The sequence below is a fragment of the Cohnella hashimotonis genome, assembly GCF_030014955.1.
Classification (GTDB): domain Bacteria; phylum Bacillota; class Bacilli; order Paenibacillales; family Paenibacillaceae; genus Cohnella; species Cohnella hashimotonis.
In genome coordinates, this window is record NZ_JAGRPV010000001.1 from 7,549,376 (window position 1) to 7,607,046 (window position 57,671).

A 57,671-nucleotide genomic window follows, 5' to 3' on the forward strand; every position below is an offset into this window, starting at 1 on the left:
GAAACAGACGAACTATGAGGTGGCGATTCCCTGGGCGGAGATTATGCCTGAAGGCATGACCGCCAAGTCCGGTACGGACATCGGATTCTCGTTCCTGATCAACGACAGCGATGGAGGCGCACGCCGCGGCTGGATCCAGTACATGGGCGGTATCGGCGGCGATAAAAATCCGAAGTATCTCGCGGATCTGGTGCTGAAGGGCGTTCCTGCCGTCACGGGGATCAATCTGACGTCCGACGCGGCAGATGCGTCGATCGCGGCCGGCGAATCCTTCCGCCTGACGGCGGCGCTGGACCCTGCGGATGCGGCGATCAAATCCGTCGTATTCACGTCCGGAGATGACAAGGTCGCCTCGGTGAGCGATGTCGTGTACGACGCGGCGACTGGAACCACAAGCGCCAAGATCACAGGTTTGAAGGCTGGCGACGGCGTCATTACCGCGACCGCGGGGGATGGGGGCGCGAAGGCCGAGTATCGGTTCGTCGTAAAGGAAGCGACCGATCCGGGCACCGGCGGCGACGAGGCGCCGGGCAAGGTATCGGCAGTCAACGTCGCGTCCTCGGACGGCAAGCTGACGCTGACCTGGGACGATCCGACGGATGAAGATCTGGCCTACGTTCGCATTGCCGGCGAATCCGCCGACGGTAAGCCGATCGCGGTGCGCCAGGTAAATGCGGGCGTTCGCCGGGCCGAGCTGGACGGATTGACGAACGGCGTAAACTACCGTCTGAAGCTTACGGCGGTCGACGCGGTCGGCCATGAATCCGAGGCCGTGTCCGTCGAAGGAACGCCGACAGCGCCGTACATTCCCTCTAATCCGCCGGCCTCGCCGACACCGGATCCGTCAAAGCCGGTCGTCGACAGCCGCGGACTCACGGTCGAAGCGAAATCGGACGCCTCCGGTCTGGCGAGCGCAGCGTTCAGCGCAGCGGATCTAGAGGGTGCGATCAAGGCGCTCGGCGGCTCCGAGCTTCGCATCGCGGTGAAGCCGGACACCGGGGCATCCGGCGTGCGCGTCGCGCTGCCGGCCGACGCCCTGCTCACGGCCTCGTCCGCCGGCACGCTCTCGTCGATCGTGATCGACAACGGACTGGCGCCGGTGACGCTGGACGCCAAATGGCTGGCGACGCAAGCCAAGGCCGGCGAGACCGTCACGCTGACGGTGGCCAAGGCGGACACATCGAAGCTGCCGCAGACGATTCAGGATCAACTGGCCGGACGTCCCGTCTACGACTTCAAGCTCGAGGTTGGCGGGCGTCGCGTGGAGCAGTTCGGCAAGAGCGGCGTTGTCCGCGTCGCCGTTCCTTATTCGCTGAGCGCAGGACAGCAGGCCGGGCAGGTCGTCGTCTATTCCATCGACGACGAAGGACGCCTGACGCCGGTCGTTAACAGCCGATACGATTCGGCGACGGGTACGGTCCGGTTCGCGCCGGCGCATTTCAGCCTTTATGCGGTATCGTATGCGAAGACCCTCTTCAACGACTTGCAGCATTATGCCTGGGCGATTCCCGCCGTCGAAGCGCTCGCTGCTCGGGGCGCGGTTCGCGGGGACGGCAACGGCACGTTCCGACCGAACGGCATCGTGACGCGGGCGGAATTCGTAACGATGCTGGCGAACACCTTCGGGCTGGCATCCGAAGCGGGCTCCGACGCACCCACATTTACAGATGTAGCGGCAGGCCAGTGGTATTCGGACACCGTTGCCTCTGCGGCTAAGCTCGGCATCGTGACCGGGCGTGCGGACGGCTCCTTCGGTCTCGATGCGCCGATCACGCGCCAAGAGATGGCTGCCATGCTGTACCGCGCGGCAAGCCAGCTGAAGCTTGACCTGAACGCTTCGTCGGCCGCGCAGGCCGCAGCGTTCACGGACGCGGACGCGATCGCGCCGTACGCGCGGGATGCGGCTGCTGCCATGCAGCGTGCCGGCATTCTTCAAGGCACCGGCGCGGGCGCCTTCGCTCCGGCAGCTTCCACGACGAGAGCGCAGGCCGCAACGGCGATCTACCGGCTGTTCGAGCGGCAATAAAGAAGCGGCGGCGCCGGCCGATCGGAGCGGTCTCCGGTCGACGGCGGTTGCCGCCGCCATATAAGACGCCTTGTGGCCATCGACGAGATGACCGCAAGGCGTTTTTTGGCGGAATGCCGCACTCGAAAAAAGCTCGCCTGACGCAGCGATTCGCGCGCCAGGGAGCTTTTTGTGCGATGTTGTCGGAAGTCGGGCGATCCTTCAGCCGTCGGCACTAGGCCGTAAATTTGTTTTCTTTTCTCCAAACCGCGGGGCTGACGCCGTATCGCTGCTTAAAAAAACGGCTGAAATAATGAATGCTTTGGAAACCCGAAGCTTCGGCAATGCGCTGGACGCTCATCGCGGTCGTCGATAAGTAACAAAGAGCGGCGCTAAATCTGAGTTCGTGCAGATATTGCAAAGGGGTCTTGCCGCAGAGGCTGCGGAAGGCACGGATAAAATAGTTGTTTTCCATATTCGCCGCAATGGCCAAATCCCGTATCGACAACGGTTGATGGTAACAGGCCTCCATTCTCCGCATCGCCTCTTGCAGCCGCTCTCGCGTCTCGGTCCGTACATACGCCGTCTGCGGCCGGTCTCGGGTTCCCCCCCTGCATACCCACGAATAGTGTCGAATCAGCAGCAACAGCTTGTTGATATCGTACTCGACCAGCTCGGATCGGATAGCGGAATATGGCGGGGCGATCTGCGAGCTATCCCAAAGCTGGCCGTTGGCCGTCCGGATCGGAGCGCATTCAGGGCGCGCTTCGTTCAGAACCCCGGTCTGATTCCAGTCCGTCGAGGCCGAGATACTCGGAAATTCGAATTCGCCTTCAACCTCCAACTCGACGAATCCGAAACGGCAAGATTCCGACAGTGGCAGCAGCAGGTGGGGCGTGTTGGCCGGAATCAGAAACAGTGCCGGCGCGGCTGCCTCGAACCGCTCGCCCATCCAGTGCAAACGCACCTTTCCTTCCAAGACGGACAAGATCTCGTGGTAGGGATGAATGCCCCCGCTGCCGTTTTGTACAGGAGACGAGCGGTTCATTTCCACCAACTCGATTTTGCGTATCTTCACTTGGCTCCCCTCCTTTCTAAACAATGCCAACCGCAATTGCCCCATGCGGAGCACGGTAGTCGATTTTGTACAAACGCGATTCAAAAAAACGCTGTGCTGTCCGCACCATTTGCTCGTCCATATCTTCCAGAAAGGCCGTAGCGTGCAAAGACAAAACGGGCCGCATTCGTTAAGCTGTAGCCATCTTCCATCTTACCCGCAAAGGAGCGGTTCATCATGGTCACACAGCCGAAAACGATGAAGGCATTGCAAATCACAGGCAAGGAAAGCTACGCCATCGCGGAAGTTCCGATTCCCGTTCCACAGGACCATGAGATATTGGTTCAGATCGACATCGTCGCGACATGTCCCCGCTGGGATATGAACATGTACGGCGGCAGAGACATGTTCGACTACAGTCGTTCGCCGCAATATCCCCTCGCTCCCGGATTTCCCGGGCACGAAGCCGCAGGTGTCGTACGCGCGGTAGGAAAAGGGGTTACCGGCTATCAGGTCGGCGACAGGGTCGCCGCCCTCGAGCATATCGAAGGCAATGGCGCTTATGCGGAATATATCTGCTATCGGGAGCACGAGGTGCTCAAACTGCCGGATCATATCTCGTTCAAGCAAGCGGCTTCCTTCGAACTGTTGAAGTGCGTCATGATCGGTTTGTCCCAATTCGGCGATCTGCGCGGTAAATCGGTGCTGGTCTCGGGCCTCGGGCCTGCAGGCATGCTGGCGATCCAGGCAGCCGCCATCTGGGGCGCCTCCCGCGTCGTCGGCATCGACCTCAATCAGGCCCGTATCGACGAGGTGAACAGGCTCGGGCTCGGCACTGCCATGCATGCGGACCAAGTCGCTCCCGATACGTTCGATTTGGGCTACGATTGCGTAGGCGCGTCGGCTTCGGTGCAGTATTTGCTGGATAACGTGCGTTCTCACGTCGTCATTTTCGGCGTTCTGAAGGGCTCGGTGCAGTTCGACGAGCGGCTGTGGCTTCGCGGAACAAAGCTGGAGGCGTACCGCTACCGGAGCTTTGGCGAACGCGACCGCGAATTGCTGCTGGACGCCGTCGGCAACAAAGGCCTGAACTGCAGCTGCCTCTTGACGCATCACATTCCCTTTACGCGTTATGAAGATGCCGTCAAGCTGTTGCAGACCCAGCAAGCCGTCAAAGTCTACTTCCATCCCGGCTCCGATCTGGGACAGGAGGACGAAGCATGAGTCTGCAGGGAAAAGCCGTCGTATTCACCGATCGGCAGCGGGTCGAGGTGCGCGAAGTCCGGCTGCCCGCGCCGTCTGCAGACGATGTGGTCATCGATGTCGAGATCTCCTGGATCAGCAACGGAACGGAGTCCTCGTTCTTGCGGGGCGAACGCACGGCGGGAGACACTCCCTATGCGGAAGGCAATCCATGGCCGTTCCCCATCGTAGCCGGATACCAGAAGGTCGGCACTGTCCTGCAAGTCGGCTCGGCCGTATCGGCCTTCAAGCCCGGCGATCGCGTCTTCGCCACGATCAGCAAGGTAGAAGGCATGTACGAGCCTTACGGCGGCCATGTATCCCCGGCCGTTACGGCCGCAGATCAGGTCTGGAAGCTGCCGCAGGATGCAGCCCCCCTTGATTACAGCGGGCTGGTGCTCGCCCAGGTCGGCTATAACTGCGGGGAGCGGCCTCCGATTCGCGAAGGCAGCCGGGCGCTCGTCATCGGCGACGGCCTTGTCGGACATTGGGCGGCGCAGACCCTTCACCATCGCGGGTCGCGGGTGACGGTGCTCGGTCGGCACGAAGACCGCATGCGACTGCTTCCCGAGACGATCGGACATCTACGAAGCGGGCGGCAGGATACGGGAGCCGCGCTGCGCCGACTCGCCGAAGCGCAAGGCCTCGATATCCTCGTAGATACGGTCGGAGATATGGATGCAGTCATGGCCAACCTGCCTTTGCTGGCACACGACAGCCACTTCGTATCCGCCGGATTCTACGGGAACCGCGGTCTGGTGGACATCCAGGCGCTGCGCGACAAGGAAATCACGCTGCATGCGCCCGCTGGCTGGAACAAACGGCGCATGGACGCCGCTCTTGAAGGCATCCGTCAAGGCTGGCTGCAGACCGGCAAGCTGGTCACGCATCGGTTCCCGGTCGATCGGGCTGCGGAAGCGTGGGAATTGATCGTCGGCAGACACGAGCCTTACCTGGGGGTGGTGCTGGAATGGCGCCAACCTTGATCGAACGACTCCAGGAAAAAAGAACGGATGCCGGCGCCAGAGCGGTGTTGTACGTCGCGTTGGGCGACAGCGTCACGCAAGGATGCATGCAATTCGGCGCTACCGAGTATGACCACGTCTATCATGCGGTCTGCAAGCGGGAGCTCGAACGCCGCTGCGACGGCGCTATTATCAATGTAATCAATTCCGGAGCAAGCGGCGATACGATCGCCGCCTCCCGCGTCCGTTGGGATCGCGACGTTTTCCCGTACAAGCCCGATCTGGTGACGATCTTGTTCGGCCATAACGACGCGCATGGCGGCGAAGCCGGGCTGAAAGGCTTTGCGGCGGCGCTGGATGAGCTCGTAAGCCGATTGCGGGCAGAGACGGAAGCCGTTATCGTCCTGATCACGCCCTGCATGATGATGCGACACGATAACGCGAACATCGCCGCCGAGAACCGACAGCATGTGCCCGCATTTTTACGTCTTGCCGAAGAAAAAGCATTGGCGCAATATGTCGCGTGCATACGCGGCTACGCGGCCAGAAACGGTCTGTTGCTGGTAGACGCTTATGCGATGTGGGAGCGGATGGAGGAGAACGGCGCCGATATTCATGCCCGTTTATCGAACGGTATCAATCACCCCGACGCCGCTTTCCACATCGAGTTGGGAGAGGCTTTGGCAGCTGTCCTGCTGAGTGGCGGATGACCGGCTGCGTCGGACGAAGCGGACGGAGAGCAGAAAGCGGCGGAACAGGGAATGCCTGCTCCGCCGCTTCCGCATTCTGCGGATCTATGAATCTATGGATCTATGCAGAACCCGGTTACGCCTGACGCGCCTTCCGGCTTCGTTCAGCTTCGGCTGAACAATCTGTAGATAACGGCCGCCGCCTGTGCGCGATTCGCGTTCTGCTTCGGCGCAAAGCGTCCCGCGCCGCCCCCGTCGAGCAAGCCGGCCGCGCGCATGCGGTCTATCGCCTCGCGCGCATAGCCGGGCGCCTGTCCCAAGTCCTTGAACGCCTCCGATGCTCCTGTTGCCCCCTCGCCGGGCTCGATCTCCAGCAGGCGATAAGCCCGATCCAGCAGAACCGCCATATCGAGGCGGGTGATCGGCTCGTTCGCCCCGAACGTGCCGTCCGGCTTGCCCGAGACGATGCCAAGCTTGTGCGCGGAGGCGATCGAGCGGTAATGCCAGTCTTCCTCCCGCACGTCCTGGAAGACCGCGGTCGCATCCGCGTTCCCCCACTCAAACGCATTCACGAGCATCTCGACGAACGCTGCCCGGGTGACCTCGCGGCTTGGCTCGAAGCGATCGCCTCCCGTTCCTTGCACGATGCCTCTCGCCGCCAATGCCTCGATGCTGTCCCGAGCCCATGCCGACTGCGCCAGATCCGCGAAGGAAATATCGGCGTAGGCTGCGGCGTAACTGCTGAAATGCTCCGGGATAAAGACTACGCTGCCTGTCTGCGCCTGATATTTGCCATTGACGACGGCATGCAAGCCGTCCACTTCATTGATCAAATACACCACGACGTTGCCTGGCTTCTGATCCGCTTGAAGCCTGTATGGCATGCGAACCTCCACTTGGCCTCCGAACGAATTCAGTGCTGTCCCGTTCACGAGTAAATGAAACTCGTAAGCCGCGCCGTCCCCCAACTTCCGTCTGGAGGATTCCGGCAATTTCGCCGTGTCCAATTGTGAGATGCGGATCTCCAGCTTCCCCGACGCGGGCTGGCCCTGCAGCAGATCCGGCCGAATCGAGACAGAAGCAAACCCGGTATCGACAACAAAAGTCTCTACGTTTGCTAGCTTCGCCGTCTGCATCGGCCCGACAGGCAGCTCCAGCCGAATCTCCTTCGCTTGCCGGTCCGGCTTCGCTTCAATGCGAACGGTCCCGGCACTGCCGTCGCCGATGGCCGCCGTCAATTGCTGTGCGTCGAGCTTGCCTGCGGCGATTCCCCGGCTATCCGTCGCGATACCGACGACGGCTGTTCCCCGTTCAATCGCGACAGTCTGCTGAGGCACCGTGCCGGACCCGGTCGGGAGGCCGGGTTCGCCAGGCGTTCCCGGATCGACCGGCCCCTCCGGTCCTCCGGGCTCCGTCGCGATCGTATAAGTCCCCACGTCGGCCAATTCAAAGGCAGGCACATCCGTCAGCTGCGTATTGATCCCGAGCTGCACGCTCGTCAGCCGATCCAGATCGAGCCGATTGTTCGGATCCGGCGGACCGAAGGTGGCCAGCACGAGCTGCCTGAACGGCACGATATACGTGTGCCAGCCCGCCTTGATCGAGAAGCCGTTCAGCGTATAGTAGCGGCTCCCGTTGTCCTCGTTTACGATCAGCTTCAGATCCGTCTGCGGGATGTCCGCCTCGGCGTATACTTTGAAGGCCATTCCGCTCTTGCCCGAGAAGGCCGCGCTCCCGCTCACCTGAAGGAACGGATAAGCCCACTGATTGGTCTCGCCGAAGCTGTACTTGTAGCGAACCGCACCGGCTGCGGAGCCCGCTTCAATAACACCCGTGCCGGAAGCCGCGATCGCATCCGTCCTCTGCAGGTCCCATTGCTGCGGGTCGCCGCCGCCGGGAAGCGGATCGATCTGAATCCGAGAAATGCCGGTGAATACGTAGGCTGCGGAAACGGTCGTGGAATCGCCACCGAACGAGCCCCTGAAGCTAACTTTACCTTTCTCCATGGGCCGAACCTGGGCTCCGGCTTGCAGGCTGAAGGTGACCGTCTTCTTCTCGCCCGGCGCGAGCGCGACCGTCTCCACCTCGTGATCCAGCACCCAGCCGCCCGACGCCACTCCGCGGATTTCCCCTTCCATGGCGGTCTCGTTGAAGTTGTAGATCTCTAGCTCAATCGTGTTGTCGCCCGTCTCCTTCAATGCGTACGCGCCGAACAGCTTGGCATTGGAACGGGCTTCGTCCTCGTAATTCTGCGCCAGCACGATCCGCTGGGCAGGCGTTAATTCAGGCGCTTCGTATACAGGCTTCGCAGCACGTGAGAACGATGCCACCGGCACCGACAGCCGCTCGTCCTTCCGGATAAAAATCGGATCCGGTCCGATCTCGAAAGCGATCTTGCCTTCATGCGCTTCCGCCGTGCGGCCGCGTCCCATCAAATCGAACCACTGCGCCGCCGCGCCGGTCGAAGCCCACTCGACAGTCTCCGGCCGCTCCGACCAGACGACCAGCACCTGGCCTTCGCCGCTGTCGAACAGGTGACCTTCCGCGCCTTCCGGCAGCCCCTGAACCTGGCCGGCATAGAGGCCTTGGCCCAGCAGATCCGTCACATTTGCAATCGCTTGATAAGCCGCATAAGGCGCGTTATTCTGGCTGAACATGCCGTACTGGTTGCCTTGCTCCAAGTAGTAGGGCATCACAAACCAGAAATGCTTGTCCACCCCGGCTGCAAGCGATTGTACGGCGGAGGTCGCCATATACCGCGCTTGCGCCTGCTGCTCGGCAGCCGTCAATTCGCGCAGCGAGCCGGTCGGAATGGTGATCCCCGCTTCCGTCAGCCATGCGTTCCGGTTGCCCGCGGCATTGCTGTCCATAAATTGCAGATGCTTGCTCGCATTGTCGGGAAACGGGATGACCTCGGTATCGTACGTGCCGTATGGCAAAGGGTAAGCATGGAAGCTGTACGTATCCGCATAAGGAAAAACCTCGTTATCCGCCACGGTCTGCACATAATCGTCGGGCACGCCCGCCATTCCCGCCACCGATACGGCCGGCTTGGCTGCGCTGTCCCGGTAGCCGATCGCCATCGCTTTCATGAACGCGGCATACTGGTCGCCCGTCTCGTTTACGCCGGTGAACCCGCCGTCCGGCTCGTTCCATATCTCCCAAGCGGATACGCCGCTGCCGAAGTGATCCGCGGAATCGCGCGCGAATCGATAGGCCGCGGTCAGATCGTCCGGCAGTCGATCCTGCGGCCCGTGCGTCCAATCCGGCGCATCCCCGTATACGTCCAGCGTGCGAATGCCTTTGGACGTCACCGCCCGGTTGACCGGGTCAAAGGGGGAAAAGTCGTATACGCCGGGAGCGCTGTTGGCGCTTGCCCAGTGAAGCCGGTCGCGCATCCACTTGACGCCGGACAGCTGCAGCGCCTTGGCAAAATCCTCCGTCTGCGACGGCTTGACCAGCAGCGAGGCCGCGGCATCGACGGCAAACGGCGAGTCCGACAGCTGCTGGCGGGACGCATAAGGCGTGACGACGGACAAGTAGGTTTCCTTGACGACGTCGGTCCCTGACAGCTGCGCCGAGACGGTGTAATGTCCCTTGTCCAATATCCCCAGATCGACCTCGACGCGCTGATCGCCTTCGTCGATCGGATAGGCCTCGGCAGACACCGCCTCCTGCCAATAGTCGGTTACGGTCACGCTTACGGATGCCGAAGGCCCGGCCGGCCCGAGCAGATTCACGGACAGTCGAACGGGCTCCCCCGCTTCGAATACGTTAAGCGGCGCTGCCGTCTCCAAGGACCGAACGCCTGCCGGAAGCTTGCGGAACGACAGCCGGTCCAGATATAAAACATAATCGCCGTAGCTTCTGCGGTCCTTCACCCGGAAGGTGACCGTATTGTCGCCTTGCTTCAGGAAGAAGACGCCGATATCGTATTTGCGCACGGTATCGTTCACGTTGCCGACCTGCAGGGCGTTTCTTACGGGCGTTTCTTCCCCGTCGTTGACCTGAATCGAGTAAGGCGAGGTCCATACTTCCTCGGGCGGCGTCGATGCGACGATCGCTTCATAAGCCCCCGCTTCCTCCGCATGCAGAGAATAAACAGCCTCGTATCCGCCGGCCGGCGCCTCTTGGGACGTCTCCAGCCGCAGCAGCTTGCCGCCGCTGAACAAGCTCCCCTCGAGTACGTCGGTGAAGTTGTGAGCTGCCGCATCTTCTCCCTCGACGGCAATCTCGTATGTGCCGGGGTCCGCGCGCTCATCCGCCGAGGCCGGGTTCATGCCGGCAGCCCACGAGCAGAGCAGCGACAGGACGACCGTAATTCTAATCCATCTCGATGCCGCGGCATTCAATCGCTTCATAAACAAAGAAGCGCCTCCTCCTCATCTTGTGTGAACCGCGAAGGCCTGCCTTAATGGACGATCGTACCGTCCACGATCATATAGGTGCCGCTTGCCTTCACGACCTTCAGTCGGTGGTAGCCGATCGTAAGTCCGCTTTGACTGAACACGCTCTGCATCGCCTGTCGCGGACCGGATGTATAGGCGTCGATCCGTTGAACGAACACGCCGTCCACATAGACGTCGGCCAGACCTTGATCGCCGGATCGCTCGGACAGCAGTTCAATCCCGCTGCCGTAGAACGCGTAATCGAAGCTGTCTCCGTTCTGGGACGCATAGTGGACATCGTCGCCGTAATCCCCGACGCCTCGCGCATTCGAATATCCCCAGGCGCCGATATATTCCGCCGCCATCGTCGCATCCGTATCGTTGACATACTTCGGCACCGCGACAGCGTCAATCGTCATATAGGTGCCGCTTTTCTTGACGGCCTTCAGCGTATGCGTTCCCGGAGACAGGCCTCTCTTGACGAATACATGCTGCTGAGCCTGCCTTGCGGCAGCGTACGTATCGATCGTCTGGACCCATACGTTGTCGATGTACACGTCCACAAGACCTTGATCGACGTTCATCTCGCCGATCAGATCGATCCCGTCTCCCGTAAAGGCGTAGCTGACGCTGTCGCCGTTCTGCGTGGCATAGTGGACATCGTCCAGATAATCGCCGACCTGGCGATTGCTTGAGACCGCCCAGGACGAGCCCGTGTAGGAGAGCCCGGAATCGTTGACGACGGAGGAGACGACGCCCGCTACAGCCGCTCCGTTATACGCGCCTCTGTTCGGCTGCGCAGTCGCAGATACCGGATTCCCCCAGTAATCTTGTCCGCCGTTGTAAGAGACCGGCGTTCCGCTCGCCAGCGCCGGCGACCCTGCGGCAAGCCTGAAGCCCGATGCCGCATCCATGCCGTCCATCCCCGGCACAGGCGCCTGGAATTGAGGATCGGCATTCAGCTTGTGAGCGTCGGCCGGGCCGGTGAAGCCGTGGAACAAGTTGTAATCGTAGCTGTAACCGCTGTCAAAATTGCCCTGGCTGCCGACAAAAAGGTTGTTCCAGAAGTACACGTTTTGCTTCAGCGCGCTTCCGCATACGACGCTCGGGTCCCCGAGCTGGCAGTACGCCTGAATGCGGCCCGTCGTATAAATCGTATTGTTGTAGGCCTGCACGCCCGGCTTGTCGATCAGGAATCTGGCGCCGAGATCGGTCCCGGCCCCATCGTTTACGCTGATATTGTAGCGAAAGACAAGCCAGTCGGACCGCGTATTTTCTTGCTGCAAAATGATGCCGCCGGCATTGTCATGGCTGTAATTGTATTGATAGGTTACCGTCCCCGTATTGCCCCAGTCATTGTCCCAGGCCTCTCCATCCTGGCCCGGCCCCATATCCGCGATCCGCGCTACCTCGTTGTATTGAAAAAGCGGATTGCGGCTCACGAAAGCGAACATGCCGGCGATCAGCCGCTGGTCGCTGACGCCGTTGCGGCTGATATGCCCCAGATCGTACGCGCTATTGCGTTCGATCACGGGGGCGTCCGCGCCGCCGATCACGATCGCGTCCCTGCCGATGTTCCGGATCGTATTGCCGGCCACGCGCACATTCGTGCTGTAGTGGAAGTTCGCTTCCGGATTGGCCGTTATCGGGCCGAACCGGTTCATCATCAGAATCCCGATCCCCGTAGAATCGCGGATGGTATTATTCTGAATGAGCAGGTCGTCGAATCTGGCGTTCGTCACCGGAGATGGGGACTGATGGAAGTTGTTCGGGTCCTCCTCGGTCATCACGTAGATCGCCGCATTATTAAATGCGCCGACCGTCTGGCCGTTGCCATCCGTGCATTCCCAGCAGGAAATGGATTTGACGTCGGCGACTTCAAGGTTAAGCAAATGAATGCCGCCGTACGTCCCGTTCTGGCTGGCATGAACGTAGACGCCGCTGCGCTTCCAATTATCGTTTCCGGCAGCCGGAAACGTAATTTTTAAGTTTTGCACCGTCCAATAGCTTTGGTTCTCCAGCTTGACGGCCGCCGATAGACTAGCATCCGTCGATCGGTCCCCGGCAATTACGGGAGCGGCGCCGCTCCCGTAACGATCGATAACAACGGGATTGCCGGCAGCGCCCGAGCCCTTCGGCCATAGCTGTCCTGTCCATACGCCGCCGGACTTGAACAGAATGCGGTCGCCCGGTCCGAATGTCGTACCGTTGATTTTCCCCAGCGTCCGCCAAGCAGTCGCCGGGGTCGTCCCGCTGCCCGCATCGTCTCCGGCCGGATCGACATAATAGGTCATACTGCTCGCGAGAACCGGAGACATCGGAAGCGACAAGCCCGACAGGAGCAATAACGCAGCAAGCATGATCCGTGTTGCCATACCGTTAACCTGCAATCCCGCACGCAACATTGGCAGCAATCTCCTTCATGTAGGTAGTGAACGCACGCGCCTAGCCTTTAATGCCGCTGAAGTTGAAGCCCGCGATGATATAGCGTTGGAAGAACAGGAACAGAACGGCCGGCGGGACAATGGAGAGGGTCAGCGCGACGAACATGATGTCCATTGGCGCCGAGCTTTTCAGGTTAAATATCGCGACCATCACCGTCCACAGCTCTTGATCCTTCAACACCATATAGGGCCAGAAAAAATCCGACCAGGCATTGTTGACGGTAAGGATGGACACCGCCCAGAGCACCGGCTTGCTAAGCGGCAGCGCGATCCGCGCGAACAAGCCCATGGAAGTGCAGCCGTCGATTCTGGCCGCTTCGATCAGCGCCTGCGGGATGCCGTCGAAGAAGCCTTTGAAAATGATGATAAAATAAGCGTTGGCCCCCGCCATCAGCCACATCGGCCAGAACGAATTCGTCAGATTCAGCCCGAGGATCGGGAAGTGGACGAGATTTTTGAACACGCCCACCATACCGACCGTGTTCGGCAGCAGCATGGTCCAGAGCACAAGCGTCATCAGTACGCCGCTGCCAAGCGGCTTGAGCCTGGACAGGACGAACCCCGTAACGCCGTTGAACAGGATCGTCGACACCAGGGTGCCGCCCGTAACCGCAAGCGTGTTGCCGTATATCGTGAGAAATCGGTAATCGCGCCAGGTGGAGACGATTTTGTCGACCTCGAAGGATCTCGGCACGATCGTCGGCGGGATGGCGAAAAACTCCTTCACGTCCTTCAGGCTGGACAGTAGCAGCCAGACGGGCGGGAACAAGCAGACTGCCGCTACCGCCAGCATCGCGAAGAACATCGTCCAGTAGAGCAGCTTGATATGCGGCAGCTTGATGTCATGCATGCCGATGATGCCGTTGTAATTAGCGTTCATACTGCTGGTTCTTCACTCCTCGCGAATTAATCCGACCGCCGGTTGACCCTGAAGTACACGAAGGTCAGTACAAGCAAGATCATGAAGGTCATGCTCCCGATCGCCATCGACTTGCCCGCATCGAAATAGCGGAAGGCATAGAAATAACTTTGCAGCATGAGGGACATCGATGAGTTGCTCGGTCCGCCCTCCGTCATCGTCAAGGGTTCGTACATCACTTGAAACACGCCGATGATCTGCAGGATAAACATGATGCCGATAATATTGGAAATCTGCGGAATCGTGACATTTCTAACGCGCTGCGCGACCCCGGCGCCGTCCAGCGCGGCGGCCTCGTACAGCTCGCGGTTCACGCCCTGCAGGCTGGCCAGATACAAGATGACCGAGCCGCCGAACGACTTCCAGGTCATGGTCACGACAATCAGCGGGATGCTCCAACCGGGATCCTGCAGCCACGGATACGGACCAAGTCCGATTTTGCCGAACAGCATATTCAGCAGTCCGCCTTCACCGGGCTCGAACATGAACATCCACATCATCGCAGCCGCGATTCCCGGGACGATCACGGGAAAGTAAATCGAAAACTTGAAAAACGACTTGAAATGAACCAGTTCGTTCACGATGATCGCGATGACGATCGGAAGCGCGAATCCGATCGCCAGCGACCATACGACATAAGAGAATGTATTGATCAGCGTCTGCTGAAACTCCGAGTTCTGGATCACTTCGACGTAGTTTCTGATCCCGACGTACTGCTCCGCCCGATATCCCTTCGTTTTGAAAAACGACAGGTAGAGTCCCGAAATCAGCGGCTGCCAGGAAAAAATGATGAACAGGAACAAGCTGGGCAGCACAAGGCCCCATACGGGGATCTCTCTCCAAATTCTTCTGGCGATTCTCATTGCCGGGCCACCGATTACGCCTTATCCAGGTAATCCCGTTGGAAGTCCGCTACCGCTTGGTCGAGCAGCGCCTTCGGGTCGGCGCTTTCCTTGGTCAATACGGCCTGAATCACGACGTCGAGCGCCTTGTACAGCTCTTGAGAATTGATCGGCTCTTCCGGTCGGATCGTGACGCCTTCATTGCTCATATAGCTGTTCCACAGGTCCATGTTGACGTTCGTATACTTGGCGCGAATCTCGTCCTGCGTCTTCACCACTTGCGGGTCGGCCCACAGCGACATGCTGTGCGGGCCTACGACGCGGTTCAGCTTCTGGTCGTTCGCCAGCGACTCCTCGAATACTTTAAGGGAATCTGCGGACGTATCGGGCGAGTAGCCGCGGTATTTAAGCCATTTGAAGCCTGCGTCGATCTGCTCGGGAGAGCTGTTGTTAGAGAACATGTACAGCGAACCGCCCATCAGCGAATACTTCCCCTTCGGTCCGGCCGGCACCGCCGCCATCGCCTCGTCGTCCTTGCTCATCTTGTAGTCGTTGATCGGCTGATTCGCCCAGTCCGCCGTGCCGAAGCCCATGCCCACCTGATCCGTCCCGATCATTCGGAACAGGTCGCTGACGTCGACCAGATTGTTGTCGGTCAACACCTTGTATTTCCACTTCAGGTCCTTCACGTATTGCAGCGCCGCGACCGCTTCCGGGCTATTGAATACCGCCGTCCACTTGCCGTCTGCCTGCTTCTCGAACTCCGCGCCGAACGACCAGGCGATGTTCATGAACTGCCAGCCGCCTTGTCCGTTCTTGGTCGGGAGGAAGAAGCCGGCTTTTCCTGTCTTCTCTTTGATGACTTGCGCGGTCTGGGCCAGCTCGTCGTAGGTTTGGGGATACTTGGGCACGCCCTTGTCGTCGACGAGACCGGCCTGCTTGAACAGATTGACGTTCAGCCACAGTCCCATGTAGTAGCCGCTGGTCGGAAACCCATAGATCTTGCCGTCCTTCTTGACCAGGTCGAGCATGCTCGGGTTGAGCGACTGATCGTAGCCGTACGCCTTCATCGATTCCGTCAGATCGGCCGCATAACCTGCATTGATGATCTTCTGGGGCTCCGTGAAAAACGTGCCGAAGAGGTTGGGGAGCTGTCCGCTCTCCGCTTTGGGCAGGAACGTGCTGGCATCGTACGGATAAGGCTCGGTTTCCATCACGATGTTGGCGTTGGCCGCCTCGAACGCCTGCTTCCACTTTTCGAATTGCGGGAGCGACTGGTCGTTCGTCTGCGGCCAGTCCCCGTTCACGAACGTGATTTTCTTTCCGCTTGCCGGCGAGGAAGAAGCGGTTGCAGACGCCTTGCCGCCGGAAGCTTCCGAAGCATTGGGCTGGCTGTTGCCTTTGGTCGTACATCCGGTCACCATGACTGCAATCATCGAGCCGGCGACCAAACCCTTCATAAACTTGTTCAAATCCGTTATCCCCCTCTGGTAGAATAGCTTTATGATAGCGCTTTAATCGCATGCGCTCCTAGGCGGCAAACCTGCCTTTTATTCTAAATTCGTGCCCAATCTCATGGCTTCGAAAGGGAGGCCGTTCTCATGTTCCGGAAGCTGAATGTCAGAATCGTATTCCTCGTCTGTCTCTCGCTGTGGCTGACTTCGCTGACGATCGGGGCGTTTGCCTATCTTTATGCCAGGAATACGATGAGTCAGCAATTTCATAGCGTATTCGACAGCTACTTCAAGAGCAGCGCGGACAATCTGACGCATGATCTGAATTATACGGTGGAGATGCTTCGCATGATCGGCGCGAACTCGCAAGTGCGCAAGGCGCTGGACAGCCCCGATTACGATTCTACGCTGCCGCATCAGTTGGACGCGCTTATCCTTAACTCCACATTGCGCATACAGGGCATGACGCTTTATACGTCCCGGGGACTCGTTTACGCGACGAGCCTGACTTCCAATCCGCCTGCGCTGGCCCAGCTGGCAGCCCTGCCCAGGCTGGCCGTCTGGATGGCCGATGCCGGCGATGACCCGCTCTGGACGTGGCGCAGCCCTGATGAAGTGCGCGACTTCTACAATGGGAAATATGGAAGCGACGGCGTGCTGACGCTGGCCATCAAGCTCTCTTCCACCGCCTCCCGGCAAGCCGGTTATGCGGTGATCGACTTTAACCCAGATTATCTGTTCCAGTTTTTCCAGACCAAAAACGCCTCTCTGAAGGGAGTAGGCGTCGGTATTGCGGATGAACGCGGTCAATGGCTGGCCAGCAACCGATCTTCCCCGGCCGAGGGCGTTCGCGCCGCCTTTGCCGTCCGGCATCCGATTCAGAACGCGGGAGCCGTATTGGTCGCGGTCGTTCCTGAAGCTGCGGTGCGGGAGCCCCTGCATGCGCTGCGTACTTTTCTGGCCGTATCTTCGTCGGTCTTCCTGATCATCTCGTTGGCCGTCAGCCTGTACCTCAGACATTTAATCGTCGCGCCGTTAAGCCGTCTTTATCTGAAGATGAAAAAATTCAAGAATCGCCCCGTCCAAGGCCGATGACCACCGTCGCCGTCGTTCCGCTCCCCGGCACGCTGCGAATGGTAATGCCGTATTGATCGCCGTATTCCATGCGAATTCTTTCGTCCACGTTCGCGATGCCGTACCCTCTCCCGCTATACGTCTTGGGCGCGGCGTACAGCACCTGGTCCGAATCGAATCCGATGCCGTCGTCGGTAATGTCGAACCGCAGCGCATGGCGCTCCATGGCTCCCTTGACCGTGATGGTGCCTTTACTCGCTTTAGGCCCTATGCCGTGAACGATGGCGTTCTCGATCAGCGGCTGCAGGATGATCTTCAGCATGGGAAACGGCAGAATCTCGGCTTGTATATCGTAGTGCACTTCGAATTTGTCGGGGTAGCGGAACTCCTCGATGGCGACATAGCTTTTAACAATGCCCAGTTCCTCCTCGACCCGGATGAACTTGTCGCCTTTATGCAGGCTCAGCCGATAGAAGCTGGCGAGCTCGAGCACAAGCCTTTCAATATCCGGCTGCGCGTTGATCTTGGCGATCCAGCCGATCGCGTCCAGCGTATTGTACAGGAAGTGCGGATTGATCTGTGCCTGAAGGGCGACCAGCTCGGATTCTCTCTGCTTGTCCTTGGACTCGTTGTTGTTGGCGATCAGCTCGTCGATCCGTACGACCATATCGTCGAAGCTTCGGGACAGCACCTGCAGTTCGTCTCCGGACGCCCCTTCGGCATGCTTTTGTTCGGGCGCTTCCGGCGCCGTTTTCCCGAATCCTTTTATTTTACCGATCAGCCCATTGACCGGTTTAAGCGTCGTTGCCGCCAAGTACAGGGCAAATCCTAAGGCCACGACAAAAACGAGCCCTTGAATCCAGGCGGACAAGCGTTCCATTCGGCGAATGCTTGCGTATAGCTTGTCCTCGGAAGCAAGGTTTACGATGCTCCATTTCAAGCCGATCCGCTCGAGATTGCCGGTGAGCGGGTAGGACGACACGGCATAAGTCTCTCCTTCGGGCAGCGCAACCTTGATCGTCGGGTGTCCGCGGTCCATTCCTTCCCCGCTTCGCTGTCCCAGCACCCAGTCGAACATCACGGCGCCGAGCTTGCTCTTGTCGCCAGCCGATATGATGCGGTCGCCGTCTACCAGCATCGAGTAGCCCCACGGATGAATCGTATTTTGAATCAATTCGTAAAGCGCTTCTTCTTTAATCTCCACGATCAGTACGCCAAGCTGCTGCCCCGTATAGAAGTTCTGGAATTTGCGGCCCAGCTGCAAGTAGGCCTTGCCTTCCTCATCCTTGCGGATATCTCCCCATACCGGCGTTGACGAAGCGAGGATCCTGTCGACAAAGGCTTGATCCGGCGCCTCGATCGCGACAGCTGCGGGATAGCCGTAATAGTCTGCGCCGTCCGTTCGGATGAACAGTTTCCCGACCACGCGCCCGTCTATCATCGTATTCGCCAGCAATTCGTTTAGCTTGGACTGCTTGTCGGCTTGATCCCCTTCCGGGCCGTTCAGCAGGTTGTATATTTTTTGATCGGTGAGCAGACGGATGGACAGCATATTGACGCCTTGAACAAGCAGCTCGATACTGTTGCCGATCTTCTCGTAATTAATCGCGATCTGGTCGTCGATCGTGTTTTTCATTTGACGCTGCAAGTAGCTTTCCGTGCCTCTCAGCGTTATCGTCGAAAAGACGAGCAGCGTGGGCACCAGGATAAGAAACAGCTTGGTTCGCAGACGCATTCGGCCAAAGCTCACGGCTCTGCGCCTCCCTGAAGCACGGAAGCCATCTGCTGGTACTCTTTTGGCGTCATGGCGACGATCTTTTTGAACACTTGACTGAAATACTTCGGATCGGGGAAGCCCACCATGGCGCCGACCTCGTAAACTTTCGTACGCCGGTCGGCCAGCAACCGCTTCGCTCGCTCCACCCGATACTCCGTCAAATAGGTATTAATCGTTTTGTTCTGGCGCTCCTTGAAGACACGCATCATATAGTACGGGCTGATGTGCAGCCGATCGGCCAGCAGCTTCACGCTCAAGTCCTCCATATAACAAGACTCGATGACGCGGAGCACCTCCTCTACGAGGGCGTGCGTTTGACCCACTTTCCGGATCCGAATCTCGTTCAGCAAGGAAGCAAGCCTGCCGATCAGCCGCTCCCGATAGAGCTGCTGCAGCAGCGAATCTTGCCGGATCTCCTTGGCCAGTTTGTCCAGCAACGCCACAAGCTGGCTATTGTCCACCGGCTTAAGGATGTAGCCGTCCGCGCCGTAATCGACCGCGCCCTTGGCATAAGCAAAATCCTCATAACCGCTAATGACAACAAGTCTGGTTTGCAGCGCTTGTCTTCTAATTTCGCGCATGAATTCGATTCCGTCCATCAAGGGCATTCTGACATCCGTAATCACGACGTCCGGCTTCAGACTCCCAACCAATTGAAGCGCTTCCAAACCGTTGGAGGCTTCGCCTGCGACTTCATAGCCCAAGCTTCTCCAATCGATCGTCATGCGAAGTCCCTTTCGCACCAAATGTTCGTCATCGACTATCAGCACGCTGATCATGATCCAACCCCCGAAGCAGTCTTATACGCGTCCCTTCGCACTGCGGCTGAATCCGCCGCTTGCATCACACGAAAAGTCTACCATGTTTCGGGCCGGATTGCAGGATAGCAAAAAACGCCGCTGGCGTGAGCGCGCCGCGGCGTTTTTGCAAATCAGACAGGATTGGTTATTCCCGGCCAGCTTCGTGCCACATTCGATATGGCAGAAGAGCCCTCAGACCGCCATAAATCCGCCATCCACAAACAGTTCGTCGCCTGCGATGAAGCTGCTCTCGTCCGATGCCAGGAACAGCACCGCTTTGGCGACCTCATCCGGCTGGCCGAGTCTCCCGAATGGCGTCATTTGCTTCATCGCCTCCTCGGCGCCTTCATTGTCTCGGAGATACGTCTCGAGTGCCGGCGTGAGGATCACGCCGGGGGAAACCACATTTACGCGGATGCCCTGGCTTTTAAGGTCGGTCGTCCACGTGCGCGCGAACGAGCGGATCGCGGCCTTCGTGGCACTATAGATCGACAAACTTGGAAGCCCTTTGCTGCCCGACCCCGATCCTGCAAGGATCACCGTGCCTCCATCCTTCATGAGCGGCAACGCCTTCTGAACGGTGAAGACCATACCCTTTACGTTCGTGCTGAACACGCGATCGAAGTGCTCTTCCTCGATGCCGCCGAGCGGTGCGGACTCGGAAATGCCTGCGTTGGCAAACACGACGTCCACCCTGCCGTGATCACGTTGGATCCGCTCGTAAAGTCGATCGAGGTCGGCGAAGTTGCCGACGTCTCCCTGGACGCCGACGGCACCGCCGCCGATCTCCTTCACCGCCTCGTCCAATCGTTCTTGCCGACGCCCCGTGATGTACACTTGCGCGCCTTCTGTCGCAAAAAGTTTGGCCGTCATCAAGCCGATGCCATCGCTGCCGCCCGTGATCACGACGACTTTGTTCTCAAATCGATTCGACATTTCCACTGCCCTCTTTCCTTTTAAGTGGAGGATTACTCCACTTATTATACGGAGGAACCCTCCACTTTTCAAGTGGCAATGGAAAACACCGCTGCTTTTTAGCCTCTTTATCCCTTTTGACACTTTCTTCGACGTTCATTACACTGAAGAAAGCAGAGAAAATGTCGGTAAAAAGACGTAGGGGGGAACCGCATTGACTGACATCAATCCACTGCGGGCAGACGCCCAACGGAACCGCGAACGTATCCTCGCCGCAGCTGAAGATGTCTTCTTGGCACAGGGTGCCGGCGCCTCCCTGGAAGACGTTGCAAAGCGGGCCGGCGTTGGAATCGGGACGCTCTACCGGCGCTTTCCTACGCGCGATGCGCTCTTGGCTGCAACCTACAGCGACCGTTTCTTGTCATTCGCGCAAGCCAGTCGGGAAAGATCTGCCGGACTTGATCCGGCAAGCGGGGTACGTGCCTATCTTGAAGAACTCGCCCTGCACACGAGCATTTATCGTGGCCTTGCCGCTTCACTAGGCACTGTTCTTCAAGTCGGCACGCCAGGTTGCCACGCGACAAACGAGGAGGGGTTGCGATTACTGGACCATGCGCAGAAGGCGGGGGCTATTCGTCCTGATATCACCCTCGATGATCTGGTGTACGTTGTAACCGCGATCTCCCTGGCTGCTGAAGGCGATGACTCGCCGAAATCCCGCATTGCTCATTTGGTCAGCTTGTTCCTCGACGGCATCAGCGTGCGTTGAAGGTCCAGAATCTCATTTGATGACGAATGTTTTTCTGATGCACAAAAAAATGCACCGCCAGAGCAAGCGTATGCCCGGCGATGCATGTGCTTTATTCTATTTAGCCGCGACACGCTCCTCCGCCTCGATGTCCGCAAAATAACGCGCGCTCTCCACCATCGGCGTACAGTCGGAATGATCCCCGCTAAGCGTGATCTCGAAGATAAAGTCCTTGCCCAGCACGAGCGGCTTCACCATGCGCCAATCGATCTTCCCCAGGCCCAGCTGCAGCGAATCGTGCACAAGCCCCATGCTGTCGACAAGATGGTAATATTGCGCGTATGGCGCGGTGCGTTCGAGGATGTCCCGCAGCCGCTCGTTGTCCCCGCGATAGCTGATAAACGTATGGCTCACGTCGACCGTCAACGGAAGCGCCAGCGGCTCGATCACTTCTTCTATGAGATACGGATTGCAGCCGTAGGAAAACAGCCCCTCGGTCGAATCCTCCCAGACGAACACATCCCGCGAATAAGCCATGACTTTGCGAATTTCTTCGCGCAGCAGCGCGGTTCGCTCCCGGGTAACGTTGCCGCAGCTGGCCGTATGGACGTAGTGGGCATGCACGACGCATTTGGCCCGCTCCTCCGCGCAGATACGGGCGAGCGCTTCGCACGATTCATGGTAAAATCGGCGCGCATCCGGATCTTCGCTCAAGATGTCCAGATACGTCCCGCGGTACGTCGGCGGATGATGCAGATACGGCTTGACTCCACGGTCGTGAAGCTGGCGGATTCGGTCACGGATAAGTTCCTGATCGCCCAGATCGCGCTCACTCAGGTAGAACTCGATAATATCCGGCTCGTAAGAAAGGCGATTGTCCAGATTGCGCTGCTCGAGATTCCCTTTCAAGCGTATAAACTTCATCAGGGTAACACCTCCGTAATCATCTTACCCTACCCGTGTTAAAGGGGCATTATCGCCTCTCTTCGATCGAGGGAACTTCCCGTCTTTTTCGGTATTATTTTCTAAGACAGGACGAGCTGAGAGATGCGTTGCGGGTCAGGTTCGGCGGAGATCAAACGCGTGTGGCGGAAAGGATGGCGAATTCGGAGCATGCGGTCGTGGCAGGTTTCTCACAAGCATCTTTTACCGGCCGCCGAACACCTCCTCGACGAGCCTCGGAATCGCCTTCTGGAACGCCGCTGCCAGGGACATGGCGACGTCGTCCACATAATTCACGGAGGCGGTCAGGGTCTTGCTGCCGTCGGGCGTGCTATACATCAGCGCCGCGTAGCCCGAAATGCCGCCGTTGTGCGTGATGATGGTAACTTCGCCGTTCGGACCGGCGTTCTGCACGAACACCCCCAAGCCATAGCCGACCTTGGGATGCGGCTTGCACATCTCGGCCAGCAGCGGGGCCGGGAGGAGCTTGCCGCCCATCAGCGCGGTGATGAACGTGTGAAGATCCCGGGTGGTCGAGATCATGTCGCCGCCGGTGGAGATCCAGGAGGGGTTCTGGCGGGAGATGTCGACCGTCTTCTGCTCGCCGGCGTCCTCGTAGCGGTAGTAGGCGTGGGCGTGCGGCTCGGGGATCTCCGGCTGGGTGTCTGGTACCACGGTACCCGACAGCCCAAGCGGTCCCAGAATCAGCCGCTGCATCTCCTCGGCGAGCGAGCTGTCGGTGACCTTCTCGATCAGCAGCCTGGCCAGCACGTAGTTGGTGTTGGAATAGCTCCAGTCCGTGCCCGGCTCGAATCGCGCCGGCTTGGACAATGCCAGCTGTACCAGCTCCTCCGGCCGGTAGGTCTTGAACCGGTTGTCTACCCACTCCTGGCCCTGCCAAGTAATCCCGTTCACGACCGTCCCGTCTTCGTAGTACTCGCCGGTGTAGTTGAACACCCCGCTGGTGTGCTGCAGCAGCATTCGCACCGTGATCCGCCGGTCCAGCCCGAACTCGGGCAGATAGTCTGCCACCGGATCGTCCAGCCCGAACTTGCCTTCGGCAACCAATTGCAGCACCACGGTCGCGGTGAAGGTCTTGGTGTTGCTGCCTATCCGGAAGTGCCCGTTCGTAGGCGGCTTCTCCGCCTCGCCCAGCCTGCTCAGCCCGGCGCTGCCGACCCACTCGCCCTGCTCATCGTTTACGCGCAGCTGCACCCCGAGGAAACCGGAATCGACGATGTCCTGGATGGCCTTCTGCAGCTCCGAGCGATCCTGCCCGGCAGCGAATCCTTTTTCCTTCCTATTTTCCGACGAACCGAAATTTTCCGTTGTTATCTTTTCCATTTTATTTCCCTCACTTTATGTGTTTTATCCGTTCAATTGTTTTAATTTAACGCTTATTCATACCAACCGATGGTATGTATAGGCTTAAAAATAAGCTGCCTTTCGGCAGTTTAGTTTTCTTGGCTGACTTCTCTAGCTGACAAACGAGACAATTCCTCGAATCGTTGAAACAATTGTTCATCGAACAGATCAAGCCCCAGGCCTTTCAATATTTCATCGAAAAACCTTAACTTGCGCACCAGCATCTCGGGCGAAACTTGGAGGACCGCCGGGCTTAGCCATATGTTGGTGAGAATCATCAGCACTTCGCTAAGCTCCCTTGGATAGTCGGTTCGGATCGATCCGTCTCGCATACCCTGTTCGATGATGGGCTGAATATAGACGGGTACGGCTTTATTGATGATGTTCTCAATCTGTGCCGCCAGCATCTTCGGATTGCGCAAGAGGTTCGGTGCCACCGATGCCAGTTCGTCTTGAGCGGGATTGTCGAGAGAGACCCGGGAAATCTTGCGAAGCTTTTCCAGTCCGTTCAGCGAATTGTCATCCCGAACACCGGCCAGCATCTCGTCAGCGCCTTTGAACAAGTGGCTGGTGACGGCTTCCAGGATCTCCTCTTTCGACTTGAAGTGATGGTAAATGGCGCCTTTGGTCAGTCCGCCCAGCTCGTTGATGATATCCTGAATGGAGGTCTGCTCGTATCCCTTTTGAATGAACAGGTTAAGAGCTGCAGTTAGTATCTGGTTGATTGTTTCTTCAGGATACTTATTCCTTGCCATTCGTCCTCCCCTTTCATACATTCGGTTGGTATGTTTAAAATGTATCCGATCATCCTTTTAATGTCAACACCAAAATCAAAATTCCCTAAGCGCCAACATTAAGCCACTTGCCGATTATAGGCTCGCACCGCGAATACGTAGGCGACGATCAATATACCCAAGCACCAGGCCAGCGCAACCCAGATATCGTTACCTACCGGTTGGTTCGACAGCAGCGCGCGGATCGTTTCCACGATGGACGTCACCGGCTGGTTCTCGGCAAAAGCGCGTACGACGGTCGGCATCGATTCGGTCGGCACGAACGCCGAGCTGATAAACGGGAGGAAGATCAACGGGTAGGAAAAGGCGCTTGCGCCTTCCACCGACTTGGCGGACAGTCCGGCAATGGCTGCGATCCAGGTGAGCGCCAGCGTGAACAGCACGAGGATGCCTGCTACCGCGAGCCAGGACAGGATCCCTGCCGAGGAACGAAAGCCCATCGCGAGCGCTACGAGAATGATGACGGCGATCGAGATAACGTTGGATACGACCGAAGTCAGCACATGCCCCCACAGCATTGTAGAACGCGCGATCGGCATGGAGTTGAACCGCTCGATGATGCCCCGCTGCTTATCCAGGAACAGGCGGTAAGCGACATAGGCCACCCCGCTGGCGATCGCCATCAGCAGGATGCCGGGCAGCAGGTAGTTCACGTAGTTATCTGTGCCGGTATCGATGGCGCCGCCGAACACGTACACGAACAGCAGCATCATTGCGATCGGCGTGACGCAGACCGTAAAGATCGTATCCACGCTGCGGAAAATATGGCGCATGGAACGTCCGAGCATGACGCCCATATCGCTGAAAAAGTGGCTTTTTGCCGTTTCCATTTAGATGGCCTCCTTTTTGCCGATGATCGCGAGGAAGATTTCCTCTAACGTCGGCTGCTTTTCCACATACTCAACCTTTGCTTGGGGAAAACGCTTCTTCAGCTCCGCCAGCGTGCCGCCGGCGATGATCCTGCCCTCGTGCAAAATGGCGATTCGGTCGGCCAGCTGCTCCGCTTCCTCCAGATACTGCGTGGTCAGGAATACCGTCGTGCCGCCGTCGGCAAGCTCCTTGACGATCTTCCACACCTCGATGCGCGCCTCCGGATCCAGTCCGGTGGTCGGTTCGTCGAGGAAAATGATCTTCGGCTTGCCGACCAGGCTCAAGGCGATGTCGAGCCGGCGGCGCATGCCGCCCGAATACGTGGACGGCTTCCGGTCGGCGGCGTCCGTCAGGCCGAACCGCTTGAGCAGATCGTCCGCCACTTGGCGAGGCTGAGCGAGATGACGTAGCTTGGCGATCATGATCAAGTTTTCCCGCCCGGTGAGCACCTCGTCTACCGCCGCGAACTGCCCCGTCAGGCTGATCGCATGCCGCACCTGCTCGGGTTTGGACGAGACCTCGAAGCCGTTCACGACGGCGTTGCCTCCGTCAGGCTTGAGCAGCGTGGCGAGGATTCTCACCATCGTCGTCTTCCCCGCGCCGTTGGAGCCGAGCAGGGCGAAGATCTCGCCCCGCTTCACCTCCAGATCGACGCCCTTCAGCACTTCCTTGCCCTTGAAGGCCTTTTTAAGGCCTTTCACTTCGATTGCTTTTTCCATGCCGATCTCCTCCTTTATTTCTTCTTGTCCGTCACTTTTTTCATGGCCTTGTTGACAGCCTGATTAGCGGATTCCTGCGCGATGTCGGCGTACGTTTTTGAATCCTTGATCAGCTCGTCGCAGAAAGCCGCCACGTCGCTGCCCGTCACTTCGAGCACGCCCTTGCCGGAGGCCGCGCCTTCTTCGAAAAGATCGACGATCCCCGACAGCAGCCCGTTTCCCTCGGTCAGCTCGACCGGTCCGACCTTAAAGAGATATTTTTGAATCTCTTTGTAAACGATCTGATAATCCTGCGGGAGCGCTTTGACCCGCGCCACGTGCGCCCGCCATTCTTTTTTGCCCTCGATGATATCGCGAATGTTCATTTTCATTTCCTCCTATTTGCCTAATTTTTTGGCTACGTTCTGGTTGAGCTGCTCGCGCCATTTGTCGCGGTAGGACTTTGCCCCTTCTTCGCCGGCCAGCGCCGCGCAGAAGCCTTTGATATCGTCGCCCAGCACTTCTTGGACGCGCTGGCCGTCCGCCGCCGATTCTTCGAGCAGGCCGAGCACGCCGTCGAGAATGGGCATCAGGTTGCGACCGCTGAAGCTCGAGTAGGACCACAGATTGGCGTTCAATTCTCCCCATGCCGCTTGATAATCGGCCGGCAGCTTTTGGGCTCGCGCTTCAAAAGCTTTCATTTCCTTCGTCATGTCGCTGCCAGTGATCTTTTCCCAAAAGTTCATTTTGTTATCTCCTTTAACTCGTTCATTTTGGATGATACGAACTCCCACTTTTCCCAGAACTTCCGAAGCTCCGCGCGGCCGGCGTCGTTGATGGCGAAAAACTTGCGCGGCGGCCCTAGTTCCGAAGGCTTTTTGGTGATCTCTACCAGCTTGTTTTTTTCAAGCCGGATCAGGATGGTGTACACCGTCCCTTCCACGACGTCCGCGAAGCCGAGCGCGTTCAGCTGCCGCGTGATTTCGTAGCCGTACGTTTCTTTGCGGCTAATAATTTCAAGGACACAGCCCTCAAGCACGCCTTTGAGCAATTCCGTTAAGTTTTCCAAGACAATCACCCTTCACTATTCTGTATGACTGGTATGCAGTGTTACTTACTACTGCTATAAAGTAACACGTAGTAGCTCGTGTTGTCAACAGTCTTCGTTTCATTTTCCTGCCCATTTATAACGTGCGCGGATGGGTTGTGCAAAAACGATCGCTTGGTCACCCGGAATCGAGCCATAAAAAAGGAGCAAGGGATGAGTCCCCTGCTCCATAGACCGTACACACCGATTACCATCTTCTCATCTCCGTAAAGCGCCATGCATAGGTTTCTTTCTCGGCCTGATACATCCACTTTTCCTCAACGGTTCGCGTTTTCCCACGCTTAGGCGTAACGGAGGTTTGCTCCATAACATAAATTTTCACAAGCTTCGGCGAAACCTGCTCCGTATGATCGATCTTATAAGTTTTGCCGAACTGCTCTTTCGTACCTGAGCTATACATACTTTTGGCAAATTGGCGCTGCTGCTTATCGATCGTACTTCCTGGCTTAAGCATATCGTCCAGCGCGCTGAGGCGGTTTTCGTTCACTGCCGTAGAAAGTTTGCGATAGTAATCCTGCAGCAAGTCATTGACATAGATCGTCCGATTCTTGGTCCGAGTAATCTTGACGGAAGAAATGGATCCTTTGTAAGCAAAGGAGATCGCGTTAAACACGTCTCCGGTTGCCGGATCGACCAAGTAGGTTGTGTAATTTGAGTTGTAGTTCGCTACCATCTTGCCGGTCTTCGCCGATTTAATCATCGAGAACACGCCGATCTCGATACGTCCCTTCGAATAATTGCCGGTGGCTTCGACCGTCTGATTGGCCGGCACCGTCTTCAAGAACCGCTCCTTTAGCAGTTGTGCGCACTGTTCGGGGGTAAAAGGCGGATCATGCTTATCGACCATCAGATTATCGATGTATTGATCGTCCAGATAACCGTATACGGTGCCGGATTCCGGATCGATCCTGAAGATCTCGCTCTCGCCGAGGGCTTCGCCCCTGTTCATATTGCGGAAGACGTAGCCGCCATCCGAATACATAGACGAATACCCGTACTCGCCATGAACGTCGTTAATCTTCATTCGCACGAGCGCCAGCGCTTCATCGATGGTCAGTGTATTCGGATCTCGGCTGGCATCGTACTGCTGCTTCGTCATGATCGTAATCTTCAAAGAAACGACGCTCTTATCCGGCATTGTCGCTTGCACGTTAACAATACCCGCCTTTTTGGCAGTGACCGCTATTCCTACGGCACTTTGTTTGGTTATCGTCAGGTACGCAGAATCGATCTTAAAAATGGCCTGATTTGCTAAATCGCCGTCATCGGAGAGATAACCGCAATAAACAGACAAAAAGGCATCGCCCAAATAAGGATCGCCTATCACTAACTTGGCACCGCTGTTCGAGTCAATCGAGCATTTGTCTGCCTGCTTAGCCGCGGATGCGGCAAAAGAATTTAAATAAGGATTAGGTATGACCCCTGAAATAAGTACCAGCATCAGCATCAGCATGAAAATAAACTTTGCTTTCATTGTTTCCAGCCTTCCAGCAATGGAATGTCCTTCACAATGATTTTGCCATAAATTGGACAGCCTGTACACGGCGGGCTTCCCTTCCCTGTTGCCAGCATGCAAATTAGGCCGCGTTGGGGAAGCCCGGCCATGGCAATTCGACTGCTCGCCTGAGAGCAGTCGCGACTTTTGGCTATGCATCTGTCACGTTGCTCTTTAGCTGCAGTACCTGCAAAAATACATCTATTTTCGCGCATATCGACCATTCCGGCAAGGATAGATGCAGATATGCATCTAATTCCTTCATTCCAGCGCATTTCCGGTTCATGCTTTGAATTTACCTGCATATTAAGTCAATTTCATAAACATTTTTTACCAGAATAATTCCGAACTTTTAATACAAAATAGAACCTCTGAGATTCGGAAAAAAGCCCAAAACCGAACGTTATTCGTCAAATCTTTGATTAGGTTTGTTTAAACTAGCGATTTTTTGAATTATGAAATTGACTTTATTTGCAGTTATTTCATCAGGCATCGCTGACTGGTGAAAATTAGATGTACATTTGCAGTTATTCGCCCCGCACACATCCGAATTCGATCAAAAAAACGCCCCGAGTCCCGCTCGGAGCGTCCAGTCTACTCTATTTCGTCGATGCATTCTCTATTCCGTTGACGCCTTCTCTATTCCGCCGACTCCTTCTCTATTTCGCCGATGCCTACTCTATTTCGTCGATGCCTTCGCATCCTGCTCCGATAACTACGCGTCTTGATCCGCCAGCTTAGCGACGGCGCGCAGCGCCGCCTCGATCTCCCGCTCGACCGCCTGTGCGACGACATCGGTGTGCGGGTCGTATTCGGCCGCGAGATCGGCGTCCGCGTAGCCGTCCACCGCCAGGATCGCGCCCGCCCGCGCGCCGCGCAAGCTCGCGATTACGTACAGCGCGGCGATCTCCATCTCGACGCCGATGGCGCCCGCCTTTTTGTACGTCTTGTGCGGCACGTCCAGCGCGCCTTCGAAAAAGACGTCTACCGTCACGGTGATGCCTTTGCCCACGACGCCGCCGAGCTCGCGCGCCGATGCGTCAAGCGCCTCGACGATGCGGCTGTCCGCGACGGCCGGGAACCCGTCCGGCACGATTGACCGGGTAAGCCCGTCGGTCCGAACGGCCGCCGTGCTGACGATCAGGCTGCCGGCCGGCGTCTGCTCCGAGTACGAGCCGGCGGTACCGACGCGAATGAGCGTCTTCACGCCCGCGCGGATTAGCTCCTCGAAGCAGATGGCCGCGCCCGCCGAGCCGACGCCATGGCTGACGACCGCAAGATGCACGCCTTGGTAGTCGCCGACGAACGTGCGGTATTCACGGGCGAATGCCAGCTCGCGCGCGCCTTCCAGCTTGCGCGAGATGACTTCGGCCCGGCGCGGGTCGCCGCAGACGATCGCATATTCGGGAATGTCTTCGGAATGAATCTGCAGGATCGGCAAGTACATCGTTAATCGAACTCCTTTTTCGTCCATTCGTCTTCGGGAATCGGCAGCGCCTCGCCGGAAAACCGCTCTTCCGCAAACGGGTCGGCTTCGTTATGAAATCCGTTGCGCTCCCAGAAGCCCGGCCGGTCCTCGCTCATGAACTCGATACGGCGAATCCACTTCGCGCTCTTCCAGAAGTAGCGGTGCGGGACGAGCGTGCGCAGCGGCCAGCCGTGCTTGTCGGTAAGCGGCTCGCCCGCAAAGCGGTAAGCGAGCATGACGTCGTCCTTCAGCAGATCCTCAAGCGGCACGTTCGTCTCGTAGTCCGGATCGGCGTGGAACATGACGTACTTCGCTTCCGGCTTCACGCCGAGCAGCGGCAGCAGGTCCTTGAACAGTACGCCCTCCCACTCGGTGTCGAGCTTCGACCAGCGCGTCACGCAGTGAATATCCCGCACGACCTTGGTCGCGGGCAGCCGCAGGATCTCCTCGAACGTGAAGGAGCGTTCCTCCTCCACCTCGCCGCACACCGTCAGCCGCCATTCGTTCATATCGTAGACCGGCACATCGCCTTCGTGCAGGATGGGGAACTTCTCCGTGACGGTCTGCCCCGGGGGCACCCGATGGCGAAGCGCGGGATCGACCTTGCCCGACGCGGCCGGCACCTTGGCTTTTTTAAGACGGTCCGCTTTGTTGTGCATCTTCGGTGTTAACCTCCTCTGGCGTCCGGCATGACTATCTGGAGCTGGAGCCGGCGTTTTGCGCGTCTTTGATGAATCCTTTGTCCCGGAAAAAGAACATTGCGATGATCGTGACGACGTATGGAACCATCTGCGTAAAATGCGACGGCCACGATACGCCTTGCAGCCGGATGCTGAACGCGTCCATGAAGCCGAACAGCGCGCTGGCGCCGAGGACGCCAAGCGGCCCGGATTGGCCGAGCATCGTCGCGACGAGCGCGATGAAGCCGCGGCCCGACGTCATGCCTTCGGTGAACATCGTCACTTGGCCGAGCGACAGCTGCGCGCCGGCGAGCGCGCACAGCACGCCGCAGGCGATCATCGCGCCGTATTGGTAGCGGCGAACGTGGATGCCGATCGTACGGGCGGCAAGCGGGTTGCTGCCCGCGGCCAGGAACCGGAACCCGTTCACCGTGCGATAGAAGTAGTACCACAGCAATCCAGCCAGCACGATCGACAAGTAGACGAGCGGAGAATGCCCGGAGAAAATGTCCCCCACGACCGGAATATCCTTGATGAGCGGTATGTTCCACTTCGGCAGACCGACCATTTCCTTATCGTAGTATGCGCCCTTCACGTGGAAGATCGTCCGCAAGCTGAACGTCGTCAATCCGAGCGCCAGGAAGTTCATCGCGATCCCGACGACGATGACGTTCGCCTGCAGATGGATGCTGAGAAACGCGAAGAGCAGCGAGAACGCGCATACGCAAACGATGGCGAACAGGATGGCCAAAAATGTATTCTCGAAATAATGGTTGCCGACGATGGCGGTGAAGGCGCCGATCAGCATCAGCCCTTCGAGACCGACGTTGAACAGGCCGACGCGCGCGCATAGCGCGCCGCCGAGCGCCGCGAGCAGGATCGGCGTCAGGATGCGAAGCGCCGAATTGAACAGGGCCAGATCAAACAGCTGATCCATCGACGATCGCTCCTTTTTTGCGCCGCATAAAACGCCAGCTGAATTTGACGGTAATGAACAAGATGAGCACCGCTTGAATAACGGATCCGATCTCCAGCGGCACGTCGGTATTGAGTTCTACGCCCATGCCGCCCGTCTGAAGCGCCGCGAGGAAAAAGGCGCCGACGGCCGAGCCGATCGGATTGCCGTTCGCGAGCAGCGCCGCCATAATGCCCGTCCAGGCGTAGTCCGCCGAAGCGAACGAGCCGTCGATGTAGCGGTACTGCGAACCCAGCACTTCGGCCGCGCCGGCAAGGCCCGCCAGTCCGCCGCTCGCGAACATCGTCGTCAGCATGAGCGACGTCCGCCGCACCCCGCCGTAGACGGCAAACAGGGGATTGCCGCCCAGCATGCGCGCCTCGTATCCTTTGACCGATCTGGCCAAATAGACGTACAGGATGACGACGGCCGCGATCGCGATGATGAACCCGGCGTGCACCGTCATGCCCTTGAACAGCTTCGGCAGCCAGACCGCGTGTTCGAGCATTTGCGTCTGGGCCATCGCACCCGCTCCCGTCTTGTCTTTGAACGGATAGGTGACCAGATAGCCTGCGAACAATGACGCGATATAATTGAGCAGCATCGTCGTGATGAGCAGATTGACGCGGAAACGGACGTCGAAGTACCCGGCCATCGCCGACCAGAGCCCGCCCGCGACGATACCGCCAAGCATCGCGACGATGCAGACGAACCAGCCCGGACCCGGCACGTGCAGACCGATGAGCGCCGCGCTCAAACCGCCGAACGCCATCTGCCCCTCCGCGCCGAGGTTGAAAAAGCCCGAGCGGAAGGCGACCGCGGACCCCATGGCGACGAGGATGAGCGGCGTCGCGCGGGACAGCGTGCTCGTGAAAAAATAAAAGCTGCCGAACGCGCCCTTCCACATCTCCGTATACGTCTCCGCGATCGAGCCGCCGGCGACGAGAATGGCGATCGAGCCCGCGAGCAATCCGATTATGATCGCGACCAGCGGCCCGCGCAGCGACAGCAGCCACGCACCGATTTTATTCATGCCTCGCCCCTCCTCCCGCCATCAGCAGGCTGAGCTTGTCCTCGCTCGCCTCGTCGACGCGCAGCTCTCCCGCGATGCTTCCTTCGTACATGACGACGATCCGATCCGACAGCTTCAGGATCTCCGACAGCTCCGACGAGACGAGCAGAATCGCCCCGCCCTCGGCGCGCCTCCGCAGCAGCTCGTCGTGAATTGTCTCCATCGCGCCAATGTCGACGCCCCGCGTCGGCTCCGCCGCGATCAGAAAGGGCGTATTCTGCGCAAGCTCGCGGGCGACGATGAGCTTCTGCAGGTTGCCGCCGGACAGGTTCTGCGTCTTGTTGTCGAGCGAGCCGGCTTTGATCGCATAGCGCTTGACCCAATCCGATACGAGCGTCTTCATCCCTTTGCCGCGCAGCATCCCATAACGACCCAGCCGATTTTGGTGCCCCATAATGCCCGTCTCGGCGACGGTCGCGGCTTTGCTGGCGCCCCAGATATACCGGTCTTCGGGAATATGCGCCAGCCCGGCATCCCGCAATGCCCGCGCGCTGCTGCCCGTCACGTCTTTGCCCAGCAGCGAAATGGTGCCCGCATCCGGCTTCATGAGGCCCGCGATCGACTGGATCAGCTCCGATTGACCGTTGCCGGAGATGCCTGCCACGCCGACGATCTCGCCTTCGCGCACGGTCAGATCGATGCCGCTGAGCGCCGGTTTGGGCCCGCTTCCGGCGAGGGAGACGTCCCTGAGCTCCAGCACGTTCGCTTTGGGGTTGGCCGGCTTCTTGGTCGAAGGAGCGAGCTCCCGGCCGACCATCAGCCTCGACAGCTCTTCCACGTTCGTATCGGAAGCGTTCAGCGTGCCCGTTACTTCGCCGTCGCGCAGCACCGTGATCCGGTCGGCGACGCTCATCACTTCGTTCAGCTTGTGCGTGATCAAGATAAAGCTCTTTCCCATGCCCGCCAGCTTCTTGATTGCTTCAAGCAGCTCGCCGACCTCCAGCGGGGTCAGCACGCCGGTCGGCTCGTCCAGAATGATGATCTCCGCGCCTTGATGGAGCACCTTCAGGATCTCGACGCGCTGCTGTACGCCGAGCGGGCAGTCGCCGACCTTCGCCCGCGGATCGACGCGGATGCCGTATGTCCTCGAGAGCGCCTCAACCTGCGCAATCGCGGTCTTGCGATCAAACCGGACGGCGCCGGGCTCGCGGCCGATCACGATATTTTCCGCCACCGTGAATTCCGGGAACAGCATGAAGTGCTGGTGCACCATGCCGATGCCGACGCCGATCGCATCCTTCGGATCGGCGAAGCGCATGTCGCGCCCGTTCAGCTTGATCGTACCGGCAGTCGCCTGCTCCATGCCGTACAAAATGCGCATGAGCGTCGTTTTGCCCGCGCCGTTCTCCCCGACGACGGCATGCACTTCCCCGGCCTTCAAGTTAAAGTCGATTCCCTTGTTCGCGATGACGCTGCCGTAGCTCTTCGTGATTCGTTCCATCTCGAGCAGCATGCGAGCCCTCCTGTCTGCGGTCCTTATAAGCATAGGAAACCGGCTGCTCGGGGCAGCCGGTTATGGATAATTATAGGTAAAGGCGACGTTTATTTTTGCAGCGGATTTTTGACCACGATCGTGCCTGCAATAATATCATCGGAAATCTTCTTGAGCTTGTCAACATTTTCTTGGCCGATCGCATCGCTCAGCGGGGACTTGCTGTCTTTGTTGACGTACGTCAGGCCGACGCCGCCTTCTTTAAGCCCGTAGTCGCGAACGCCGTACGAGAAGTTGCCTTCAACGAAGTCCTTGACCGTCTCGTAGGCGACGGCGTCCGTGCCTTTGAGCTGCGCCAGGATGACTTGCTTGCCGTCGGTGTTGTCCGTATCTTGGCCGGACGTGTAGAAGCTCTTTTCGCCTGCGGCTTCGAAGACGCCGAGGTCGCCTGCGGCCGACATGCCGGCGATGAAGTCCGCGCCTTGCCCGTTTTGCTGCAGGGCCAGTTCCTTCGCCTTCGCAGGGTCGGTATAGCCGCCTACGTAGCCGACCAGGATCTTGATGTTCGGGTTGATCGACTTGGCGCCTTGCTCGAAGCCGCTCGTGTACTTGGAGAGGAGCGGAATATCCATGGCGACGACGTTGCCGACCGTGCCGCTCTTGGACACGAGCGCCGCTGCGGCACCGAGCAGGTACGAAGCTTCGTATTCGCGGAACGCGATAGAGCGAACGTTAGGCAGATCGACGACCGTATCGATGACGGCGAAGGCCTTGTCCGGGTATTCCGGCGCGATCTTCTTCAGGGCATCTTCGACCTGGTACGTCGAGGTGATGATTAGGTCGTAGTCGCCTGCCGCGGCCGTACGGATGTTCTGCTCGATCGAAGCCGGGTCCGTGGACTCGAGCGTCTTCACTTCTACGCCGAAGTCTTTACCGGCTTTCTCCAAGCCTTCTTGCATCAGCACGAAAAACGCGTTGACGCCGATCGGCTCGGGCGTGATGAGCGCGATCTTCTTCGGCTTGCCGTTCGAAGCCGCCGGCGCGGACGCGCCTTCGCTTGCCGTTGCGCTTCCGCTTGCCGGAGCGCTGCTGGAGGCGTTGTTGCCGTTGTTGTTTTTATTCGAACCGCATGCCGCCAGCACACCTGCGATCAGGACGAACATCAGAACGAGCGATAATGTTTTTTTCAACTGTCTCTCTCCCCCGAAAATACGTGCTTTTTAATTTCATATGTTAATATCCTAGAAGATCACTGGGGATTTGTCAATTCCATCTTCGTGGGATTCGACCCTATTTTCGACAAAATTCGATTTTTGGTCAAAACCTGCCTCCTTAGATGAACCGGGCAAGCGCTGGGGAACCATATTCCTGAAACGGTCCTGAATTCTATGTACGGATGCTCGTAGGCGCGTGCTTGCGCTGAGATTCGTGGCAGGTGTATGCGCAGTACAAATTTGGATATAGTATGCATGGATTCTCACTGCCGGGGGGTACACCATGAACTTGCAAACGGGAACCTATTATTGGCCGATCACCTTTCCCGAAGCCCCGTCCTTTCCCTCTCTGGAGGAAAATCTCACTTGCGACGTGGTCATCATCGGGGGCGGAAGTTCTGCCGCACAGTGCGCCTATTATTTGGCCGGCAGCGGACTTGAGGTCGTTGTGTTGGAAAAAGGGCGCATCGGAGGCGGCAGCACGAGCACGAACACCGCGATCATTCAATATTCGGGCGAGAAGATGTTCACCGCTCTGGTTAACACCTTTGGAGAGAATTACGTCGGGCGGCACCTGAAGCTGCTCAAAGAAGCCATCGACGAAATCGAGGCTGCCTCCCGAGGCGTGGATATCGATTGCGAATTCCGGCGCAGAGACACGCTTTATGCCGCGAGCTGCTCCGAGGACATCGACCGCTTGCGAATCGAATACGAATTCATCAAGCGTCATGGCATCAAAATCGATTTTTGGAATCGCCCTCAAATCGAAGAAAAATACCCGTTCAGCCGAGACGCGGCGATCTACTCCTATGACGATGGCGAGCTGAATCCATACAAATTCACCCATGCGTTATTTCAATTTGCGGCGAATCGGGGAATCCGCATCTATGAACATACCGCGATGAACGGCCATCGTTACGACCGGCAGCGGCAGCGCATGATCGTCACTACGAACACAAGGAAAGAAATCAACGCACGACATGTCATCTTTGCGGCGGGCTATGAGAATATGGAGATTCGCAAAGAGAAGCAAGCCTCTTTCGTGAGCACCTACACCGTTACGACCCAACCTGTGGCGGACCTGTCATCCTGGCACAACAGAACGCTTCTGTGGGAGACGGCACGCCCGTATTTGTATATGCGAACAACGGTCGACAACCGGATCATCGTCGGCGGCCTGGACGAAAATACAGCTTATCCGGAGCGTCGAGACAGCAAACTGATTCATAAGAAGGATATGCTGCTTGCCGCGTTCAATCGCCTGTTCCCCGACATTCAGGTAGAGCCGGCCTTCTATTCTGCCGCTTTTTACGGCGGAATGGCGGACGGTCTGCCCATCATCGGGAAGTACGAGGAATATCCGAACAGCTACTTCTTGCTCGCATATGGCGACAACGGAACCGTATACAGTCAACTGCTGGCCAAGCTTATCGTTCAGGAAATCGTCGAAGGGCATAGCCCCGACTTGGCGCTATATTTGCAGGATAGGCCTCTTTTGCAGGCTTTAGTCGATCAATGATGGGCTAGCCTCTCTTCGTTGACTCGCACCAATTAAGGCCGAGCTAGTCGCAGAAATGGCGGCTGTCTCGGCTTTCTTTAGTTTCGTTTGTTGCGCTGATACCTAGCGGATGAGGTGCGTTCTTCAGCGCGACACACGCTCGGGGCCAGGCAGCGTCCTCTGGGTAGCGTACCGATACTATGCTACACTTCGTTTAGGTCAATCATGATGCGATACCGGAGGAGATTCGCCATAGCCAGATCCATCGCAAAAACGATATATGCGGGCGCTGTATCCGGCATCGTGCTCGGTGTCGTCTTAAAGCTCGTCGAGCAGGCGACCGCGAAGCCCGTCTATACGCTGCTGCTGAACGTGGACTACGTGCCTGTCGTCAACCGAATCTCACTGCCAGAATGGGTAGCGTTCGCGATTCATCTGTCGATCTCCGTCGCGCTCGGTCTCTGCTTGTCTTGGTGGATGAACCGCAAGAGCGTAGAGCCAAGTCGCATGACGCGTTATGCGACCTGCGTCGGGCTCGCCGTCGGACTCTGCCTGTACCCGACTTCCGCCCTGTCCGACCGTACGCCGATCCTGACCGACGGGTCCGCGTTCCTGTACTGGATGGCCGCTCACACCCTGTACGGCGCGACGCTGGGCACACTGCTTACCCGGACGGCGAGACGTCAATGACGATCTGAATTATTGAATTGGCTTGTGATACGGTTCTCCGAGCTGTCTGTAACGGCAAGTTTTTTCGCTTCCGCCTTTTCGAGTATGGACTTCCATGGAAAAAACCGCTAAAACCTTCACATGAAAGCATATATAATGATCGTGCAACACAAAAGCCCCCTTTCACGAAGTTTCAACTTTTTCAGGAGGGATGAACATGTTGGTCATCTCCGAAAACGAGCCTCTTGCGGTCACCTTGGTCGAGGCAATTCGCACAGGCGATGTCCAGGGATTGCAGAAACTGCTCACCGGGAATCCTGGACTTGCTACGGCGAGAATTATTGGAGCAGATACGTGCAACGGGAACGTGTCGCGTACGCTGCTGCATGTGGCTACCGACTGGCCCGGCCATTTTCCAAACGGTGCGGCGACGGTGGCCGAATTGGTCAAAGCTGGTGCTGAGGTGAACGCTCGAATCACCGGCGGCACTCATGTCGAGACACCTCTTCATTGGGCTGCGAGCAGCGATGATATCGAGGTGCTCGACACGCTTCTCGATGTCGGCGCTGATATTGAGGCGTCTGGTGCGGTCATCGCCGGTGGAACACCGCTGGACGATGCAGTGGCGTTTGGGCAGTGGAAGGTTGCACACCGGCTGATTGAGCGCGGTGCAGATTTCACGCTCTGGCACGCGGCCGCGCTTGGACTATTGAATGACATGGAAGCCCACTTTGCCGGGACCACACTTTCACGGCGATATCCGTGGGGAGCCAGCCACAATCCACCCCCGGACGAAGTTACCGTCGCCTTCTGGTGCGCTTGCCACGGCGGACAGCGACACTCTGCCGAGTATTTGCTCGAACGAGGGGCCGAACTGAACTGGATTTCCGTATGGGACGGACTGAGCCCTTTGGATGCAGCACAACGAAGCGCTACCGGCGAAGTGGTTCAGTGGTTACGCAACCGAGGCGCTAAATCCGCCAAAGAACTGCATCGTTAAGACATCGTAAATAGTCCCCTCCTGGCCATCAGATGGGGACTCGGGGATCCTATTTGTAGTAGAAAAACGCGACAGGTTAGAGGAAGCAATGCATCCAGCGCACTGGCAGCTTGCGGGCCGGGCAACTGCGGCAGCTTCTCCAACACATACAGCTCGCAGAAGCCGCTTGCGACATAAAAATACACCGCCTGCGTCCTAAGTCCACATGGCGATGTATTTGATGAAATAGTACTGCTATTCGTCTTTTGGGTTCTCTTCGTCTCCAACCGCAATCGGATTCTCCTCATAACTAATCCAATCGCTCCAGCTCCCTGCGTACAGCCTCACGTTCGTGTAGCCCGCCTCCTGCAGCGCCAGCACGTTCGGCGTGGCGGTGACGCCGGAGCCGCAGTAGACGATGAGCGGCGCGTCCTGCGCCAGCCCCGCGAAGCGCGCGGCTTGGGCGTTCTCGTCGCGCCAGCCGCCCCGCTCGTCCAGCGCGTCCTTCCAGAAGCGGTTGATCGCGCCCGGGATATGGCCTGCGGCCTTGTCGAGCGGCTCGACCTCGCCGCGATAGCGCGCCGGCTCCCGAGAGTCGATCAGCGTCGCCTGGTCCGTGCCGAGCAGCTCGCGCACGTCGTCGACCTCGGCGAGCATGCTGTGCCGCACCTCGGCCAGGAACGGCGCCGGAATGCGCACCTGCTGCTCCGCATTCACCGGGAAGCCGGCATCGCGCCAGGCCGCGAAGCCTTGATCAAGCACGAAGACCTGGTCGTGCCCGAGATACTTGAGCAGCCACCACAGCCGCGAAGCCATCGCGCCGCCCTGATCGTCATAGGCGACGACGCGCGACGTGTTGCCGATGCCGACGCGGCTGAAGGTGCCGGTGAGCTGCGCGGCGTCCGGCAGCGGGTGGCGTCCGCCATGGCCGTCGGCATCGACCGGGGCGGACAGATCCTTTTCAAGATCGAGGTAGACGGCGCCCGGGATATGGGACGCTTCGTAAGCCTCGCGGCCCGCGTTCTCCTGGCCTTTGCCCATCTGGAAGCGGCAGTCGACGATAACCAGGTCCGATTCGTAAAGACGGGCCAGCAGCCATTTGAGCGATACGATATGATTCAAGGAACAACGCCTTCTTTCCGATAGGGGTATACAGGCATTATACCGGATCGGGCAGCGCCGCAGAAAGGCCGGGGCGGGATATGCCGAAATGCCATCCCAACGCAGGCGGACAAACAGCGCGACGATGCGGCGTGTCAGCTTGGGTACGGCAAGCCAGCGTGTGTAAGGCGTGTCAGCGTGGGTACGGCGCGCCAGCGTAGCCACGCGTGTCAGCGCAGCCGCGCCGTTGCTAGGCCGCGAGCCGCGCCGCCGCACGTGCAGCCTTACGGCTTGCCGCCGTAGCGACGGCAGCCACAGCGAGCAACAGCAGCGCGAAGCCGGCCAGCACCCACCGCGACTCGTCGCCGCCCAGGGCGTCCAGGCTCCAGCCGACGAGCTTCGGCAGCACCGCGCCGCCAAGGAGGCCGCACGCGATGAGCAGGCTCGTCGTGCGCTCCGTCATGCCGGGCGCGTAGCGGTTCGCGAAGACGAGCGCGATCGCGAACATACCGCTCATCGCGAGGCCCGCGACGGCCGCCAGCGCGAACATCGGCGCCGCGCCGCCGAAGAAGCCCATCAAGATGAAGGCGAGAGCGGCGATTCCGCACATCGACATCAGATAAGACGTGCTGCCGATCCTGTCGGCCAGATGTCCGGCGAACAGCCGACCGATCGTCATGGCGCCCCAGAACACGCCGAGCGCCAGCGCCGCGGTCGCCTCCGTGATGCCGCCCTCCTGGACGAGCAGCGTCGGCAGGTAGTGGGCGTAGCTCATCTCGAAGCCGACATAGAGAAAGAAAAACGCAGTGCACGCGATTAGCACCCAGCGCGCCGGACCCGTGCCGAGCAGCGGGAGCCTCGCAGGAGGCTGCCGTCTCTTGCCGGGCGCATCCGCTTGTGCGGCGCCGGCCGGCGCGGCGTCCAGAATCTTCGGCCAGAAGATAGCCCACAGGATGACAGTCGCCGCCGCCAGAGCGCCCACCACGCCGAATGCGAGCCGCCACCGGTCGATGTCGATGAGCAGCGCCCCGACGAGCGGCATGACGAGCGCGCCCAAGCCGAACGATACCTCGACGCGGCTCATCGCCACGTTCGCTCGCTCGCCGGCGGAGCCGATAATAAACGAGCCGACGACCGCTTCCGTAATTCCGAATCCAAAGCCCGCGACCGGTCCCAGGACGAGCATCGCGCCCCAGGGCGGCGCCAGCGTATATGCGATCTCTGCCGCAGCGCTCAGCGAGATCGCGCCGAGCAGCAGCGTGCGTCTGCCGAGCCTGCGCATCAGCCAAGGCGCGAAGAGCGTACCCGCGAGGCCCCCGAGAAATTGATTCATGACGAGCTGACCGCCGTCCCCATAGCGCACGCCGTACGCGCCGACCATCGGCTCCATCACCGCGCCGACCACGAGCTGGCCGAGGCCGACCGTCAGATACGCCAGACATCCTAACCAAATAAGCCGAATCATGAAAAGCAAACTCCTTCCGACCCGCCGCCTTCCGGCGAATCTTTTCCGTCGAGCCCCTCCATCATAGCACGGCGTCCGCGCGAAGGTCATGACGCATTTGGCCGTTCCTGTCGCCGATTTTGATCGCCGATGCGTCTTCGCGCCCTGTCCCGTCCGGACGTTCCCCTTTATAATAGATACCGGACAGCTTCACTCCACGGAGTAACGATCAGACAGCTAGGGGGCCCGCCGCGATGAACAAGCCGCAATTCCATATCTGGCCGATGTCCGAATCGGACGCCGCGGCCATATGCGAATGGCGCTACCCCGCGCCGTACGAGCAGTTCCGCTGGCCGTCCTGGCATGCCATGACCCGCAGCGGCAAGGAGTTCGGAGACCCCGAGATCCGCAGGCGGCAGTACGTTTCTATATGTGACGAAAACAGCGCGCTCGTGGGATATGCCCAGTTCTTTCCGATGGAGGGTGTCGTACGTCTCGGGATGGGCATGCGTCCAGACCGCTGCGGGAATGGCGGCGGCGCCGACTTTGCCCGCGCGATCGCGCTGGAAGCCGGACGCCGTTATCCCGGCGCGCAGATCGACCTGGAGGTCGAGACCTGGAATACGAGGGCGGTTCGGGCCTATGAAAAGGCAGGCTTTAAATGCACGGATCGATATTCGCGCCAATCGACCCAAGGCGAGGTCAACGTCTACTGCATGGTGTTCGGCGGTTAATGCCGTCGTCGCATAGAAAAACCCGCGCATCCATCCGATGCAGCGGGTTTTCTTCGTACTAGTCGAACAGGTCGCCGAAGACGTCCAGAACGCTCTTTTTCTTCTTTTTCTTATAATAATCGCTGTTGTGCTTGCCATAGGGCTGCTGGTGCGAATCGTAGGACGGCTGCGGCGGGTAATTCGACTGCTGGGCGTAGCGCCTGCGATCGTCATCGTCGTCCCGGTAATGCCACTCGTTGTATTCGGCGCGCACTTCCCGTACGTCGTTCATCAGCTTGTCCAGCTCTCCGCGGTCCAGCCAGACGCCCTTGCAGCTCGGGCAAACGTCGATCAGAATTCCGTTTTTCTCCACCTCGCGCATGCGCGAATCCTCGCAAATCGGACAATTCAACTTGATCTGCCTCCTTTGCCTGTTTTCCACTACTACGGATGAATGCGCTATCGGTTGCAGATTGCCTTGCGCCGCCTTTTTTTATTCACAAAAACATATCTTCAACCTCTAACAGTTTGGTTGGAAAATGTCGATAAACCTATTACCGTGTCGCTGAAGGGCCCTCTTCCGCCAGGACTAGAAATCTATAGAACATTCGGGGTGCGAACCATATGAAAAACTCTACGCTAATCGGACTCGTGCTTGGCTTCGCCTCATTGATCATCGGTATGATCCTGAAGGGCGCGCCGCTGGGATCGCTGATCAGCAATCCGGCTGCATACGTCATTATCGTCGCAGGCACGATCGCTTCCGTCTGCATGGCCTTCCCGATGCGCGACCTCGCGAAGGTCCCCAAGCTTTTCAAGCTCATCTTCTCCGAGCCGAAGCTGCTCTCCCGCCAGGAAGTCATCGGCATGTTCGTCGACTGGGCTTCGATCACCCGCCGCGAAGGCCTCTTGGCGCTTGAAGCCCGCGTCGAAGAGATCGAGGATCCTTTTCTGAAAAGCGGAATGCGCATGATCATCGACGGCAACGACCAGGATTTCGTGCATGACGTGCTGCTCGAGGACATCTCGGCAACCGAGGATCGGCACAGATCCGGCGCCCTGATCTTCTCCCAAGCCGGCATGTACGCGCCGACGCTCGGCGTACTCGGGGCCGTCGTCGGCCTGATCGCCGCGCTCGGTCACCTTGAGGATATGGGCGAGCTCGCCCACGCCGTCGCCGGCGCGTTCGTCGCGACCGTACTCGGTATTTTCACCGGCTACGTCCTCTGGCATCCGATCGCCAACAAGCTTAAGCGCTTGTCCAAGCGCGAAGTGCAGCTGAAGCTGATGATGGTCGAAGGCCTGCTCTCCATCCAGTCCGGCGTATCAACGACGGCCATCCAGCAGAAGCTGTCCGTCTTCCTGACGCCGACCGAACGTCTGGCCATGGCCCAGAAGGAGGATTCGGACCGTGAGCAAAAAGCATCGGCATGAAGAACACGAGGAGCACGCGGACGAATCCTGGCTCCTCCCTTACTCCGACCTCATGACGCTGCTGCTCGCGCTGTTCATCGTGCTGTACGCGGCGAGCTCGGTCAACGTTTCCAAGCTCGAGGAGCTTAGCCAGGCGTTCAAGACCGCGTTCTCCTCCGGCATCAGCATCCTGGACAAGTCCGCCGCCGTCCAGAGCGACGCCAACGACCTGGGCAAGCGGCAGCGCGAACAGCAAGCCGATACCAACAAGGATCGCGATTCGCTGACCCGTACGGAGCAGAGCGCCCGCCAGACGCTCGCCAAGCAGGAGCAGGAGAATCTCGAGAAGCTGAAAAAGCAGCTCGACCAATATATTAAAAAAGGCGGCTTGTCGAGCCAGCTCGAGACCAACCTGAACCAGTCCCAGCTCATGATCACGATCCGGGACAACGCGCTGTTCCCGTCCGGCACCGCCAACGTGAAGCCGGAGGCACGCAAGCTGGCCGTCGCGATCGGCAACATGCTGAAGGCCTATCCCGACTATGAGATCATCGTATCGGGACACACGGACAACCAGCCGATCAGCACGTTCGAATTCGCCTCCAACTGGGAACTCAGCTCCAAGCGCGCGATCAACTTCATGAAGATCTTGCTGGAAAACCAGGCCTTCGACCCGCGCAAATTCAGCGCGATCGGCTATGGCGAATATCGGCCGCTCGACTCGAATGACACCGATGCCGGCCGGTCCAAAAACCGCCGCGTCGAAGTCTCGATCCTGCGCAAGTACACCGACAACACGACGGAGAGCATGAAGCTGGACGCCATCGCGCACGAAGCCTCCGCCATCAGCGTCAATTAACTGCTTAAGACCCCTTCAGTCTTCGGACGGAAGGGGGTTTTTATGTATTTGAAGTCAGCCGGGAGCGACCGGTCGACGCGAGGGCGGCGCCTCTCGCAGAGCAGGCGATGGCGCCGTTCAGCGCCACCGCTTCCCCGAGCGCTCAGTCCACCTGCTCCTTCGCTTCCGCCTCGGGCGCCGAAGGCTCCAAGCGCTGCGCCCCCGCGCTTGCTTCCCATCTCCGCAGCAGGCCCGCCAGCTCCGCCCAGGTCACCGCCCTGCCCGCGGCCGGCGCCGGTCCTTGTACCAATCCGCGCGCGAGCAGCCACTGCAGCTCTGCCCCGTCCGCCACGCTCATGCCCGTACGAAGCTCGTCCTGCGCTCCACCTCCGGCTCTCTTTTCCGCTTCGCCGACGCCATTCCCATTGCCATTCATTCGGCTCTCTCCTCCTTTGCCTGCCCATTCCAGCATCCGCCGCCAGATCGCCACCGTACCGCTGCCGTCCCGGCGCACCGGGTGGAGGATGCCGTCCAGGTCCTCCCAATAAGTCCACTTCCGATAAATGGCGGACCTCCCTGCGGCGTTCTCCGCCGGCTCGCATCCATGTACGAACCGCTCGGGTGAGGCGTACCGCGCAAGCCTCAGCATATGCGACTCGACGGCTTGCTCAATCGCTTCTGCCTTGGAGTCGGTACGGCTCCATCCCACCCCTTCTACGCCCGCCCCGCCGGTTCCCCAGCCGAGCTCCTCTACGCCTCTCCCTCGCCACGCATTCGTTTCGTGTACGGCGTGACAAAATGCCAGATCCCCGCGCAAGCCGTGCCGCTCGCCCGCCTCGAGATAACGCACGGCCAGGTCCGGCGCCTCGGGATTGCGCCGCGCGACGTAGCCCCGCATCTCCTCCGCCGTGCAGCGAGCAGCGCCGAGTATCGGCGTCTTGCCCGCGGCCGTCAGATCGGTCGCCTGCCTGAACCGCTCCGTCCATCCCCTTTTTCTCAATTCGCATGCCCCCTCCTCCGCCACCAGGGCGGCTCGTCTACACGCCTATGTATATTCGCGTCCGGCCGCTCATTTGAACTTCTTTTGCACTCTGTTACAATAAAAATCAGTTATACCCACACCCTTGCACAATATGTGAATAACTCTGTGGAAAAGCCCCGAGTTATCCACAAATCTATACACACCATGTTAACAACGAATGCATGTTCGCGGGACGAGTGAGAGGAGAACACGGTACGTGACGGAAGACGAGAAGTGGATGCTGGAAGCGATCAAGCAAGCGGAGGAGGCGGAAAAACTAGGCGAGGTGCCCATCGGTGCGGTCGTCGTCAAGGAGGGGCGTATCGTTGGAGCGGGGTATAACCTGCGGGAGACGAGCCTCGATCCCACGTCTCACGCGGAGATGGTCGCCATACGGCAAGCCAGCGACTCGCTGGGCGCTTGGCGCCTGCTGGGCTGCACGCTGTACGTGACGCTCGAGCCCTGCCCGATGTGCGCCGGCGCGATTCTCCAGTCCCGCGTCGAACGGGTCGTGTACGGCGCTCCGGATCCGAAGGCGGGCTGCGTGGGCACGCTGATGGATCTGCTGCAGGACGCGCGCTTCAACCATCGTGCCGAATGGACCTCAGGTGTGCTGCAGGAGCCGTGCGCAGATTTGCTCAGGCTTTTTTTCAGGCGGCTGCGATCAAGAAAGTGAAGGCGGCGGCTCCCCGTCGGACTTGGCTTCGATTTTCTTCAGGCTTTGCCCTTCCATATGCATGCGCTGCAGCTGGACGATGAGGCGGTCCGCCTCTTCGCTGACGGCGACGATCTCCGGATCGGTCAGCTTGTCCAGCTGGGAGGCCATCTCGCACAGCCTGCGCTGGAGCAGCTCGAGACGATAGATTAACGGGTGGGGATCCAATGGTTCAGCCCCTTTCTGTAGTGATCGCTAAGATGCATAAGCAGCCTTGCAACCGTGCGAATGAGTATACTTATTATAAATGAAGAAGTTTTCGATTAATGTTGAATAATGTCGAGCAAAACGAGTAAATTTCTCTCATTTTTTGACACCTATTTTCTTTCAAATTTCGCAGCCTGTGCGGAATAAAGAGAGGAGCTTCGCGCGTGAATCGACATCTTTTGCTGGTCGAGGACGACGCCTCCCTGCATCGCGGCATCGCGTTCACGCTGAGGCAGGAAGGCTTCGACGTGACCGGCGTCTACAAACTGGCCGAGGCCAGGTCTGCGGTAGCCGGAGGCGGACAGGCTTTCGATCTGATCGTGCTGGACGTCCAGCTTCCGGACGGGAGCGGCTTTGACTTCTGCGCGGAGCTCCGCGGAGCCCGGAACGAGACGCCGATCGTCTTTCTGACCGCGAGCGATACGGAATTGGACGTCGTGCGGGGGCTTGATCTGGGCGGGGACGATTATATTACGAAGCCTTTCCGGCTGCGAGAGTTTCTGTCCCGGATTCACGCGGTGCTAAGGCGGCGAGGCCCGGCAGCGGATCCGAGGTCGGGGGAAGAGCCGGGGCTGTCGTCCGGCAACCTGCGCCTGCATCCCGCGGAGATGCGGCTGCTCAAGGACGGAAGCGAGGTGACGCTCAGCGTGACGGAGTTCAGGCTGCTGTCGCTGCTCATGGCCCATCCGCGCGCCGTACTGTCCAAGGAGCAGATCTTGCGGCAGCTCTGGCAGCACGACGGGGCGTTCATCGACGACAACACGGTCGCCGTCAATGTCCGCAGGCTCAGGGAGAAGATCGAGGACGATCCCCAGCAGCCGCAAAAAATACTGACCGTGCGCGGCGCGGGGTACAAATGGAACGGATAGCGGACAGCCAGCGTGACGGTGGACAAGAAGCGGGCGAGAATGCTGCGTCGGCGCAGGACAAGCCTGTCCGCACGTTCAAGCCAGGCTGGCGGCGCATGTGGCGCAGCGCGGGCGTCCGGCGATTGGTTGTCATTTTCCTGCTGGCCTTCGGAACGGCCGCGCTCCTGCTGTGGGCGTACTCGGCGTACAGCGCCGACCGGCTGCGCAAGGAGTGGATCGCCCGGGAGACGGCTGCGCTGGGCGCGCTTGCGGCGCGCGACCCGGCGCTCGCCGAGGCCTGGGCCCGGCAGCTCGGCGCGGGCGACGCCACCCCAGCGGAGGCAGCGATTGGGCGCGAGCTCGCCGCCCGCTACGGCATCGACGGCGAGCTGGACGCCGCGCTGGTCCCGCTCGTAGAACGGCGGCGTTCGCGCGAGTGGCCGCTGCTTGCCGTCGGCGTCTTTGGGCTGCTCGCCGCGCTGCTGCTCGCCCTGCTGCGCGAATCGCGGCAGCAGCTGGCCGAAGTGCGCGGCCTTGCGGGTTCGCTGGAGGCGGCCGTCAAGGAGAACCGGCCGATGAAGTTCCGCATTTACGCCGAAGGCGAGCTGGGGCTCCTGGCGCATCAGGTCCAGGAGCTGTCGCTGCGCCTGCAGGAGACGATCGCGCAGCTGAGCCGGGACAAGGACTTCCTCCGCGATACGATCGCGGACATTTCCCACCAGCTCAAGACGCCGCTCGCCTCACTCACGGTCTACGTCGAGCTTCTTCAGGGCGGCGGGATCGGTCCGGCGGAGCAGGAGGAGTTTCTGCGGACGTGCGCACGCGAGCTGGAGCGCATGGATTGGCTCATCCAGATGCTGCTGAAGCTCGCCAGGCTGGAAGCGGGCAGTCTCCCGATGCAGCTCGAACGAGCGCCGATGGCCGACACGGTACGGATGGCGACGCATGCGATCGGTCGCCTTGCCGAGGAACGGAAGGTGGAGATCTCCCTTGATGGGCCGGCCGAGCCGGTCGTTGTGCCGCACGACCCGAGATGGCTGTCGGAAGCGTTAGCCAATCTCGTCAAGAACGCGGTCGAGCACAGCCCGCCGAGCGGCGTCGTGAAGATCGCTTGGGAGACGACGCCGATTTTTGTCCGCCTGCGGGTGACCGACCAAGGCGCCGGGATCGATGCGCGAGACGAGCCGCATATTTTCAAGAAGTTCTATCGCGCGGCATCCGGCCAGGCAGGGGGCAGCGGCGTCGGCCTCGGTCTCCCCCTCGCCAAGACGATCGCGGAGCGGCACGGGGGGATGCTGTCGGCCGGGAAGGCCGAGGGAGGCGGCACGGTTTTCACGCTGACCCTTCCGTTGACGCAACTGCCCGTTTCGTAGCTTCCTTACAGATCTGTAAGCGGCGGCCCCTTCTCCTGTAAGGTTGAGCCCCTATACTGAACCTCGTGATCAGTTAGACTGCAATCGCGAGGAAAGGATGATCCACCCTATGAATAACGTCATTGAAGCTGCCGGCTTAAGCAAGTCCTACGGCAAAGACAGCACGCTCGTCGAAGCGCTGCGCAACGTCACGTTTTCCATCCCCCAAGGCGAGCTCGTCGCCATCGTCGGCGCCAGCGGCTCCGGCAAGAGCACGCTGCTGCACCTGCTCGGAGGTCTCGACCGCCCGACCGGCGGCGTCGTCCGCATCGACGGCGAGGATCTCTACGCGCTGAAGGAGTCGCAGCGGGCGGTATTCCGCCGGCGCAAGATCGGCTTCATTTTCCAATCCTACAACCTGATCCCCGTCCTGAACGTCGAAGAGAACATCATGCTCCCGCTTCTGCTTGACCATCGTCAGCCCGATAAGGCCTATATCCGCGAGCTGATCGATACGCTCGGTCTCGGCCAGCGCCGCAAGCATCTGCCCTCCGAGCTGTCGGGCGGCCAGCAGCAGCGCGTCGCGATCGGCCGGGCGCTCGCCTACCGTCCCGCCATCGTGCTCGCCGACGAGCCGACCGGCAACCTCGACAGCGCGAACGGGCGCGAGGTGCTGGAGCTGCTGAAGCTGGCCGTGCGCCAATTCCACCAGACCGTCGTCATCATCTCGCACGATATGAACGTCGCCGCCGAAGCGGACCGGGTGCTGCGCATGCAGGACGGCCGTCTCGTCGGCGACAGCCGCGGGGGCGTGGTCCAATGAACGGCTACGGCGCGCTCGCAGGCAAGTATCTGAAGCAGCAAAAAAGGCGTACGGTCCTGACGATCGTCGGCATCCTCCTCTCGGTCGCGCTCATCAGTGCGCTCGCCACGATGGGCCAGAGCATGAAGGACAACGTGGTCGATCAGACGATTTATGACTATGGCGCTTATGAGATCGGCTACAGCTCCGCAACGACTGAGCTGCTGGAGACGCTGCAGCATCATGCGCTCATCAAGAAGGCCGGCGCGATACGCAAAGGCGAGCTTACGGAACTGGCGAAGGGTTACACGCTCCAGCTCTCGGAGGCGACGACCGCCGGCATCGAGCTGGCGCCGATCCATCTGCTGAAGGGGCGGTTCCCCTCGACAGCAGGGGAAGCCGTCGTCGAGGAGTGGGCGCTCGCCCAGCTTCCGGGCACGCCGGGACTCGGCGGCAAAGCCGAGCTCGCGAAGCCCGACGGCACCAGACAGACGTACGACATCGTCGGCGTTCTCAACAATCAGCGCAACAATATGACCTACGGCACCGGCGGCGCCTACACCTGGATCAGCGACGAAGCTGCGCTTACGGCCGTGCCCGGTACGCATTTGTCCGTCGCGGCTGTATTTAAGAAAGGCGTCAACATCAGCAAGCATCTGCCGGAATTCGAGAAGCTGGGGCCGGACAGCTATTTCGGCACGAATACGCAGCTGCTCGCCCTGAAGGGGGAGACCGCCGACCGGGGCCTGAACATGACGCTGATCGTCATATTCGGCGTGCTCATCGGCCTTGTCGTCCTGTCGACGATCGCCGTCATCTACAACGCCTTCAACATCGCCGTGCTCGAGCGCATGCGTCACTTCGGACTGCTGCGCACGATCGGCGCGACGCCGTCGCAGCTGCGCGGCATCGTGTTCCGCGAGGCCGGCCTGTTGGCGGCGTTAGGCATCCCCGCCGGTCTCGTCGTAGGCTACGGCGGACTCTGGCTCGTGCTTGAACTGATGACTGCGGCTGGCGCGGACATCCTCACCTTCGAAGGCTTCAAGCTGACGCTGCACGCCTGGATCATCGCCGGCAGCGCGATCGTCGGCCTGCTGGCGGTAATGCTCGCGGCCTGGCTGCCCGCTCGCAAGGCGAGCCGCGTATCGCCGGTCGATGCGGTCCGCGGCACGGGCAATATCGTGCGCGAGACGTACAGGCGCGTCCGGCTGCCTTCCGTCCTTCGCATGCTCGGGATCGAGGGCGACATGGCGTCCAAGAACATCCGGCGCAACCGCTCCAAGTTCCGGATCACCGCCTTCTCGATCGTCGTCAGCATCACGCTGTTTATCGTATTCCATTACTTTGCGCAGGAAGCGTTCAAGGTGGCCGTCAACGACTCGCGGGACGACCAGGTCGCTTTTCAGATGCTGTCCTCCTTCACGCAGACGCAGACTTCGGACAGCGATCAGTCCGGCAACGTCTCTCAGTCAAAGGAAGACGCGTTCGACGCAAAGACGGTTGCGGACATCGCGGCGTTATCGGGCGTAGAGCACGTCTACGGCCGCTATAACATGCCGGACGCGACGGTCTACCTGCCGACATCGAGACTGAATCGCGAATTTCTCTCTGCGATGGGCGACGACGTCTTCGCCAAGTCGACGCTCGGCGGCGAGGAAGTGCGCTTCGTGCCCGCCTATACGACGCTATACGATGAAGCGCGTCTCGAGCAGGCTGTTCCGTATCTCGTCTCGGGCACCGCCGATCCGGCGAAACTGTCTGAGGCCGGCGCCGTTCTCATCGTCCAGCGGGTGAAGCCTTTCGTCATCGCGGAAAACAAGAAGATCAACCTGAACCTCTCCGATTTGAAGATCGGGGACACGCTCTCCCTGAACTTCGGCGATCAGGAGAAGCCCCTGATGCGTCAGGTCAAGGTCGGCGGCATCCTGAGCCAGGCGCCGTTCAACCCCACGCTGCAGGACAACAGTCTGTACGTCATCGGCACCAAAGAGACGTACGCCGCGCTGCTCAAGGACGTGCCGGCGGACAAGGCGCCTTACGGGACCGCCCTGCGCGGCCTCGACATCGCGCTGGCCGACGGCGCGGACGGCAAGCCTGTCAAGCAGGCGCTGCAAGCGATCGCGGATCAAGACCCGTCCATCCGGCTGGTAGACTTTGTCGAGGAGCAGCGGCAGACGCGGCAGTTCAACGTACAGATGAAAATTTTCATCTACGGCTTCCTCGCCGTCATCGGCCTGATCGGCAGCCTGAACATCATTAACACGGTGCAGACGAATCTGATGCTCCGCCGCCGGGAATTCGGCCTGCTTCAGGCGGTCGGCATGACGATGAAGCAGCTGCGGCGCATGGCGACGCTCGAGGGCGTCTGGTTCGGCGTCATCGGCTCCTTCTGGGGCCTGCTGCTAGGCGTCGGCATCTGCTTCCTGCTGTACCGCCAGATGAATAACATCGAGGGCATCCCGTTTTCGTTCCCCGTCACGGGCGCGGCCATCTCTTGCGTCTTCGCGCTCGGCGTCGGACTGCTGTCCGTGCAAGGCCCGCTGCGCAAGATCGCCAAGGCGAGCGTCGTGGAGGAGCTTCGGGAAGAGGCGTGAGTCTTAGAAATAGACCAAAAGGTACGAAGCAGAGGCGTTTCCTGCTTCGTACCTTTTGCATTTCGAGACTATACAGCTTGCACGCCGTAAACGGCGCTCCCCCACCCGTCGTCGCACCAAGATAGCGCAATATTGCGCTATTCTCGTACACACGGACCTCACATCGCCCGCCCTCCGCTCACGCGACACTCAAGATAGCACAATATTGCGCTATTCCCGTACACACGGACCTCACATCACCCGCTCGCCACTCACGTGAGACTCAAGATAGCGCAATATTGCGCTATTCCCGTACACACGGACCTCACATCACCCGCTCGCCACTCACGTGAGACTCAAGATAGCGCAATATTGCGCTATTCCCGTACACACGGACCTCACATCGCCCGCTCGCCACTCACGTGAGACTCAAGATAGCGCAATATTGTGCTATTCCCGCACACACAGGCCTCACATCACCCGCTCGCACTCACGCGAGACTCAAGATAGCGCAATATTGCGCTATTCCCGCACACACAGGCCTCACCTGCACGCACTGGCCTCACCCGTACAGGCCTCACCCGCACGGCCCCCATTCGCCCGCCGCTTGCCTGGGCTTCACGCTTCGCCCTGCTTGCTCCCAAAATGCGAGGCAGCGATATCGCTGCCCCGCCGCTTCGCGCCGGAAGCCCGAAACTCGCTGGGCGTCACGCCCACGCTCGCTTTGAAGGCCCGGCTGAACGGATGAATGCCGGAGAACCCTACGTCCTCGGCGATTTGGGTCAGCGTCAGCCGGCTCTCCAGCATTCGCAGCTTCGCCTGTTCGATCCGGACGTGCGTCACGTATTTGTGGACAGTGGTCTTGAGCTGATCCTTAAATAGCGCGCACAAATGATTGGCGGAAATGCCCGCTTGCGCGCCGATGCCGGCATTATCCAACTGCGGATCCCCGTAGCGCTTGTTGATGTAGGCCAGGCTTTTTTCGATGGACACCCAGCTTCTGGTCATCTTCCCCTCGCGGCCCTGCCCCTCGGCCTGGCACTTGAAGAACGCGTACAACAGCTCCGTGCAGAGCGCCTTCAGCAAAAGCGATCCGTGCGGGCCGCCGCCGTCGGCATGCACCTGTAGCATCGTCATGAGCCTGCGCTTCAGCTCGAACCGGTCCTGCGGCCGCACATGGGCGATCGGCACGATCGATGCCAGCGCCGTCTCCTTTTCCGCGACCGCCCGCTGCCTGTCCGTCATCGTGCCAAGCTCTCTCCACGTGCTCCGCTCTTTGTCATAATAAAGATCGAAGTGGCAAACCCACTGAATCAAAGGAATATCCGAAGCCGAGCGGATAATATGGGGCATGAAGGACGGCATCAGCAGCAGGTCCCCCTCCTTGACCGCATACTTCACCCCGTTCAGGATGAAGTCGGCCTCCCCCTGCTCGACATACGTAAACACATGGTCGTAATCGATCCACTCCCCGTACAGGGCAGCGGACTCCGACACTTTGACCGCCCGCACGAAAGGAGAGACGGTATGCATCCAAGCTTCCATCGCCCGCCACTCCCCATTTGAAAGGCGCTATCCTGTCCCGATTGCTACTGCCGCCAATCGAACAAGACGCCGTGATAACGATCCTTGTCGAATCGGAGCCCCTCATACGCGGACGGCGCTTCCTCCGGTTTCAACACGTGGCTGATCAACGGCTCGATCTTCAGCTTGCCGCGCTGCATGAGGTCGAACACGATCCGGGAATTGCGCACCATGGAATGCTTGACGAACGGGTCCGGCTCGACCGGGAAACGCCACTCGTGCGCGCCCTTGAACGTGATGCAGCCGCGATCGTTCAGGTGGCAATAGTTGAGCACGTCCGTCAGGTCCGCGTTGTGCGCGCCCCGCGGGCTGCCGAGCAGGATGAGCTCTCCCGACCTGGCGATCCAGCCCAGGCTGTCGGCCGCGACCTTGGATAGTCCCGTCGCCTCGATATGCGTCGAGACGCCGACGCCGCCCGTCCATTCGGCCACCCGCGCCTTCCCCTCGCCCAAGCTGCTATCATAGGTCTCGAACAAGCCGCAGATCTCGGCGATGCGCCGGCGCTCGGCGGACAAGTCCATCCCGATGACGTCCGCGCCTTGCAGCTGGGCCAGCTGCGCCGCCATGTTGCCGATTAATCCGAGCCCGGTGACGCTGACCGCATCGCCAAGCTCTATATTAGAAACCCGTACCGAGGTGAAGGCTACCGTCGCCATGCGCGTGAACGGCACCCACCGCAGGTCCAAGCCAGCGGGAACCTCCAGAAACGTGCCTCGCGTCGAGACGACCTGATAGCGGGAATGGTCTCCGTAATGAAAAACGATATCCCCTCTGTTCCAGCGCCGCTCATCCCCGACCGTCTCGACGATCTCGCTGACGGATGCGTAACCCGGCGTTCCCGGCATCCCGAACCAGCTCTCGTTGCCGGACAGGCAGGCCAGCTCCGTGCCCGGGCTGATCAGCGTATACAGCTTCTTGACGACGACCTCGTCGGCCGCCAGCGCCGGCGCGGCGAATGTTCCCTCTTGGACCTCGACCTGCCACGGCTTCGTGAACGCGATGCTTTGGTTGATCATCGTTGCCACACCCTTTAGTTTACTTTAGTTTGCGTTCCTTTCAATGTAACCATTTCGGGCAGGGAAGTCTTTAAGATAAACCCCGATCATTTATCAAAAAGTAAGGGACGGCCTCCGGATTCAAAAGCGAATCCGGAAGCCGCCTGCCAGCTTAACCGACCGCAGTTACGTCCATAACCTCGCTCTCCGTCTTGCCCGCCGCATTGATCAGCTCAGCCCGGTAATGATAGACGCCCGGTGTCCTCCCGGACACGGCGGTCACAGCCGTCTGCGCGTCAGGCGTATGACCGCTCAGCGTCTGCTCGTCGATCAGCTGCCCGTTCTCGTAGAGCCTGTACTTGGCGCCGTTGGTCCCCCACCACATATTCATCGTGACCTTGTACGTCCCGTCGCCGTCCCAGTTGTCGTTCGCCAGCGCCGGCTTGCCCGGATTGGCGTCGCTGACGATGACCGTATGCGGATCGCAGGCGGTAGAGCCGAGTGCATTGACCAGCTCGCAGGTATAGACGTAGGTGCCGTTCTGCCTTCCCGTCAGCTCGATCGTCGCCTGCTGAGCGGCTGGAGAAGCGTCCTTGAGCGCCGTGATATCGATCGGGACGCCATTCTCGTACAGCTTGTATTGCGTGCCGTTCGCGCCCCACCACATGTTCATGGTGACGGCGTAGCTGCCGTCGCGCAGGCCGCTATAGCCGCCGGTGTCGGACAACGCCGGCTTCCCCGGCTTGGCGCTCGCCAGCACGGCCGGCGTATAAGGCCCCGTGCGGACGAACTTGATGCCGTCGGCCAACACGAAGTTGCTGGTGAGGTGACCGTTCGCGATAGACACGCTGCCCGTGGAGCCCTGCAGGAACGCGAAGGTGCCGATTTTGTTCCACTTCCCCCCGTTCTTCGACTGATCCACGAGAATAGCTGTCGTCCCCTCCGCGTCGCGGATCGTGAACGGCGCGTCCGTCGGACCCGCGGTCGTGTGATGCCACTCGTACACGTCGTACATGCCCGCTTCCGGAATAGGCGGCGTATACGTAGCCCTTGCGCCTCCGCCTCTTGTCGTGTTCAGCGCGAAGTCCCCTTTGAACGCCCCCGCGTTCACGCCGGTGTTCCGCCAAGAGGCATCCGAGAAGACGACGCCGGAGGCATCCTTGTTGTCCATCTCGATCGTTACGTTATCCGGTATGCGCGCAAAGGAGACGTTGTCGAACGACACCTTGCCGCTGCCGGCGCGAATCCCGATCCGGACGGAGATGTCCGTCTTAGCCGGCACGACGACGGTCTGCGCGTAATAGGCGTATTGGCCGGTCAGCGTAACCGAAGGAAGCAGGTGCAAGCGATTCCCGTCCGTCACGTCGAGCGCGGGACGAACGCCCGTGCCGCCGTCCAGCTGCTTGATGTAGGCCGACAGCGCGTAAGTGCCCGGTTCGAGCGCGGTAAACGACTGCGTCATATCGGTACACCCGCCCGGTGCCCCCGCCGAGTCGAACGTCAGCGCATACGCGCCCTGGAACGGGCTCGTCGCGTTGACATACGCGTTCGTGCCATAGGCGCCCTCGCCCATTTGCCAGCGGCTCAAGAGAGCGGAGGCGGGGTTCCCCGCGGGATCGCCCGATAGCGACTCGAAGTCGCCGTTGGCGAATTGTGGAAGCAAGTCGCCCGTCCTGACCAGCTTGATGCCGTCCGCCAGAATAAAGTTGCCGGTAGTGGCGGCGAAGTTATTCGTAATGACGATACTGCCCGTCGCGCCCGCTTCGAAAGGATAACTGCCGATGAGATTCCATTTGCCGCCGGTGGTTCCCGTTTGATTTACGGTCGTCTGCGCAGTTCCGTTCGCGTGGTGGATCGTGAACGGAGCCGCCGTCGAACCGGTCGTCACGTGATGCCATTCGTAAACGTCGTACATACCTGCAAGCGGAATATTCGGCGTATACGTGACGCTCGCATTGCCGTCATGGCTCGTATTCACCGCAAAGGTGCCCTTGTTCGCGCCGGCATTCGTCTTCGTATTGTCCCATGCGCTGCCGGGCACGGTACTGGCAAACGTCACGCCCGACGCATCCGAATTGTCCATCAGGATCTCCGCGTCATCCGGCACGCGCTCGAACGACACATCGTCGAAGTCGAGGCGGCCGCTGCCGGACAAGATGCCGATATTGACCGTCAGATTCATCGGATTTTCGACGACGAACGGCTTGGCATAGTACGCATACTCGCCCGTCAGCGCGACCGGCGCCAACTGATGGTCGTTCGTCCCGTCCCAGACGTTCAGCTCGGGCTGGACGTCCGCTCCACCCGCCGACTTGCGGATGTGCGCGGACAGCGCATAGGTACCCGGCTCCGAGACGGCGAACGATTGGCTCATGAACACGCGCCCCGACGCAACGCCTGCGGAATTGAACGCCATGGCGTTCGCGCCTTCGTGAGGACCGTTTTTGTTCACGTAGGCGTTTGTCCCGTAAACGCCCGCGACCATATGCCAGTTGTCGGCCGTGACGGCCGCCGGGCCGCCCATCGGATCGCCCGACAGCTGCTCGAAGCCGCCGTTGTGGATCCACGGCCCCACGGCGGCATCGAGACCGGCAATCTGCAGCGGCTCGCTGCTGACGATGAACAGCGTATCCTTCTTGAACACCGAGCCGTCCGCCTGCACCGGCACGGCGTTCCCGTAATTGTCGACCACCCGGAGGATCTTATTCGCGTTGCCGATCATGACGTTCATCGGCTGGCTGTCCGCCGACAGCACGCTCAGGTACTTTCCGTCCGTCCGGAGCATGTAATGCTTGACGGGAAGCAGCGCTTCTTTTGGAAAGTTAGAATAAGAGCCGACGTAAGCGGCGACCTTGCGTATTTCGTTTTGCAGCACCGCGGTCGTCTGAAAGACTTCCGACGGAGACAAGGTGAAGCGGTTGACGAACATATTATCGCCAGGATGACCCATCGTGAAGTACTTGTCGAATCCATTGCTCAGGAAGTCCAAGTACTTGTTGACCGTGTCATACAGCTTCTTCGCCGTGGTCAGAGCCGTCAAAGGGTAGTACTCCCCCTGCCACAGCTGCAGGTCGGGATGATTCGCCTTCGCATCCCGGTAAGCCGCCAGCACGTCGTTCTTGATGTCCCCCGTACCTGAATAGCCGTGAATGTTGAAGATGTCGTAATAGCCGGCATAAGGCTCCTGGAGCGCATCGATCGTCATCTGGCGGTCGGCGGACGTGCCCGCGACAGGCGAAAAGCCGCTTGTCGAGACATACAGCTCCAGCGCTTCGCCCGTATCGGCTTCGTACTCGGACTTCACCCGCTCCGCCTGCTCGTGGGCGAGCTGGAGCATCCGGAAATACTCGGCCTTCGTGCCCGAGAAGCTGGCCGCCAGATAGGGCGGATGGAAGTTGGCTTCGTTGCCGATCTCGAAGTATTTGACCTTGCCCGCGTAGCGCTTCATCGTCTGATAGACGTAATCCGCCCAATCGTCCCCCGCGCCGGGGACGCCGTTCTGGGACA

49 protein-coding genes (2 of these 49 running past the window's edge) are annotated in these 57,671 nt (G+C 59.5%); 17 read left to right on the forward strand and 32 right to left on the reverse strand.

Translation table 11 applies throughout. The features are described from left to right. Nucleotides 1-2,026 carry the 3' portion of an S-layer homology domain-containing protein gene (locus KB449_RS30110; protein ID WP_282911885.1) on the forward strand. The gene continues 3,623 nt to the left of window position 1, outside the view, so only the last 2,026 of its 5,649 coding nucleotides appear in the window; its start codon lies beyond the left edge, outside the window; the stop codon is at nt 2,024-2,026. 214 nt (nt 2,027-2,240) lie between these two features. Here KB449_RS30110 and KB449_RS30115 read toward each other — a convergent pair whose 3' ends face one another. Next, nucleotides 2,241-3,083, reverse strand: a complete 843-nt coding sequence (locus KB449_RS30115) for an AraC family transcriptional regulator (protein WP_282911886.1) — start codon at nt 3,081-3,083, stop codon at nt 2,241-2,243. A gap of 216 nt (nt 3,084-3,299) precedes the next feature. On the opposite strand from KB449_RS30115, the gene KB449_RS30120 reads away from it, so the two are divergent. Genes KB449_RS30120 through KB449_RS30130 form a run of 3 tightly spaced genes read left to right on the forward strand, consistent with a single transcriptional unit; the run spans nt 3,300 to nt 5,979 of the window. After that, the gene (locus KB449_RS30120; RefSeq protein WP_282911887.1) at nt 3,300-4,286 is read left to right on the forward strand and encodes a zinc-dependent alcohol dehydrogenase; all 987 of its coding nucleotides are present in this window, start codon (nt 3,300-3,302) and stop codon (nt 4,284-4,286) included. Further along, nucleotides 4,283-5,290, forward strand: a complete 1,008-nt coding sequence (locus KB449_RS30125; protein ID WP_282911888.1) for a zinc-dependent alcohol dehydrogenase — start codon at nt 4,283-4,285, stop codon at nt 5,288-5,290. The genes KB449_RS30120 and KB449_RS30125 overlap by 4 nt, the downstream gene beginning before the upstream one ends. Then, nucleotides 5,275-5,979: an SGNH/GDSL hydrolase family protein gene (locus tag KB449_RS30130; RefSeq protein WP_282911889.1), complete on the forward strand. Its 705-nt coding sequence runs from the start codon at nt 5,275-5,277 to the stop codon at nt 5,977-5,979. Before KB449_RS30125 ends, KB449_RS30130 begins: the two co-directional genes overlap by 16 nt. Before the next feature lie 143 nt (nt 5,980-6,122). Here KB449_RS30130 and KB449_RS30135 read toward each other — a convergent pair whose 3' ends face one another. Genes KB449_RS30135 through KB449_RS30155 form a run of 5 tightly spaced genes read right to left on the reverse strand, consistent with a single transcriptional unit; the run spans nt 6,123 to nt 16,023 of the window. After that, nucleotides 6,123-10,319, reverse strand: a complete 4,197-nt coding sequence (locus tag KB449_RS30135) for an S-layer homology domain-containing protein (protein WP_282911890.1) — start codon at nt 10,317-10,319, stop codon at nt 6,123-6,125. 50 nt (nt 10,320-10,369) lie between these two features. Continuing rightward, nucleotides 10,370-12,751 carry a right-handed parallel beta-helix repeat-containing protein gene (locus KB449_RS30140; RefSeq protein ID WP_282911891.1) on the reverse strand — a complete coding sequence of 794 codons (2,382 nt, stop codon included), beginning with the start codon at nt 12,749-12,751 and terminating at the stop codon, nt 10,370-10,372. Between the two features lie 40 nt (nt 12,752-12,791). Further along, a complete protein-coding gene (locus KB449_RS30145; protein WP_282911892.1) occupies nt 12,792-13,670 on the reverse strand; it encodes a carbohydrate ABC transporter permease in 879 nt (292 codons plus the stop codon). Between the two features lie 26 nt (nt 13,671-13,696). Further along, complete coding sequence (locus KB449_RS30150; RefSeq protein ID WP_282911893.1) at nt 13,697-14,572, reverse strand: carbohydrate ABC transporter permease; 876 nt, start codon at nt 14,570-14,572, stop codon at nt 13,697-13,699. 14 nt (nt 14,573-14,586) lie between these two features. Continuing rightward, the gene (locus KB449_RS30155) at nt 14,587-16,023 is read right to left on the reverse strand and encodes an ABC transporter substrate-binding protein (protein ID WP_282911894.1); all 1,437 of its coding nucleotides are present in this window, start codon (nt 16,021-16,023) and stop codon (nt 14,587-14,589) included. A gap of 129 nt (nt 16,024-16,152) precedes the next feature. On the opposite strand from KB449_RS30155, the gene KB449_RS30160 reads away from it, so the two are divergent. Beyond that, complete coding sequence (locus KB449_RS30160; protein WP_282911895.1) at nt 16,153-17,100, forward strand: cache domain-containing protein; 948 nt, start codon at nt 16,153-16,155, stop codon at nt 17,098-17,100. On the opposite strand, the gene KB449_RS36645 is transcribed toward KB449_RS30160, so the two are convergent. The 3 genes from KB449_RS36645 to KB449_RS30175 all read right to left on the reverse strand — a co-directional run bounded on the left by KB449_RS36645 (nt 17,072) and on the right by KB449_RS30175 (nt 20,592). Beyond that, nucleotides 17,072-18,829 (reverse strand): sensor histidine kinase, encoded by a 1,758-nt coding sequence (locus tag KB449_RS36645; protein ID WP_282911896.1) that lies wholly within the window; start codon nt 18,827-18,829, stop codon nt 17,072-17,074. The genes KB449_RS30160 and KB449_RS36645 overlap by 29 nt on opposite strands. Then, the gene (locus KB449_RS30170) at nt 18,826-19,635 is read right to left on the reverse strand and encodes a response regulator transcription factor (RefSeq protein WP_282911897.1); all 810 of its coding nucleotides are present in this window, start codon (nt 19,633-19,635) and stop codon (nt 18,826-18,828) included. The genes KB449_RS36645 and KB449_RS30170 overlap by 4 nt, the downstream gene beginning before the upstream one ends. A gap of 213 nt (nt 19,636-19,848) precedes the next feature. Then, on the reverse strand, nt 19,849-20,592 hold the full coding sequence (locus KB449_RS30175) for an SDR family NAD(P)-dependent oxidoreductase (protein ID WP_282911898.1): 744 nt from the start codon (nt 20,590-20,592) through the stop codon (nt 19,849-19,851). A 193-nt stretch (nt 20,593-20,785) separates the two neighbouring features. On the opposite strand from KB449_RS30175, the gene KB449_RS30180 reads away from it, so the two are divergent. Continuing rightward, nucleotides 20,786-21,340: a TetR/AcrR family transcriptional regulator gene (locus KB449_RS30180; protein ID WP_282911899.1), complete on the forward strand. Its 555-nt coding sequence runs from the start codon at nt 20,786-20,788 to the stop codon at nt 21,338-21,340. Nucleotides 21,341-21,436: 96 nt separating this feature from the next. Here KB449_RS30180 and KB449_RS30185 read toward each other — a convergent pair whose 3' ends face one another. From KB449_RS30185 to KB449_RS30255, 15 genes are all read right to left on the reverse strand, one after another. Then, nucleotides 21,437-22,243, reverse strand: coding sequence for a TIM barrel protein (locus tag KB449_RS30185; protein ID WP_282911900.1), 807 nt, complete (start codon nt 22,241-22,243; stop codon nt 21,437-21,439). A gap of 222 nt (nt 22,244-22,465) precedes the next feature. Beyond that, nucleotides 22,466-23,605 (reverse strand): serine hydrolase domain-containing protein, encoded by a 1,140-nt coding sequence (locus tag KB449_RS30190; protein WP_282911901.1) that lies wholly within the window; start codon nt 23,603-23,605, stop codon nt 22,466-22,468. Nucleotides 23,606-23,715: 110 nt separating this feature from the next. After that, nucleotides 23,716-24,381 carry a TetR/AcrR family transcriptional regulator gene (locus tag KB449_RS30195; RefSeq protein ID WP_282911902.1) on the reverse strand — a complete coding sequence of 222 codons (666 nt, stop codon included), beginning with the start codon at nt 24,379-24,381 and terminating at the stop codon, nt 23,716-23,718. Between the two features lie 98 nt (nt 24,382-24,479). Then, on the reverse strand, nt 24,480-25,250 hold the full coding sequence (locus KB449_RS30200; RefSeq protein ID WP_282911903.1) for an ABC transporter permease: 771 nt from the start codon (nt 25,248-25,250) through the stop codon (nt 24,480-24,482). Continuing rightward, nucleotides 25,251-26,009: an ABC transporter ATP-binding protein gene (locus tag KB449_RS30205; RefSeq protein ID WP_282911904.1), complete on the reverse strand. Its 759-nt coding sequence runs from the start codon at nt 26,007-26,009 to the stop codon at nt 25,251-25,253. 14 nt (nt 26,010-26,023) lie between these two features. Further along, on the reverse strand, nt 26,024-26,374 hold the full coding sequence (locus tag KB449_RS30210; RefSeq protein ID WP_282911905.1) for a DUF1048 domain-containing protein: 351 nt from the start codon (nt 26,372-26,374) through the stop codon (nt 26,024-26,026). Between the two features lie 12 nt (nt 26,375-26,386). Then, on the reverse strand, nt 26,387-26,734 hold the full coding sequence (locus tag KB449_RS30215; protein WP_282911906.1) for a DUF1048 domain-containing protein: 348 nt from the start codon (nt 26,732-26,734) through the stop codon (nt 26,387-26,389). Next, nucleotides 26,731-27,039 (reverse strand): PadR family transcriptional regulator, encoded by a 309-nt coding sequence (locus KB449_RS30220; protein WP_282912943.1) that lies wholly within the window; start codon nt 27,037-27,039, stop codon nt 26,731-26,733. Before KB449_RS30220 ends, KB449_RS30215 begins: the two co-directional genes overlap by 4 nt. Before the next feature lie 244 nt (nt 27,040-27,283). Further along, nucleotides 27,284-28,570 (reverse strand): TcaA NTF2-like domain-containing protein, encoded by a 1,287-nt coding sequence (locus KB449_RS30225; RefSeq protein ID WP_282911907.1) that lies wholly within the window; start codon nt 28,568-28,570, stop codon nt 27,284-27,286. 736 nt (nt 28,571-29,306) lie between these two features. Continuing rightward, a complete protein-coding gene (locus KB449_RS30230; RefSeq protein ID WP_282911908.1) occupies nt 29,307-30,038 on the reverse strand; it encodes a nucleoside phosphorylase in 732 nt (243 codons plus the stop codon). Between the two features lie 2 nt (nt 30,039-30,040). Continuing rightward, nucleotides 30,041-30,718 (reverse strand): sulfite oxidase-like oxidoreductase, encoded by a 678-nt coding sequence (locus tag KB449_RS30235; RefSeq protein ID WP_282911909.1) that lies wholly within the window; start codon nt 30,716-30,718, stop codon nt 30,041-30,043. A gap of 34 nt (nt 30,719-30,752) precedes the next feature. Beyond that, the gene (locus KB449_RS30240; protein ID WP_282911910.1) at nt 30,753-31,676 is read right to left on the reverse strand and encodes an ABC transporter permease; all 924 of its coding nucleotides are present in this window, start codon (nt 31,674-31,676) and stop codon (nt 30,753-30,755) included. Then, nucleotides 31,660-32,727: an ABC transporter permease gene (locus tag KB449_RS30245; protein ID WP_282911911.1), complete on the reverse strand. Its 1,068-nt coding sequence runs from the start codon at nt 32,725-32,727 to the stop codon at nt 31,660-31,662. Before KB449_RS30245 ends, KB449_RS30240 begins: the two co-directional genes overlap by 17 nt. Next, a complete protein-coding gene (locus tag KB449_RS30250; protein ID WP_282911912.1) occupies nt 32,720-34,219 on the reverse strand; it encodes an ABC transporter ATP-binding protein in 1,500 nt (499 codons plus the stop codon). Before KB449_RS30250 ends, KB449_RS30245 begins: the two co-directional genes overlap by 8 nt. Nucleotides 34,220-34,308: 89 nt before the next feature. Then, complete coding sequence (locus KB449_RS30255) at nt 34,309-35,388, reverse strand: BMP family lipoprotein (protein ID WP_282911913.1); 1,080 nt, start codon at nt 35,386-35,388, stop codon at nt 34,309-34,311. Between the two features lie 307 nt (nt 35,389-35,695). Between KB449_RS30255 and KB449_RS30260 the strand changes: the two genes are divergently transcribed. From KB449_RS30260 to KB449_RS30270, 3 genes are all read left to right on the forward strand, one after another. Further along, the gene (locus KB449_RS30260) at nt 35,696-36,931 is read left to right on the forward strand and encodes an NAD(P)/FAD-dependent oxidoreductase (protein ID WP_282911914.1); all 1,236 of its coding nucleotides are present in this window, start codon (nt 35,696-35,698) and stop codon (nt 36,929-36,931) included. A 282-nt stretch (nt 36,932-37,213) separates the two neighbouring features. Next, nucleotides 37,214-37,600 (forward strand): hypothetical protein, encoded by a 387-nt coding sequence (locus KB449_RS30265; protein ID WP_282911915.1) that lies wholly within the window; start codon nt 37,214-37,216, stop codon nt 37,598-37,600. A gap of 196 nt (nt 37,601-37,796) precedes the next feature. Next, nucleotides 37,797-38,579 carry an ankyrin repeat domain-containing protein gene (locus KB449_RS30270; RefSeq protein WP_282911916.1) on the forward strand — a complete coding sequence of 261 codons (783 nt, stop codon included), beginning with the start codon at nt 37,797-37,799 and terminating at the stop codon, nt 38,577-38,579. A gap of 234 nt (nt 38,580-38,813) precedes the next feature. Here the strand turns inward: KB449_RS30270 and KB449_RS30275 are convergent, their stop codons facing one another. Beyond that, nucleotides 38,814-39,680 carry a sulfurtransferase gene (locus KB449_RS30275; protein ID WP_282911917.1) on the reverse strand — a complete coding sequence of 289 codons (867 nt, stop codon included), beginning with the start codon at nt 39,678-39,680 and terminating at the stop codon, nt 38,814-38,816. Between the two features lie 229 nt (nt 39,681-39,909). Next, entirely contained in the window at nt 39,910-41,124 is a 1,215-nt protein-coding gene (locus tag KB449_RS30280) for an MFS transporter (RefSeq protein ID WP_282911918.1), read from the reverse strand. 233 nt (nt 41,125-41,357) lie between these two features. Between KB449_RS30280 and KB449_RS30285 the strand changes: the two genes are divergently transcribed. Then, on the forward strand, nt 41,358-41,837 hold the full coding sequence (locus tag KB449_RS30285) for a GNAT family N-acetyltransferase (RefSeq protein ID WP_282911919.1): 480 nt from the start codon (nt 41,358-41,360) through the stop codon (nt 41,835-41,837). Between the two features lie 58 nt (nt 41,838-41,895). Here the strand turns inward: KB449_RS30285 and KB449_RS30290 are convergent, their stop codons facing one another. After that, nucleotides 41,896-42,228, reverse strand: a complete 333-nt coding sequence (locus KB449_RS30290) for a TFIIB-type zinc ribbon-containing protein (protein ID WP_282911920.1) — start codon at nt 42,226-42,228, stop codon at nt 41,896-41,898. 212 nt (nt 42,229-42,440) lie between these two features. Between KB449_RS30290 and motA the strand changes: the two genes are divergently transcribed. Both motA and KB449_RS30300 read left to right on the forward strand, forming a co-directional pair. Beyond that, nucleotides 42,441-43,250, forward strand: a complete 810-nt coding sequence (gene motA, locus KB449_RS30295; protein ID WP_282911921.1) for a flagellar motor stator protein MotA — start codon at nt 42,441-42,443, stop codon at nt 43,248-43,250. Continuing rightward, nucleotides 43,228-44,088, forward strand: a complete 861-nt coding sequence (locus KB449_RS30300; RefSeq protein ID WP_282911922.1) for a flagellar motor protein MotB — start codon at nt 43,228-43,230, stop codon at nt 44,086-44,088. The genes motA and KB449_RS30300 overlap by 23 nt, the downstream gene beginning before the upstream one ends. Before the next feature lie 142 nt (nt 44,089-44,230). Here KB449_RS30300 and KB449_RS30305 read toward each other — a convergent pair whose 3' ends face one another. Next, nucleotides 44,231-45,067, reverse strand: a complete 837-nt coding sequence (locus KB449_RS30305; protein WP_282911923.1) for a hypothetical protein — start codon at nt 45,065-45,067, stop codon at nt 44,231-44,233. A gap of 199 nt (nt 45,068-45,266) precedes the next feature. Between KB449_RS30305 and tadA the strand changes: the two genes are divergently transcribed. Further along, the gene (tadA, locus tag KB449_RS30310; protein ID WP_282911924.1) at nt 45,267-45,764 is read left to right on the forward strand and encodes a tRNA adenosine(34) deaminase TadA; all 498 of its coding nucleotides are present in this window, start codon (nt 45,267-45,269) and stop codon (nt 45,762-45,764) included. Here the strand turns inward: tadA and KB449_RS30315 are convergent. Continuing rightward, nucleotides 45,753-45,971 (reverse strand): aspartyl-phosphate phosphatase Spo0E family protein, encoded by a 219-nt coding sequence (locus KB449_RS30315; RefSeq protein WP_282911925.1) that lies wholly within the window; start codon nt 45,969-45,971, stop codon nt 45,753-45,755. The two genes, tadA and KB449_RS30315, sit on opposite strands and share 12 nt — an antisense overlap. 203 nt (nt 45,972-46,174) lie before the next feature. On the opposite strand from KB449_RS30315, the gene KB449_RS30320 reads away from it, so the two are divergent. The 4 genes from KB449_RS30320 (at nt 46,175) to KB449_RS30335 (ending at nt 51,606) form a co-directional block, all read left to right on the forward strand. Further along, nucleotides 46,175-46,879 (forward strand): response regulator transcription factor, encoded by a 705-nt coding sequence (locus KB449_RS30320; RefSeq protein ID WP_282911926.1) that lies wholly within the window; start codon nt 46,175-46,177, stop codon nt 46,877-46,879. Beyond that, nucleotides 46,867-48,231, forward strand: a complete 1,365-nt coding sequence (locus tag KB449_RS30325) for a sensor histidine kinase (RefSeq protein ID WP_282911927.1) — start codon at nt 46,867-46,869, stop codon at nt 48,229-48,231. Before KB449_RS30320 ends, KB449_RS30325 begins: the two co-directional genes overlap by 13 nt. A gap of 109 nt (nt 48,232-48,340) precedes the next feature. Continuing rightward, nucleotides 48,341-49,033, forward strand: a complete 693-nt coding sequence (locus KB449_RS30330) for an ABC transporter ATP-binding protein (RefSeq protein WP_282911928.1) — start codon at nt 48,341-48,343, stop codon at nt 49,031-49,033. Then, entirely contained in the window at nt 49,030-51,606 is a 2,577-nt protein-coding gene (locus tag KB449_RS30335; protein ID WP_282911929.1) for an ABC transporter permease, read from the forward strand. The genes KB449_RS30330 and KB449_RS30335 overlap by 4 nt, the downstream gene beginning before the upstream one ends. 597 nt (nt 51,607-52,203) lie before the next feature. Here KB449_RS30335 and KB449_RS30340 read toward each other — a convergent pair. The 3 genes from KB449_RS30340 to KB449_RS30350 all read right to left on the reverse strand — a co-directional run. Then, nucleotides 52,204-53,130, reverse strand: coding sequence for an AraC family transcriptional regulator (locus KB449_RS30340; RefSeq protein ID WP_282911930.1), 927 nt, complete (start codon nt 53,128-53,130; stop codon nt 52,204-52,206). Nucleotides 53,131-53,174: 44 nt separating this feature from the next. Then, the gene (locus KB449_RS30345) at nt 53,175-54,185 is read right to left on the reverse strand and encodes a zinc-dependent alcohol dehydrogenase (protein ID WP_282911931.1); all 1,011 of its coding nucleotides are present in this window, start codon (nt 54,183-54,185) and stop codon (nt 53,175-53,177) included. A gap of 151 nt (nt 54,186-54,336) precedes the next feature. Then, nucleotides 54,337-57,671 carry the 3' portion of a golvesin C-terminal-like domain-containing protein gene (locus tag KB449_RS30350; RefSeq protein WP_282911932.1) on the reverse strand. 1,483 nt of this gene lie beyond the right edge of the window, so only the last 3,335 of its 4,818 coding nucleotides appear in the window; its start codon lies off the right edge, out of view — the gene reads right to left on this strand; it ends in the stop codon at nt 54,337-54,339.

Excerpts from the sequence above, each read along its gene's own strand:
- KB449_RS30120 (WP_282911887.1), top strand. The coding sequence starts at position 3,300 with ATGGTCACACAGCCGAAAACGATGAAGGCATTGCAAATCACAGGCAAG.
- KB449_RS30125 (WP_282911888.1), top strand. The coding sequence starts at position 4,283 with ATGAGTCTGCAGGGAAAAGCCGTCGTATTCACCGATCGGCAGCGGGTC.
- KB449_RS30130 (WP_282911889.1), top strand. The coding sequence starts at position 5,275 with ATGGCGCCAACCTTGATCGAACGACTCCAGGAAAAAAGAACGGATGCC.
- KB449_RS30135 (WP_282911890.1), bottom strand. The coding sequence starts at position 10,319 with ATGAAGCGATTGAATGCCGCGGCATCGAGATGGATTAGAATTACGGTC.
- KB449_RS30140 (WP_282911891.1), bottom strand. The coding sequence starts at position 12,751 with ATGTTGCGTGCGGGATTGCAGGTTAACGGTATGGCAACACGGATCATG.
- KB449_RS30145 (WP_282911892.1), bottom strand. The coding sequence starts at position 13,670 with ATGAACGCTAATTACAACGGCATCATCGGCATGCATGACATCAAGCTG.
- KB449_RS30150 (WP_282911893.1), bottom strand. The coding sequence starts at position 14,572 with ATGAGAATCGCCAGAAGAATTTGGAGAGAGATCCCCGTATGGGGCCTT.
- KB449_RS30160 (WP_282911895.1), top strand. The coding sequence starts at position 16,153 with ATGTTCCGGAAGCTGAATGTCAGAATCGTATTCCTCGTCTGTCTCTCG.
- KB449_RS30170 (WP_282911897.1), bottom strand. The coding sequence starts at position 19,635 with ATGATCAGCGTGCTGATAGTCGATGACGAACATTTGGTGCGAAAGGGA.
- KB449_RS30175 (WP_282911898.1), bottom strand. The coding sequence starts at position 20,592 with ATGTCGAATCGATTTGAGAACAAAGTCGTCGTGATCACGGGCGGCAGC.
- KB449_RS30185 (WP_282911900.1), bottom strand. The coding sequence starts at position 22,243 with ATGAAGTTTATACGCTTGAAAGGGAATCTCGAGCAGCGCAATCTGGAC.
- KB449_RS30190 (WP_282911901.1), bottom strand. The coding sequence starts at position 23,605 with ATGGAAAAGATAACAACGGAAAATTTCGGTTCGTCGGAAAATAGGAAG.
- KB449_RS30195 (WP_282911902.1), bottom strand. The coding sequence starts at position 24,381 with ATGGCAAGGAATAAGTATCCTGAAGAAACAATCAACCAGATACTAACT.
- KB449_RS30200 (WP_282911903.1), bottom strand. The coding sequence starts at position 25,250 with ATGGAAACGGCAAAAAGCCACTTTTTCAGCGATATGGGCGTCATGCTC.
- KB449_RS30205 (WP_282911904.1), bottom strand. The coding sequence starts at position 26,009 with ATGGAAAAAGCAATCGAAGTGAAAGGCCTTAAAAAGGCCTTCAAGGGC.
- KB449_RS30210 (WP_282911905.1), bottom strand. The coding sequence starts at position 26,374 with ATGAACATTCGCGATATCATCGAGGGCAAAAAAGAATGGCGGGCGCAC.
- KB449_RS30215 (WP_282911906.1), bottom strand. The coding sequence starts at position 26,734 with ATGAACTTTTGGGAAAAGATCACTGGCAGCGACATGACGAAGGAAATG.
- KB449_RS30225 (WP_282911907.1), bottom strand. The coding sequence starts at position 28,570 with ATGAAAGCAAAGTTTATTTTCATGCTGATGCTGATGCTGGTACTTATT.
- KB449_RS30230 (WP_282911908.1), bottom strand. The coding sequence starts at position 30,038 with ATGTACTTGCCGATCCTGCAGATTCATTCCGAAGACATTCCCGAATAT.
- KB449_RS30235 (WP_282911909.1), bottom strand. The coding sequence starts at position 30,718 with ATGCACAACAAAGCGGACCGTCTTAAAAAAGCCAAGGTGCCGGCCGCG.
- KB449_RS30240 (WP_282911910.1), bottom strand. The coding sequence starts at position 31,676 with ATGGATCAGCTGTTTGATCTGGCCCTGTTCAATTCGGCGCTTCGCATC.
- KB449_RS30245 (WP_282911911.1), bottom strand. The coding sequence starts at position 32,727 with ATGAATAAAATCGGTGCGTGGCTGCTGTCGCTGCGCGGGCCGCTGGTC.
- KB449_RS30250 (WP_282911912.1), bottom strand. The coding sequence starts at position 34,219 with ATGCTGCTCGAGATGGAACGAATCACGAAGAGCTACGGCAGCGTCATC.
- KB449_RS30260 (WP_282911914.1), top strand. The coding sequence starts at position 35,696 with ATGAACTTGCAAACGGGAACCTATTATTGGCCGATCACCTTTCCCGAA.
- KB449_RS30270 (WP_282911916.1), top strand. The coding sequence starts at position 37,797 with ATGTTGGTCATCTCCGAAAACGAGCCTCTTGCGGTCACCTTGGTCGAG.
- KB449_RS30280 (WP_282911918.1), bottom strand. The coding sequence starts at position 41,124 with ATGATTCGGCTTATTTGGTTAGGATGTCTGGCGTATCTGACGGTCGGC.
- KB449_RS30285 (WP_282911919.1), top strand. The coding sequence starts at position 41,358 with ATGAACAAGCCGCAATTCCATATCTGGCCGATGTCCGAATCGGACGCC.
- motA (WP_282911921.1), top strand. The coding sequence starts at position 42,441 with ATGAAAAACTCTACGCTAATCGGACTCGTGCTTGGCTTCGCCTCATTG.
- tadA (WP_282911924.1), top strand. The coding sequence starts at position 45,267 with ATGCATGTTCGCGGGACGAGTGAGAGGAGAACACGGTACGTGACGGAA.
- KB449_RS30325 (WP_282911927.1), top strand. The coding sequence starts at position 46,867 with ATGGAACGGATAGCGGACAGCCAGCGTGACGGTGGACAAGAAGCGGGC.
- KB449_RS30330 (WP_282911928.1), top strand. The coding sequence starts at position 48,341 with ATGAATAACGTCATTGAAGCTGCCGGCTTAAGCAAGTCCTACGGCAAA.
- KB449_RS30335 (WP_282911929.1), top strand. The coding sequence starts at position 49,030 with ATGAACGGCTACGGCGCGCTCGCAGGCAAGTATCTGAAGCAGCAAAAA.
- KB449_RS30340 (WP_282911930.1), bottom strand. The coding sequence starts at position 53,130 with ATGGAAGCTTGGATGCATACCGTCTCTCCTTTCGTGCGGGCGGTCAAA.
- KB449_RS30345 (WP_282911931.1), bottom strand. The coding sequence starts at position 54,185 with ATGATCAACCAAAGCATCGCGTTCACGAAGCCGTGGCAGGTCGAGGTC.